Annotated in this window: 18 protein-coding genes and 2 pseudogenes; 5 read left to right on the top strand and 15 right to left on the bottom strand. The window is 55.4% G+C overall.

The window, feature by feature from the left end; translation table 11 throughout:
* The 7 genes and pseudogenes from EJP87_RS18935 to EJP87_RS00480 form a co-directional block, all read right to left on the bottom strand.
* Positions 1 to 189, bottom strand: a pseudogene (locus tag EJP87_RS18935) (IS5 family transposase); the annotation flags it as partial.
* 276 nt (positions 190 to 465) lie between these two features.
* A pseudogene (locus EJP87_RS19165) lies at positions 466 to 801 on the bottom strand (transposase); the annotation flags it as partial.
* A 213-nt stretch (positions 802 to 1,014) separates the two neighbouring features.
* On the bottom strand, positions 1,015 to 2,787 hold the full coding sequence (locus EJP87_RS00500; protein WP_130469910.1) for a DUF927 domain-containing protein: 1,773 nt from the start codon (positions 2,785 to 2,787) through the stop codon (positions 1,015 to 1,017).
* Entirely contained in the window at positions 2,784 to 3,074 is a 291-nt protein-coding gene (locus EJP87_RS00495) for a hypothetical protein (protein WP_130469909.1), read from the bottom strand. Before EJP87_RS00495 ends, EJP87_RS00500 begins: the two co-directional genes overlap by 4 nt.
* A 198-nt stretch (positions 3,075 to 3,272) precedes the next feature.
* The gene (locus EJP87_RS00490; protein WP_130469908.1) at positions 3,273 to 6,275 is read right to left on the bottom strand and encodes a KGGVGR-motif variant AAA ATPase; all 3,003 of its coding nucleotides are present in this window, start codon (positions 6,273 to 6,275) and stop codon (positions 3,273 to 3,275) included.
* A gap of 14 nt (positions 6,276 to 6,289) precedes the next feature.
* On the bottom strand, positions 6,290 to 7,240 hold the full coding sequence (locus EJP87_RS00485; RefSeq protein WP_227657385.1) for a hypothetical protein: 951 nt from the start codon (positions 7,238 to 7,240) through the stop codon (positions 6,290 to 6,292).
* Entirely contained in the window at positions 7,237 to 8,085 is an 849-nt protein-coding gene (locus EJP87_RS00480) for a hypothetical protein (protein ID WP_130469906.1), read from the bottom strand. The genes EJP87_RS00485 and EJP87_RS00480 overlap by 4 nt, the downstream gene beginning before the upstream one ends.
* A gap of 444 nt (positions 8,086 to 8,529) precedes the next feature.
* Here EJP87_RS00480 and EJP87_RS00475 point away from each other — a divergent pair, with 444 nt between their 5' ends.
* Positions 8,530 to 9,057, top strand: coding sequence for a hypothetical protein (locus EJP87_RS00475; RefSeq protein WP_130469905.1), 528 nt, complete (start codon positions 8,530 to 8,532; stop codon positions 9,055 to 9,057).
* A 234-nt stretch (positions 9,058 to 9,291) separates the two neighbouring features.
* On the opposite strand, the gene EJP87_RS00470 is transcribed toward EJP87_RS00475, so the two are convergent.
* The 7 genes from EJP87_RS00470 to EJP87_RS00435 all read right to left on the bottom strand — a co-directional run bounded on the left by EJP87_RS00470 (position 9,292) and on the right by EJP87_RS00435 (position 50,346).
* Positions 9,292 to 19,119 (bottom strand): two-partner secretion domain-containing protein, encoded by a 9,828-nt coding sequence (locus EJP87_RS00470; protein WP_193771021.1) that lies wholly within the window; start codon positions 19,117 to 19,119, stop codon positions 9,292 to 9,294.
* A gap of 17 nt (positions 19,120 to 19,136) precedes the next feature.
* Complete coding sequence (locus EJP87_RS00465; protein WP_130469903.1) at positions 19,137 to 21,176, bottom strand: ShlB/FhaC/HecB family hemolysin secretion/activation protein; 2,040 nt, start codon at positions 21,174 to 21,176, stop codon at positions 19,137 to 19,139.
* The gene (locus EJP87_RS00460) at positions 21,173 to 21,958 is read right to left on the bottom strand and encodes an efflux RND transporter periplasmic adaptor subunit (protein WP_130469902.1); all 786 of its coding nucleotides are present in this window, start codon (positions 21,956 to 21,958) and stop codon (positions 21,173 to 21,175) included. Before EJP87_RS00460 ends, EJP87_RS00465 begins: the two co-directional genes overlap by 4 nt.
* Positions 21,955 to 23,949: a preprotein translocase subunit SecA gene (locus tag EJP87_RS00455; protein WP_130469901.1), complete on the bottom strand. Its 1,995-nt coding sequence runs from the start codon at positions 23,947 to 23,949 to the stop codon at positions 21,955 to 21,957. Before EJP87_RS00455 ends, EJP87_RS00460 begins: the two co-directional genes overlap by 4 nt.
* Positions 23,946 to 26,093 (bottom strand): PqqD family peptide modification chaperone, encoded by a 2,148-nt coding sequence (locus EJP87_RS00450; RefSeq protein WP_130469900.1) that lies wholly within the window; start codon positions 26,091 to 26,093, stop codon positions 23,946 to 23,948. The genes EJP87_RS00455 and EJP87_RS00450 overlap by 4 nt, the downstream gene beginning before the upstream one ends.
* A gap of 616 nt (positions 26,094 to 26,709) precedes the next feature.
* A complete protein-coding gene (locus tag EJP87_RS00440) occupies positions 26,710 to 28,560 on the bottom strand; it encodes an RND family efflux transporter (protein WP_130469898.1) in 1,851 nt (616 codons plus the stop codon).
* 12 nt (positions 28,561 to 28,572) lie between these two features.
* Positions 28,573 to 50,346 carry a VCBS domain-containing protein gene (locus tag EJP87_RS00435; protein ID WP_130469897.1) on the bottom strand — a complete coding sequence of 7,258 codons (21,774 nt, stop codon included), beginning with the start codon at positions 50,344 to 50,346 and terminating at the stop codon, positions 28,573 to 28,575.
* 57 nt (positions 50,347 to 50,403) lie between these two features.
* On the opposite strand from EJP87_RS00435, the gene EJP87_RS00430 reads away from it, so the two are divergent.
* Positions 50,404 to 50,661 carry a hypothetical protein gene (locus EJP87_RS00430; protein WP_130469896.1) on the top strand — a complete coding sequence of 86 codons (258 nt, stop codon included), beginning with the start codon at positions 50,404 to 50,406 and terminating at the stop codon, positions 50,659 to 50,661.
* A 252-nt stretch (positions 50,662 to 50,913) separates the two neighbouring features.
* Here the strand turns inward: EJP87_RS00430 and EJP87_RS00425 are convergent, their stop codons facing one another.
* Positions 50,914 to 53,799, bottom strand: coding sequence for a TolC family outer membrane protein (locus tag EJP87_RS00425; RefSeq protein ID WP_130469895.1), 2,886 nt, complete (start codon positions 53,797 to 53,799; stop codon positions 50,914 to 50,916).
* Between the two features lie 520 nt (positions 53,800 to 54,319).
* Between EJP87_RS00425 and EJP87_RS00420 the strand changes: the two genes are divergently transcribed.
* The 3 genes from EJP87_RS00420 to EJP87_RS00410 all read left to right on the top strand — a co-directional run bounded on the left by EJP87_RS00420 (position 54,320) and on the right by EJP87_RS00410 (position 56,289).
* Complete coding sequence (locus EJP87_RS00420; protein ID WP_227657384.1) at positions 54,320 to 54,583, top strand: DUF1841 family protein; 264 nt, start codon at positions 54,320 to 54,322, stop codon at positions 54,581 to 54,583.
* A gap of 65 nt (positions 54,584 to 54,648) precedes the next feature.
* Complete coding sequence (locus EJP87_RS00415) at positions 54,649 to 55,278, top strand: class I SAM-dependent methyltransferase (RefSeq protein ID WP_130469893.1); 630 nt, start codon at positions 54,649 to 54,651, stop codon at positions 55,276 to 55,278.
* Between the two features lie 168 nt (positions 55,279 to 55,446).
* Positions 55,447 to 56,289 carry a lipase family protein gene (locus EJP87_RS00410; RefSeq protein WP_130469892.1) on the top strand — a complete coding sequence of 281 codons (843 nt, stop codon included), beginning with the start codon at positions 55,447 to 55,449 and terminating at the stop codon, positions 56,287 to 56,289.
* Positions 56,290 to 56,643 lie beyond the last annotated feature (354 nt).

Below are 56,643 nucleotides of genomic sequence, written 5' to 3'. Positions count from 1 at the left end.
ACGTGCCTTCAGCCGGTATGTACGCGGTTTTTTTGCTAAACCTGACAACGGAAACAACCGGTCAATCAGTCGTTCACTGACTTCCCGAGCCTCATTGAGCAGTCCAAGATCGGTCGGATAGCGAATGGCCTGCTCGGCTACGGTGGCATCAATGACCAACTTGCCGGATGGCTTGGCTTCTGGCTCCTCTCCAACTGTTTCTTTTGCTTTATCAAGCTGATCTTTGGCATCCGAAGTTTCTGTCTCATCCGTCATTTCATTGATCTTGCCAGTCTGTTCAATGGTTTCAGCAGTCTCAATGGCAGCTTTTCTCTCGGTCGATCCATCTCCTGACTCCGAAGAATCTCTGTCTGAGCGATCTGGCTGTTTCGCCTTTTTGTCCTTCTTTTTCAAGATTTCTGATAGCTTCGTTGCAACAGACTGCTCAAACTGTTCATATACCGTCGCGCCCATGCGTTTGCGAATCTCGACAAACAAAGAAGGTGCAAACGGTTGCTCCAGGGTGAAGCCGGAAAAACCGCAAAAGAATTGAAGATACGGGTTCTCCTGAATCTGCAGAACAGTCTCTTCGTCAGTCCATCGCTGGCGGTGCTTGATGATCACTGCACCGACCATTAAACGGGCCGGTTTGGCTGGTGTGCCCTGGTCGGCACTCATGCCGCTGTAGTATGCCTTCGCAAACTCACCCCAGGGAACCAACCCTGCCAGTTTGACCCACCGGTTATTCGGATCAAGACCTCGTTCAAACGGACTCTCAAATCCGGGCAAGGTAAGCTGCTTTTTGTCGCGTTCTCGAATCATCAGGTGCACGCCTTTTTGGCTGTTTTGGCCGAAATTCATGCACACAATTCTATCATAATCGAATTTTAATGTATAGTTTCAATGCGTTATTCTTTTTGAGGAGGCCCTATATATACGTAACACACATAACATGTGTAACATATAGGTTTTTGTTAGACTTTTTTGTTACGCAAACCGTGACTGCTCACGTAACACGTAACACCCTCAAATCTCTCACAGCTCACAGTGCAGATCTTTCGGCACCACCGTATAGAGACGCACCAAACGTCCACCCACTCGATAGATATCCGCTCGTTCCCGCCTGTTCTCACGATCGGCACACACCAGCAGTTGACTCTGCTCCAAAACAGCCAGCGCCCGGCGAAAATCAAAACCGGCAAGCGCCTCGCGCAAACCCGCAGAGGTAAATAAAAAATGCCGCTCGCTGCCACCATCGGCAGTGGCGACACTCTTATACCAACCTGCCCGGTTGCGTACCGCCTCATCGGAACCCTGCAGCGCTGAAAAACGGCTGTCACCATGCAGATCCAAAAATTCCAACACTTTGCTGATTATCGACTTGCTCTCACTGTTGCCGCGACCGCGATTGCTGAGCCAGATTTTGTACACCGTCACCGCCGCCTGCAACGCAGCACCCGGCTCCCATCCGCAGAGCTCAAAATCCTGTGTCGCCAACTCGCCAGCCATCGCCACCAAGGCAAACGATTGCGCCGCCCTCTGCTCCAGGCCGTCTTGCAAAACAAACTCCGACCAGCCCCGCTCATAAACATAACGATACAACGCGGGCCAATCGGCTTTGCAGCCCAGCAACGCCCGTAAAAAGGCCCGTCCTGCCTCGCCATGATGCCGTTTGACCGCACCGCGCAGATGATCGGCCAACTCCCGGCCAGAAGCCATTCCATGCAGCTCATCAAACATGCCATAGCGCCGATGGCAATGCACATCCAACAAACGTACCTCCTGACCGGCACGCTGCTCCATGCGCACATCGGACAGATAGGTAGCCAGCATCCGCTCGCCAGAAGACAAGAGCAATACCCGCCAGCGACTCAACTCCTTGGCCTCCCCGTGTCGATCGGCACGCTGCTTGCCGCGCCCATTGGAAAGCGCATAGATGATACTCCCCGCTTCCCGCGGATTGACCTCGGCAATCTCATCCAGAACCATCAGCCCATCATTGAATTGTGCTGCCGCCGCCTCCAAACCATTGCCAGTGGCGCGCCAACTGCGCTGAAACTCCTGACCTCCCCACACCGAAGCCGCTACCCGCAACGCTGTGGTTTTGCCGGTCGAAGAGTCGCCGACAAAATGAAAACCAAAACCATCCCGACCCACCGCCCGCAATAAAACTCCCGCAAAGGCCGCCGAAACCGCAAACAGCAGCAGTGGATTGCCCTGACAATAGGTTGCTATCTCCTTTTGCCAACCCGACAGCGAGCCGGAACAGGCATAGAGTTGCGCGGCGCCATGGCTGCCCTGAAAATAGATATCCGGGTCGCCAAAGATCTCATCAGGCAACACAAAACTCTGCTGATGCCAGCCCACCTGCTTGGCCAGACTCAGACTTTTGCTTGGAATCTGGCTTTGCAGATAGCTCTGCAGATGCGCCCGATTGTGCAGATCAATCAGCAGGCCACGATCCAGCAATTGCGCCCGCAACTGTTCGCCACGATCACTCAAGAGGGTCATCGGCATGACATAACTCTTCCAGACCCCGGTGGTGTCGCGAAAGCGCAACAAGCGACAAAATGAGAGACCTGACAGTTCACTCAGTTGCGCCTCCACATACAACGGCCCACACACAAAAAGATCGACCGGCGTTTGTCTGGACTCGCTCTCTTTGAAACCATGATAATAGAGCCCTGCCGCTCTGCCAGCCTGCTCCTCCTCATAGACACGATAGCAGGGTCGTTGCAGAGGCGCTTGCCGCTCTTGCGGCCTCCCCAAAGGGGTAGGGTCACCCCCGACAGTAGCGTGGCTGTTCATGGCTTGCCTCCTGCAGCGCTGCGACCTCTTCCCATCCTATGCTCTCTGGGCAGGGCCCACTCTCCTGGCAATTTTTGTCGGCAGGGGCTGTCGGCAAAAGCACAACAACCGCACCCCGCAACCGCCCCCTGCACCAAAAATGCAGCTTGCCGCCACATGGCGCAACCCTCGACCAGACCATTGGCCAGCCGCCAACAATCCCTGTTGCCTCCCCCTCCCGGAGCAGGTGGCAGCAGGTTCAGAGGCCGATGGATGAGGGGTGTGTTATATTTGTTTTTGTAATTCATGATCACCTTTCTATAGGTTGGAGTAATAGATGATCATGATATTAACGATTCCATGGAGTTATTGGAACATGAAGCACTTCAGCAGTTGTTTTGGATAAGATAGTGTTTTACTGTATGTTTTAACATATATTGTAAATGCAGGCGCATTTTTTCTGCAATAGCCCACCGCAAGCCTCTGCCTGGGCGCCTGCAGAATGGCTATTCCTCCGCTGCTGACTCCTTACAAAACAGAGCACGATCACGCGGATCTCCCAAACCATCGCTCCTGCCCTCGGCAAAGGGGCGAAAACGTTCTATCAGATCTTCAGGAGGGGCGGCACCTTTGAGACGTTGACGCAGTTGCGGATAATCGGCCAACAGAGCAGCCACACCCGCACGAGTGGTCTGCCGCAGATCCGGGCGTTGCCCGCCTATTTCATAGAGAATCTGGATGGCAGATGTAAACTCTTCAAACAAAAGCAAATATTTTTGTATCCTGTCTGCAGGCCAACGGCCGCTTTCTGCCAATTCCAGCAACGCTTCGGTCATTTGCAGATAATAAAATTGCGGTGCGTTTTTCCGCCAGGTGTTCAGAATGGCATGGTGTATGGGGAGAAGAGATATTGCCTCAGGAGATAATATTAATGTGATTCTGGTATAATGGAAAACACTATATATTGATCCTTCATGATAAAATCTATCTCCTGCTTTTGTCAAACAGGCGTTTCCTGCTTCTGTCTGCCCCAAAATCAATAGCACCAAACCGCGATAGAGCAAAACATGGCCGGTACCATGGGAATCATCCTCTGGCGAGTGAAGCTGTAATATCTCTAGAGCTTCCTGACAACGCTGACGGTAAAAAGTAAGAAAATAACCCAAAAGAAGCTTGTACCAATTATTATTATTCTCTAGACCGACAGCTTGGCGATAGGCCGCCTCTGCCTCTTCATAATTCCTGAAGCAGCGTGCATAAATACTTCCTAGAGTTGACTGAACATAAGCATCTTTCTCACTCAAATCAATTGCCTTTAGGGCGGCCACTTTTGCTTCCTCACATCTTCCTGTGGCCTGCAACAGATCTCCCAAACGACTCCAAGGCGAGCTCCAGGATGTATTACGTTCAATTGACTCCCCGTAAACAGTTTCAGCCTCTGCAAATCGACCCAGGTAAACGAAAAGCAACTCACCCCACAAAAATAAAACATTATCATTTGAAGATAATTTTTCCACAGAATAACGCAAAAAAGGTTCCACCCGTATGGCCATCAAATCATAATTATTCATAATCCAATGTGCAAATTGTAAACTGAGCCATGGATCCTTTGGCGGTTTTCCTTGTAACAGAGGTTCCAAAACCTCTTCAATGCGCTCACGACTAGGTTTTACCTCTCTTGTTAACACCTCAAACTGCAACCACTGATCCGCAACAACCCACTCGCTGGCTCGCTGCAAAAGCGCTCTATTCCATTCCTGATCTTGGCTATCCAACAAGTCCAATAGTTCGATCATCGCTGACCTGTCTGGAGGCACACGCAAGCCTTGTGCGATGGCCTGCCAGGCTTCGTTTTTACGGTTCAGCTCTTTTCTGAGATCCCTGGCCAATAAAAACCAATAGGGCGCATGCTCCTGCCAGCTCGAAAAAAGCGCCTGCCCATTCTGCAGCGGTTGCAACAAAAATTGTCTCAGCCCCTCGCCCGGCGGTTGCAGGAGCAGATCGGCCCACTCTTTGCGGCATTGATACTGTTTTTCAAACAACGCCTCCTGCTCCCCGGCAGGCAGGGCAGGCCAATCCTGCCGTTCGGCCATAAACAGTTCGAGCTGCTCTGAAATGCGCTCTCTGGGCAGATCGGGATAGGCAGAAAGAAGCTGCAGCTTGCCCTTTTTGTCCAGGGAGAGGGTTCCCGAAAGGGCATCGAGAAAGGCGTCTCGTACCATATCGGTCAAACCGCTGCGTGCGGGCAACAGACGATCCCGCTCTTGACGAATCCGTTGCTCCTGATTGGGGGCAGAAATGGTAAACGGCCAATGCCAGGAAGGAAGCCGCAGCAGATCGGCAGCGGGAGCAGCAGCAAAAACAGCGGGCGGACCAGCAGAAAAGGCTGGTCTCTCCGGCAGCTCCGATCTTTGCCCCGAACGCAACTCCTCGGCGGGGGCTGTGCTTTTTTCTGCGATGGTTACCCCGGTGCGCTGCAACTGCTCGCTCACCTTGGCAATCTGTCTTTCCAAAGAGGGGGGGGCCAAAGATTCGGCAATCTCCACAATCACCCGGCTGTAGGGATGCTCCAGGGTTTCAAAGGTCAAGGGAAGGTCAGAGAGCGCCAGACGGGGGGTATAGGGCAAGGTAAAAATTTTGGGAGGCTCTTCGCGTTGATAGCCCGGCTTTTCTCTGCAATGGCTTTCCACCACCCTTTTGCCCTGTTTCAGGACGGCGATAGCGGCGGGATCATCATACAGATGGACCGGTACGGGTGAAAAGACCACCATGAGATCACGGGCATAGTTGCCCTCCTCCACCCGTTCTGCCCGCAACTGCCGCAGAGTAAGCTCCAGACCAACCAGATTTTGTTCATTCAAACCGGAGACCAGGATCATGCGATCGGCCAGATAGCCCAATACCAGATCCAAAAGTTCAGGAAATCCGGTGCGACAATCGATCAACAGATAATCCAGACCACGGGCAGCCTGTTCCGGTTTATCGGCAGCTTTTGGCAGTCGAAACTTCTGCATATCCTCGCGAAACAGCTTGGCAAAAGCGCGCAAGGTCATGGCATCCATGCTCTCATTTGGGCGCCCGCCTTTGGGCGGAAAGGGCAATGGCTGCAACTCATAAACCGGCGGATAACGAAAATGCACCTGACCTGCCGGAATCACCAATACCCGGCCATGATTTCCCCAAAATCTTTTCTGGTAGGGCGGATTGGGCTCCGGCGGCGGGTTGAGTTCATGAAAGAGAATATCCGGTTCAAAATAGCCCAGCCCATCCTTGTCATCGCGACCATTATAATAGGCCGCCAACAGATCACTGAAACCAACATGGCTAAACTCTGGATTGAGCAGGCTTTTTGGATCCAAGAGCGGTGAATAACTCAACCCTGGTGCCGCCAGATCCATATCCACCAACCCAACCACCCGCCCCAGCGAAGCCCAATAGGCGGCCAGATTGGTCAGCAATGCCGTGCGACCTACGCCCCCCTTGAAGGAATAAAAGGCGATAATCTCCATGGTTTCCTGAGCGACTAGTTAATGGAATTAAGGGAAGGTGGATCGGCTTCTGCTGGTCCACGACCCGCCAACACTATAGAGGCAGAAGCATTTTGGTGGTGTATTCGATTATTTTCGGCTGCTTGGCCTGAGCGTGCTCCCTGAGGGTAAACATCTACAACAGAACGGTCTGTCAGAGCAGAAAGCGATTGAATAATGGACTCCGTTTTTCTCCTGCTCGTCTCACGGAAAAACAAATCACTCTGTTCTTGCCAATTTTTGGCCCATGTGCGTGCAGTAGCGGCAAATTCATCATAAGAAAGAGCAGGAAAGTGAGGTTGCACCAATTGTTTGAAAGCCAGCAACTGACGATCATTATCCCCTTTGAGAAACAGGAGTGTAGCCAGATGTTGATGAAAAGATAAATAGAGAGGATCTCCCCTGGATGAACCGACACACAATGCCCCACAACGACACCATTTTTCCATATTCGGAAAAAACTCCTGATGCCAGTCGCTCTTCAATTCGTAGGCAATACGCTCTTGCACAACTTTCAACAAGCGCTCTGCGGCACCACGACGCAGTGCCCGCAGAGTTTGCTCATCGGCAATCAGCAGAGAATCCCCCTCTGGCGACAACGCAATGGGACTCTCCCCACCCCAGGGAAAGGGGGCTTTGCATCCCGATTCATAGGCCTGCAAAAAATCGTGCCTGGCAAACAGGGCGCAAGCCGTCGGAGCAACCTCTCTGGGCTCAGCCAACAGGCGCACCCTCTTTTCATCTGCCAACTGCTGCAACCTCTCCCGGTCAATACAATTCTGCAGACCCTTACGAGGATCAAGCAAGTAGAAATATCCTGGCTCACTCTGCTTTTGCACCACCAACTCCACCAGACCACACTGACCAGGTATATGACCGTTAATGGCTACCACCAGCAACCGTTCCTGGTGCAAGGATTGCCCTGCTGTCTCAGCATTCTGCGTCAAGGATTGAGCTGCTGTGTCACCCACTCTATGCTCCGTTTTCTGCCCGCATCAACCATCTCCGCGGCTGTATCTGCAACCGTATGCTCTGAACTAAACAGACCCTCCAATAGCGCTCCTGCTCCATAGGGATCATCCAACAACATATCCCCCAGGGTATCCATGGTAGTGCGCACGGCTGACCAAAAGAACAACCCTTCGGCAAGCGGAATCTTTCCACGCACACGCACCTCCCAACTCCAGGAGGGCCAATCAACTTTTGGAGAAAAGTTGCTGGAGAATCGCGCCGGCAAACTCTCCCAACAAGACAAAGGAGTGGGATTGGCAGAGGGCGGTTGGCCAAGACAATAGCGCTGCCAATCCTGTACAAAATATTCATCCAGATAGTAGGCAAAATACTCCCGCCAGTCGGACAAAGCATAGGCAGTGCTTTTGAGAAAAGCGACCGCATTCGGAGAGGGCCAATCGGTATCACTCATCCCGCGAAAGGGATCACACTTGCCGCGATAGACTCCCCCGCTGTCATAAGGCGACGCCTCTCCCTCTTTTCCCTTCTCCATTGCTGGCCAATAGACAAACAACAGATTGCCATAATGGGAATCGGCCTGACCAGCATAAAAATAGGTACACCGGGACCAAAGACAACCCTTCTGGACTTTTCTGGCAAAAGAGCCGTCGCGCGTCTCCTGCCAAGAGGGTGCCAATCCCTGGCTGACCGCATCTTTGAGCATATCAGTCACTTGGTCGAACTCCGCCACCCGCATCAACGGCATCAAATCGGCAGGAACTGGGCTGGGCTTGCTGCTGTGCAACAGACTCTCTCCACGGGCAAAAAATCTTCTAGACAAGCGGATACCCCCTGCAACAACAGCACAGCCAGAGCCGTATGCACAGAGTCTGGCGCCCTCAGGCGCACAGTTATCCTCACAGCCCCTATTCTTGCACCACTTTTATCCCTATGGCAACTCTATTGGGCAACAATCAACACTTTTCGCCGCATCAAGCTCTACCATCTGTTGTGCCGTTTTTTTGCTCACCGCGTCGGCCAAACAAAATATTGGGGATCAATCAGCAATAACTTGATAAAAATATGGGTTGAGAAAGGCTGCTGCTGATACATGACTTGACTGCTTGCTGACCGCTTCATAATCCAGCATAAAAAAAACATACTCACAAAAATATGCCAAGCTTTGCAAAATTGATTTTTTTCTTCCATCCTTCTGTATGGTCCCTGTTGACCGCTTGCCAGTAAGTTGCCTGCACACCCTCAACCGAAAGGAGTTCACTTATTTATGAAATTTCCTATACTTATCATGACATCCTTGATCCTGTCTGGTTGTGCAACCCATATCCATCCGACCAATGAAGCCATCCTCCCCAGCAAAAAACCATTGGGCAGCTTCAAAAGTGTGCGCATCTCTCCTCTCGTCGTCTCACATTCGGAAGGCGACAAAGGCGATGCAAAAGCTGTCGAATTGATGCAAACAAAATTAAACCAATGCTTGAATAGCATCTTTGGCAAAAATGTCGAGCAAAACGATGCCAAAGCGGATGAACGTCTCCTGGTGTCACCCAGCATTATTGACCTGAAAAAAGTAACCGCAGCCGAACGGGTCTTTCTGGGGGCTTTGGCCGGTAGCTCGGCAGTGCTGTTGCGTACTCGTTATACCGTTGAATCCAGCGGAGAAGAGCTCGCAGCTCCTACCTTTTATGCCAAAGCCAGCGCCATGAGCGGAGCCTGGAGCTTCGGCAGTAACGATAATGCCATGTTGTCTCGTATCGTTACCTCTGCCTGCGATTATGCCAGAAACAACTATTAACTCGCAAATTTGAGTGAAAGCAGTGATCCTGCTCTTCTCCAAGTGGCTCCACTGCCGAAAGGGGCAGGTCGGGCTCCGCCCTCCCAAAGAGTGCCCCTGCGGGGCACAAATTGTCGCGGCGTGCGCGAATGCTTCGCATTCGCTTCTGCTGAAACGTCGCTACATGCAGGACGCCGTCCTGCACCTGCCAGGAGGGGATAATCCCCTCCTGGACCTCCCTGTTTGTTTAACAGATTAAATATCTTTCTCGGCGGTGCCCGTTGTGGGCGCTGCAGCAGGAGTCAACTGCACATCTACACTCCTTACCTCCGTACTGCCCGCTACCTTGACCTGAATCCGTATACTCACCGCCTCTGCACCCTCCGGCAGCGTACCTGCCATGCGCATGCTCTTGGTGTCCACATGCAGCCACGACGGCACCGCCTCCCCGTTGCTTAAGGTAATCGCCGCTATCTCACCCTCAGGTACCACACTCGCCAAATTGGCCACAAATCGTGCCCCACTCTGTACCGGCAACAACAATGGTAAACCTCCACTCGCCGCACTGCTCGCCCCGGGCGCAGCAAAAGCCGGACGCGCCAACGGCGCACTCAAAGAGGGAGCTGGCTGCACAAACGATACCGAACGGACTATCCCCGAACCAGCGACCGAATAGGCGCTACTGCTGGTGTTGCCCGTAGCCGTCGAGCTGGTGGTACCTCCCGCCTGCCGGGCATACTGCTCGGGATTGTGAATATAGGCGGTGGTGATATAACCATTGCCCCCCTCACTCACCTGCGCCGGAGGATAGTCGCTATACCAGGTATAAACCCGACGGAAGGTATAATTCAAACCACCCAACCGATCCTGCAACGTCGGATTGTCATCATAGATCAACCAACGTCCATTGGGCGCCTGTACCGCCGTGGCTCCTGCCTGATTGTAAAAACCATTGCTCGCTGACAATACCACCGCCTGATTGCCCGTGCCATTGCCTACCACCGGCTGCAAAGTGGTCAAATCTCCTCCACTGCGTACCCAAATCGCACCCCCGGCAGTGATGCCACTGCTGCCACTCACCGAGGTGATCTGCAAACTGCCTCTGTTATAATAGGAAAAATCTCCCCCTGCACTTCCCGCCAACGAGTTGCTCTGATTGTTGTTGCGCATATCCACCGAACCGCTCGCCACCAGCTTTACCGCATCACCTAACAACAACGCCCCACTATCCGTGCTCAAATTGCCCGCTGTGGAACGCAACAAAATACTCCCCGAACTGGTGGTAATGCCGGTCAAACCACTGGCCGTGCCGATCAGCAAATTGCCGGTATTGGTAAATTGAATCCCGGCACCACTGTTGCTCAGCAACGCCGCCAAGGTTTGCACCTGATTGCTGTTGCTCAGTGTCACCCCATTGGGTACCTCCAAACGCAAGGAAGAGCCGCTGATCCCGGCATTGTTGGCCGCCGTCAAAGCGCCACTGTTCAACTTGAGAATAATCGCCCCCTGGTTGCTGCTGATCCCGGTCATTCCAGAGACCTGATCCACCACCAGATTGCCCGCATGGGTAAAGGTGAAACCCTGATTGGCCAAGCCCACCGTGGCCGCCAGATGGCCGACACTGTTGTTTTCAGTCAAGGTGACCGGTCCATTGGACTGAATACGCAACCCCTTGCTCGCCGTGCTCACCGTCAACAACGCCCCCGCCGCTTGAGTCAACGAGCCACTGTTGCTCAAGACAATATCCCCGGTGTCCGAGGTCAAACCACTGCTGCTGCCCACAGCATCACTGCCCTGGGTGCTGCTCACCGAACCAATCAACAGATTACTGCCATCAGCCAACGTCAGAGTCTTGCCCGCACGTCCCGCCACCGTGCCCATGAGATTGCTCGGTGTGCCGCTTAAACTCACCAGACCGCCCGCATCAAAACGTACCTTGCTCGCCGAGATCTGGCCATTGCCCTGCTCGATGTTGTTGCTGGCCCCGGAACCTGCCAACAATGTCACCACTCCACCCGTTATATTGGCTGCCAACCCCTGACTGCCCGACACCTTCAACGACAGATCGGCTGTCCCGGCGTTCAACGCATCATTGACCGCCAGATCCCCGGCACTCACCGTCAAACCGATCACCGCATTGCTGCTCTGCAAACCCGCTGTGTTGGCAATGCTGTGATCCAATGTGGAGCTGCTGTTTTGCGCAGTGACCGTGCCCACAGTCAAATTACCACTGGCCTGCCGCAACCACTGCACCCCGGTCGATTGCGCCGCCAAGATGTTGATACCACTGCTCTCAATGCGTTTGCTGTCGCTGCCTATATAGCCATCGGCTCGCAACAACACATTACCCGTGGTCACCAGCTCATTGCTGGTACCGGTGTTGCTGCTGGTGGTAATGTTGCCACCACTGACCAGTTGGATCATCCCGCTGCCGCTGCTCACCCCTGCATCGTTGTTGAAAAAGAGATCGCCCAAATGACCAGTGCTCGCCGTGCGTATATCAACAAAACCGCTGCCATCGGCAGTGATATTCTGGGTAATGGTCAAATCCCCGCCCTGGGTAGTCAAGGTAATGGTGCCATTGTTGGCCGTGGTGCTCAAACCCGACAAACTGGCTGCATTGCTGCCACTGCCATTTATGGCATTATCGACCACCGTGGCATTGACCCGGCTCACCGTGCCAATCTCCAGATCACTGGCCGTACCCAGCTTGCGCAGCCAGATGCCACTGCTCCCCGGATTGCTCAAGGTCCGGGCGGCCAGCTTGGCGGCATTGCCTATCTGCAAACGATTCTCTTCGGCACCAAGACGCAACCCTGCCTCCAGCATAATAGCGCCGCTGCTGCTCAGATCGTTGAATGTGCCATTGTTGGCGCTGTTGGTGGTCAGTGTATTACCAGCAATAATCTGAATCGTCCCGGAGCTGCTGCTGATGGCAGCCCCGGTCAGGGCAATGTCACCCAAATGGCCGCTATTGGCGGTGCGTATATCCACATAACCACTGCCATGGGCAGTGATGTTCTGGGTGATGTTCAGATCCCCGCCCTGGGTGCTCAAGGTGATGTTGCCGTTGTTGGCCGAGGTGGTCAAACCTGACAAGGAGGCATCATTCAGACCGCCATGCAGGGAGTTGTCCAAAGCGTTGCTGTTGACCCGGCTGACCGTGCCAATCTCCAGATCACTGCTCGTGCCCATCTTGCGCAACCAGATACTGTTGGCGCCACTGGTTGTGCCATTGCTCAGGGTACGCGCTGCCAACCGGGCCGCATTGCCCAATTGTATCCGCTCGCTGTCGCTGCCCATAGAGAGCCCCGCCTCCAACACCATATCGCCAGTTGTGCTCAAATCATGGCTGGCGCCATCGCTGGCACGAGTGGTGGTCAAACTGTTGCCAGCAATCATCTGGATGGTGCCAGAGCCGCTGCTCACGCTGGCACCACTGAGAATAATATCACCCAAATTGCCGGTATTGGCGGTGCGAATATCCACATAACCGCTGCCATCGGCGCTCACATTCTGGGTGATGGTCAGATCCCCACCCTGGGTGGTCAAGGTGATCGCGCCATTGTTGGCGGTGGTGGTCAAGCCCGACAAGCTGGCCGCATTGCTGGCTGGACCATTGATGGCATTATCCAAAGCGGTGGCGTTGACCCGGTTGACCGTGCCCACCTCCAGATCACTGGCGGTGCCCAGCTTGCGCAGCCAGATGCCACTGCTGCCGCTGTTGTTCAAAGTACGCGCCGCCACAATGCTGGCCTGGGCCAACTGCAAACGATTGCTGTCATCCCCCAACAGCAACCCCGCCTCCAACAAAACGCTGCCGGTGGTCTGAACAGTGGGCACTGCACTGTTGTTGGCACTTGTGGTGCTGATACTGTTGCCTGCCAACAACTGAATAGTCCCGCTGCTGCTGGAGAGAAGCGCGCCATTGCTCACCACCATATCTCCCAGATTGCCGCTGTTGGCGCTACGCAGATCCAGATCACCGCTGCCATGCGCGGTCACATTTTGAGTAATGGCAAGATCGCCCCCCTGGGTAGTCAAGGTGATCGAACCATTATTGGCAGTGGTGGACAATCCCGACAGGCTGCTGGCGTTGCTGGCGGTGCCATTGATGGCATTATCCACCGCCGTGCTGTTAAACTGGCTGACTGTGCCAATCTCCAGATCACTGGTTGTCCCCAGCTTGCGCAGCCAAATGCTGTTGGCGCCACTGGTAGTGCCATTGCTCAAGGTGCGAGCGGCAACCTTGCTGACACTGCCCATCTGCAGACGATTGCCATTGGTGCCCAGACTCAACCCAGCCTCCAGCAACAGATGACCGCTGCTGGCAAAATCGCTGGTGACACCATCATTGCCGCTGTTGGTGGTCAGGGTGTTGCCCGCCACAACCTGAATGTTACCGCTGCTGCTGCTGATCTGGGCGCTGCTTAAGATCACGTCCCCCAGGTTGCCGCTGTTGGCAGTGCGAATATCGACTGTGCCGCTACCATGGGCGGTGATATTTTTGGCGACAGTCAGATCACCCCCCTGCGTGGTCAGAGTGATGTTGCCGTTGCTGCTGCTGGTCAAACCGTTCAGATCTCCTACCGCCACAGCCTGGGTGGCACTGCTGCTGCCGCCGCTGTCGGTCACCGTATTGCCTTGCGCCAGCGCTGTGACCGTGCCTACCGTCAGATCATCGTTGTTGGCAAGCTTGCGCAACCACATGTGGCTTACCGAACTGACCGCCAAGGTAGCGGTATCGGTCAGTTCGATGCGATTGCTGTTGCTGCCGATGCTGCCCCCGGCCTGCAGCAACACACTTCCTGCACTCTCAATCTCCGAGCCGGTACCGGTGGCGGTATTGGTGGAGATGTCGCGACCTGCTGCCAGTTGAATAGTGCCACCCCCCACACTCTTCACCGTGGCACTGTCGTTGATGGCCAGATCACTGCTGGCACCGCTGGCCCGCAGATCGATGCTGTTGGCACCCCCGGCGCTAATGCTCTTTTCCACAGTCAAGGAGCCCGCCAGAGTATAGAGATCGATGCTGCCATTGCTGGTGGTGATACCGTTGACGGCACTGCCGGAGGTGGTTGCCAGGGTGCTGCTGTTGATGCTGCTGATGGGAGTGATGCTGCCCACAGTCAGCGCATCGGCATCACGATAGCTGAAACTGCTGCCCGCAGTCGCCAGATCGGCAGCCAGGGTGCCCACATTGTTGCTGGCATTCTGCAGGGTGATAGAGCCATTGCTGGCCACCAGCAACAGCTTGCTGGTAATAATATCCCCCAAGGTATTGGCCTGCTGGGTAATCGAGCCGCTTTTGGCGGTCAGCACCACCGTGCTGCTGCCCCCGGCAATACCATTGCTGGGATCGGGAGTTTGGCCGCTGCTGTTGGCTACCGAACCAATGACGATGGCATCATTTTCGGTAAAATAGAGCCCCTTGTTGCTGCCAGTCAAAATGGCCGACAGCACTCCCGTCAACACATTATCGTTAACCAGAGTGGAGTTGTCATTGGCCTTGAGCAGCAGATTGTTGCTGCTGATCACCGCACTATCCACCTCATTGATGCCACCCGTGCCGTTGGCGCCTGCCCACAGCTTGCTGGTATAGCCGGTTGCGGCAATGCCGGTGCCATAGATAAAAGATCCCGGAGTGCTGGTGGTTCGATCATAATCGCCAGCGGTACCCAGCAACAGAGTGTTTTTATCCACCACGCTGAGAGTGCCACTGCCCCCGGTCAAGGTGGCGGCAAAGCGACCAAAATCATTGCCGGTGTTCTCCAAGATTACATTGCCCGGCGTGCGGATATAAAAGCTGCCGGTACTCGTGCTCCCGGTCACCACCGGCTGGCTTTGCGTCAAATCTCCTGTTACCAACTGCAGGGCCACATTGCCGGCATTCATGGTCAAGCCGTTGACCGTACTGCTGCCCACCGTCACCGCGCCAATCACCAGACTGTCATCATTTTTAAAGTTAAGATTGTTGCCACTGCCGGAGATCTCCCCGGCCAAGGTGTTGATGACGTTGGTATTGGTAAGGTTGGAGCTGTTGCGGGCATAGAGACGCAGCTTGTCGGCGGTAATGATCGGGGTGGCACTGCCGGTTTCGTTGACCGCTCCGCTCGAGGCCACCAGACTCACCGTACCGGCTCCGGCGTTGATATTTTGTTTGACGCTGATATCCCCGGAGGTCGTGGAGAGGATCACATTTTTATCATTGGCGGTGACTATACCGGTGGCGGTGGCGGTACTGCCCAGGGTGTTGCTGGTCACCTGATCGATGCTCAAAGCCTGGGCATTGCTCAAGGTGATGTTGCCATCATAACTGGTACCATCAGCCGTCCCTGGACCTCCCGCAGCCAGAACATCGACAAAGTTGCTGCCGGTCAGCGCCACATCGCCCGCACCGATCAAACGCAGATCATGGGTAGTCAGCGTACCGGTACCGCTCACACCCCCTTTGACATGCAGCGCCAGAGCACGGGCACTGCCGCTGCTGCTTTGTACCGTCAGGGGGGCATTGATGGCAATGGAGCCGTTGCTGCCGGTGGTCCCAAACATGCGCAGATTGAGCGGATCATAGACGGTGGTGGCTCCGGCCACAGTCAGACTCTTGTTGGACTCGCTGCCTGCCACCCCGTAACGACCGATGGTAATATCGCCAAAACCCTCGATAAAGACCGCATTATTGCCCGAAAAGAGCGAGCTGGCCAGATAGAGAGGATTGCTGGGAGCGGTCAAGTGCGAGGAGTCCGGCGAGGGCGGCGAGGGCTCGGTGCCGCCGATTTGAATGGTAATATCATGATAGGGACGAATATTGAGCTGGCCGGTAGTCAAGGTGGATCCCGAACGGGCTCCGGTCATGCGCAAGCGACTGGTCGAGCTGTTGGTAAACTTCATGGTATCGGCCACCAGATCGATATTGCCGGTAAAGGGACGGCTGCTCACCACCGCCTTGGCGGTAGTGGTATCCCGCTCTTGACCCAAGGCCATATCATCGCCACTGCTATAGATACCATAGCTGCTGGTTTTGCCGCCGGTCAAACCGGTCAGCAGAATGTTGCCGGTTTGCGAGACAATTTGCGTATCGCTATCCTTGAGCTTGATACCATAGTTCTCTCCAACCTGACTGCTGCTGCCACCGCCGCCGCTACCGGTCAGGGTGATGTTACCGGCCACACTGCGAATCATCGCCGATGACTCCACACTGATGCCATCATAGCTGGCTCCGGCGGTGGCGCTGGTGCCGAGGCCACTGGCATCACCGGTGATGGCAATCGCGCCATTATCGCTCTGCAAAGTCACTGTGGCGCCACCATTTTTGCCGATCACCACCGCATCCTTGGCCGAACTGGTGGAGGCGGTGTTCACCGCACCATTGATGGTCAAGGTACCGGTACTGTTGCTGCTGCTGTTGCTGGTGGAGTAGGTTCCCAAACCATAAATATAGACCCCCAAACCACCCACCTGCGAGACGGCACCTTGATTATCCATCTCCGGGGCCCGACCCCAAATCTCCAGATTGCCGCCATTGGTATAGATGTTACTCTGGTAGAGACGCACCCCATCGGTATTCTGTTCCGAAGCCACACCATAGGCGATATGGCTCGAATCACCCAGGCTGACATTGGAGCCATAGGATTTTATCAGGGCATTATCCAGATAGATCGAGCCGGAATGGATGGCGCTGCCCCCTGATCCCACAAACTGGGCAGGACGCAAGTTGACCGTCAGCGACTTGTTGCCAGCCACACTGTTGCTGGCGGTGTTATAATAATAATAATCGCCGGTAATCTTGCGCGACTGACTGGAAGAGCCGACCACCTGAATCGAACGCTCCGAAGAGATGGTCAAGGTGGGGGCGGTCAAGCCACTGCTGGTGACAATATCAAAGGTGGATTGGATATAGTCGGCGCTATCGACGCTGGTACCCCCGGAGATGCCGGTGACGCTGATGGTGGTATTTTCGCTGCCCAAAACCAGCTTGGGAATATAGTTGCTGCTGATGGTGCCAAAGGTCAGCACATTGCCCGATGCCGCCTTGAGGTTAATTGCACCGGTGTTCAAAAAGGTGAAGGTGGGGCCGGTGATGGAGAGCGAACCCAAGGGGTTGCTGGCTGTACCGACTGAATTATTGAAGGTGACACTCCCCGCCTGGTTGGTTCCACTGGAGACGGCGCCGCTGGTGGTCAAGATCAACTGTTGCGGCAGGGTCACATCATGGGAATAGATCTGGTCGTTGAAGGTGATGGCACCACCGGTACCGGTATAGGTGGATCCTGATTTGGCCGATTGGCTATCGAGGGTGACTGTGGAGCTGGCTTGGTTGTTGAGATCGACAGTTTTATGGAAGGTGATGGCCCCAGAGGTACCGGTCGAGCCGGAGCTCAACAGTTTGGTGGAGACCGGGGTGGCGCTGATCAATTGTGCCGCTTTGTGAAAGACCACATCACCGCCGTTGCTGGCCACGCCACCAGAGATATAGGCGGTACCGCTGGCACTGTTGGCCCCGGTTACCCCAAAGTTGACATGCAGGGCGCCAGCACCGCTGGTCGAGGCAATGTTGATCCCGGAGGCCAAGGTGATGTCGCCCAGGGCATCAAAGGTGAGGGTAGAGGCGACACCGCCGGTTTTGCTGATATTGGCATTGATGGTGATGTCGCCACTGGCTATCAAAGTCACCGAGGCGCCACGGGTCAACACCTCATCGATGGAAGAGTTATAGACCGAGAGGGTACTGCCTGCTGTATAGCTCAACGGACTGGCGGCGTTGCTGGGATCGACATCGGTATCGGTGGTAACCCCGGTAATGGTGATATTGTTGGGATCGAGCAACCAGTTGCCCCCTTTGCCGCTCGGTGCCGAGACATCCACCGAACCGCTCACCCCCAGAGCGCCGCGACTGGAGGTCTCCACCTGCCCTCCTTTGCCCTTGCCCGCCCCTTTGGCCGACACGCTGCCATTCATGCGCGTCACCTCGCCCGACCAGGCAACCACGGTACCGCCATCGCCATCGACCGTGGCATCGGCAGCCACCTTGGCCCCTTTGGCAACGCTTACCTGTTTGGCTTCGGCAATGCTTGTATCCTTGCCCTGCCAGCCACCACCCAGGTGTACCGTACCGCCTCCGGCCTGACCCGATACATCCACTTTGGCAGCACTGGCCACGCTTACCGTCTCACCGGTTGCCACCACCCGGCCACCCTTCTCTCCGGCCTGTTCGCCACGTGCTTCGGTGGTCCCGGCAAGCTGCACCGCACCACCGCTGCCCTCAATCCACACCTCGCCATTTTTGTTGGCCAAGGTGTTGGCACGTACCACACCACTTTGGTTGACCGCCGCCGCCAAAGCGGGCGCAGCGCTCTTGGCAGTCATCCAGACCTTGCCGCCATCGGCAATCACCAAGCCACTATTGTTGACTTTGGCCCCCTCGCCCGCCGTATCGACCTTGACCCCGATCAAGCCATTGGGGGTCAGGTTCAAACGCGCCTCTTTACCGGCAGCCATGGCCACCTGTCCGCCCTCGGCACGAATCACCCCGGCGTTATCCACAGAGCCACCGACCAGAGAGACAAAGCCCCCTTCGCGCGCTGCCAACTCACCCAGGTTGCTGACCGCGCCCACTCCACCGCTAAAGCTGTAGTTGCCCGCCAAAAAATCGGCATTGGAGAGATTCAACGACGAGGCGACCAATCCTCCCACATCCACCCGCGCCGAAGCTCCAAAATAGACCCCATTGGGGTTGACCAGAAAAACCTGGCCATTGGCCGACATCTTGCCATAAATCTGCGACGGATTGGCCGACAGCACCTGGTTCAGCACCACCGAATGGGCCGAAGGCTGGACAAAGGTGACGCTGGCGCTCTGGCCGATATTAAAGCTCTGCCAGTTGGCAATCATCGAGGGGGAGTTTTGGGTAACGGTCATTGCCGCCCCGGCTTGATTTATCGCCCCTTGTCCGGCGATGACCTGGCCTCCCGTGGGCAAGGCGGTGGCCGCCGGTGCTCCGGCCTGTAGCAGCGGAGTCCATCCGGCAACCAGAGCGGCCAATACCAACATTTTGCCACGGGGACTATGAGGAGTGCTGTGCATGGTCGAAGCTCCCATTATTAGAACAAAATATTGCCGACGATCCAAAGCCGTCCGCTCTTGTTGCTGCCATCACTGTCGCTCCCGGTACTGCTGGGATTGGGATTGTTGCCACTTTTTTGTGCCCACATCAGACGCAGACTCTCCTTGTCGTTGTGCAGCAGACTGGCCCCCACCCCCCAGCCAGAGAGAGAATAGCTGTTGGGTTGACCGGCGCTTAAAGCATGGTTCCACAGGGTATGATATTGGGTGATCTGGCCATGGTCATAAAAGGTAAAGATCTGTGGCTCACCCACCGGGGTTTGGCCCAAGGAGTAGCGCACTTCGGCGCTGCCCAACCATCCCGAATCTCCCAAACCTTCGCCCACCGGATAGGCACGCACCCCGGTTGGACCACCCAACTGAAATTTTTCCGAGCTGTCCAGATTTTTTGAGGCGACCATCCCGGAGGCGGCCACCTGCCAGGAGACGGCATCGGTCAACTTGGCGGTGCGCTGCAGATTCCAGTTTACCTTGGCAAAATCTCCTTCGGTACGGGAGGAGCTGGCATCGAGCGCTTGATAGGAGGCTTTGCCGGAGAGATCGAGGGCACCCCCGGCCACATTGGCCCCCCAGCTCACCTGACCCTCCAGGGGATCGACCAGATTGCCGCTGGCTCCCAGTGTCAGCAGATTGATCTTGCGATCGTTATTGCGGACTCCCGAAAGATCGTTGGAGACATGTTTGGCATCCAGGTTGGCCGAGATCCAGGTGTTGCGGGAACTGCTGCGCTCCAGGGGATAGCTGGCATAGGCGGAGGCGACTGTGGTATTGCTGGAGAGATTGAGCGGGGCCACCTCTTCGCCAATATCCAGTTTCATCTGCGAATAGGAGGCACCCACCTTCAGGCCATCGGCGCCGACAGGCACTTGTACGGCCACCTTGCCGCTCTCCATGCCGGTAGAGTGGGCGGCATTGACAGAGATCTGTTCACCATGGCCGCTGGGGCTGTTGAGATTCAGTTGGGCATTGACGCGATTGGCACCGGTATAGCGGCTGCCATAGTTATCTGCCCACACGGTGCCACTGACCAACGCGCTCTCTTCAACCTTGGCCTCTACCTGGGTCGAACCGGGTGCGGAGCCGGGCACCAGGGTGGTTTTGACCGATTGAATACCGGGGGTATCGTTGGCCAACAGCACCGCCCGTTCCAGATCGGCGATGCGCAGAGGCTCTCCGGCCTTGACCCCCTTGGCCAAGATCTCTTCGAGCACCTCCTGTTTCACCCGTTCGCCGCCACCGGCGACGATCATGCCATTGTTGCCTGCCGAACCATCGACCACACCCTCTTGTACGGCAATCTCCACCACCCCCTCATCGATACGTTGCGGAGGCAAAAAGGCTTGCACCAGGGGGTACCCTTTGCTGCGCAGATGGTTGGCCACGCTCTCGGCAGCCTGTTCAATCTCCTTCATGGACAAGGCTTTGCCGCTGCTGGAGGCAAGCAGGGCGTCAAACTCCTCCTTGCTGGCCAAGGTAGCGCCGCTCACCTTGAACTCTTTGACCTCGATGCGTGGTATGCTCTCTTCGCCAGAGGGACGCATGGCCAAAGCGGTGGGTTCGCTGGACAAGCCTTGAATCGCCACCATCACCGTACCGCCACCGATCAAAGCGCGTGAGAGTTTGACCTCGGCCTGTGGATGACCATGCTGGCGCAGATAGTTGGCCACCGCATGCACCGCCAATTCAAACTCTGGAAAGCGCAGCTCCCGCCCTTTCCAGGGTGCCAACACCTCATCGATGGCATCTGCCGACACCTCGGAGACTCCATCAAAGCGAAACTCTTTGATCGACAGTTTAACACTGGTCAGAGAGCTCTCTGCCTTGGGCATGGCGGCACGAATCACGGTTTTGCGTGGGGGTGCGGAACGATGATCCAATACCGTCTGTGGCTCAGAACCTCTCTCCTCAGGAGGAACGGCTGCCTGGACAACGGCAACCAGCGTCGAGGTACAGAGAGCGGTCAGAATCATCCCCTGACGACGGTGGCAGCGAGCGCTGGGAGCGACGATCTTATTCATGGATTGGTTCCGTTCGGATTAAAGTTGACACTGCAACGCTGCCCCGGAGGCAGTTCATATTGGGGATTGGCCAACAGCAGGCGCACGCGAAAGGTACCGCTTGCCGCATCAATCACCCGATCTATGGTGGAAACACGTGCTTTCATTTTGCCTCCCACCAGTTGAGGCGTCACCTCATAGCTCTGTTCCAGGTGGATCCGCCCAAAATAACTGGCAGGCACCACCGTCTCCACATGCAGCGGATCCAGTTGGGCGATACGAAAGATCTTTTCCTGCTTGACCAAATCGCCTCGGTTGCGATAACGATCGACAATCACCCCACGGATCGGGCTGATAATGCTGCGCAATAAAATCTGTTCCCGCCGCTCTTTGAGCTCCAGCTCTGCCAGGCGCTGTTCGGTGGCAATCTCATCCAGCTCCTGACTGGAGATGAGTTGTTGCTTTTGCAGATCCTCATTGCGCCGATATTTGCGCGAGCCATAGGCAGCTTTTGCCTCCAAAACATTGGCAGCGGCAACCTGAACTGCCGTATCCAACTTGGCCAAAAGCTGGCCGCGATTGACGATATCCCCCCGATCCACATGGACCACATCCAGGCTGCCATCTGCCGGGCTGCCTACGTTAACCTCCACCGAGGGCTCAATCAGGCAACTGACCTCGCCTGCAGGCACACTATTAACGGCGGCCAGTGTCGGGGCGGGTGGCGGCAGATTGCGTTCGGCAGCCCCGGCGGGCAGTATGCAGTATATCCCGAAAAAACAAAGAGGTAGCCAAAATTTCATTCCATTTTTCCCGAAAAGGAAAGGGCCTGGCGCATTTGAAAATCGGCTTGCAGCAAGCGGCGGCGAATGCGCCGTTGTCCGCGTTCGGTATGCCATTGTGCCAAACGGTAGAGAGTGGCGGCCACTCTTTGCAACAGGCGACTCTGTGGATACGCTTTCAGTAGTATAGCAAATTTTGCGCCGACAGTGGGCATTCTTTCCCGCAGCAATTCATCCTCCAGCGACAACAGCGATTCGGCGGTTCCCGGGTCGCCCTGGCGGGCTGAGCGTCCGATCAACTGTCGATCAACACGTGCATTATCGTGACCTTCGGTGAGTATCACATGCAATCCTCCCGCCTGCAGCACCTTCTCTTCTGGGCGAATATCGGTACCGCGTCCGGCCATATTGGTCGCGATGGTCACCTGACCGGGTCGGCCTGCTTCGGCAATCAGATCGGCTTCCAGTTTATCCTGTTTGGCGTTGAGCAGTCGATGGGGCAGATCTGCGGCTTGCAGAAGTGCCGACAGATGTTCCGAGGCGGCAATGGAGCGGGTGCCCACCAAGAGTGCTTGTCCGTGGGCGGCGCGCTGGCGCACTGCCTCGACCACCGCCTGCCAGCGTGCTTCGGCGGTGGCGAAGAGGCGGGTCGGCAGGAGAGTACGGCGGGAGGGTCGGTAGGGTTGCAGGCGAATCACACCCAGGCCATAGACATCGGCCAGCTCCTCTTTGACTTCGCGGCAGGTACCGGTCATGCCGGAGAGGTAGAGATAGCGGCGAAAAAAGAGTTGATAACTGATGCGGGCGAGCACCTCTTTTTCCGGGGTAAGTGGCACATCTTCTTTTATCTCGATCAACTGTTGCAAGCCGCGCTCCCAGGAGCGATCGGGCATCACCCGTCCGGTATGTTCATCGACGATCATCACTTTGGCCACTCCGTCCATGTTGCGCACGATATAGTGGACATCGCGGGTGAAGCCATACAGTGCGGAGAGGGCCAAACGGACCACCTCTTCCGCGCGCAGCGCACCATTCCATAGTCCACCCCATGTGGAGCTGATCTCCAGCAGACGGCTTTGGCCATGCTGTGTCAACTGTGGGTCGCGACCTGCCAGGATAAAATCGCTTTCTGCCTGAAGCTGTCGTGCCACGCTGATAGCCTGGCGATAGAAGCTTTCCAGCAGTGGGTTGCTGCGTTCCGAGGCCAGAATCAGTGGTGTACGTGCTTCATCAATAAAAATACTGTCCGCCTCATCGACGATGGCAAATTGCAGGCCGCGCAGCAACAGTGCTCTTCCAGAGGGTTGGGTCAACTGTTTGATGGCCATGGACAGGGGTTGCAGGTGGTCACCCATCTGCAAGCGGTCGCGCAAATAGTCAAACACCAGAGTCTTGTTGGTGCAGTAGACAATATCGGCAGCATATTGTTGTTGTTTTTCTTCCGGCGACATGCTCTCCAGGATCACTCCGGTGGAGAGGCCGCAGGCTTTATAGAGGGGGGCCATGCGTTGGCTGTCGCGTTCTGCCAGATAGTCATTGACTGTCACCACATGCACTGCCAGACCGGCCAAAGCGGCGGTGGCGGCGGTCAGGGTTGCGGTAAGAGTTTTGCCTTCTCCGGTATCCATCTCCACCACATAGCCGTGCAGCAGCAAATAGCCGCCGCGCATTTGGGTAGGAAAATGGCGCATAGCCAGCAGTTCACCGGCCTGTTGGCGCAGAAAGGCGAAGGCCATGGCGACGGTTGCATCGACAAAGCCGTGTTGGCGCAGCTTTCTGCGCAGTTCTGCCAAAAATTTTTGACCTTCTTCTTTGGTCAGCGCTTGCAGGCGTTGTTCGGCTGCCGCCACCTCTGCCAAAAACTGATCTTGCTGGGTGGTTGAGGCATGTTTGCGTCGGCTCCAGCGCAGGTGCAGGGTAGTGGCCAGGCGATCCAGCCAGGGCAGCTCTTGCCAGAGGCGTCGTTGGGGATAGAGATCACCCAGGAGCAGTTGTGCTGGGGCGAGTTTCATACAGCAAACCTTTTCAGGAACATTTGCCGGATGCCGCGATACCATTGCCAGGCCAGTGGCAGATCATGATGGACAAAGCGGACATAGACCCGATTGCCCAAGGCTGTAGGCACCTTTTGTTCGGCAAAGGCCAATTCAAAGTGAAACAGGGAGGTGATGGCTTTGGCCTCTTGGCGTGCGGAAGGATCGAGGCCGATTGTGCCACCTCCGGCCAAGGAGAGGGCCATACTGGGCAGTTCATTGGTTGCGGCAGGCACTTCGCGGACGATGGTAGCGGGAATCAGCTCCCAGACGCGATCGACCGAGCGCAGCTCCACGGCACGGGTTTGTCGTCGCACCAGATCCACCTCTCCTTGTGGCACCACTGTCAGCAGGGTAAAGCGGGCTGGATCGAGCAGATAGGCCACTACGTCACCGCGCCGCAGAAAGCGACCGGGATAATCTCCTGGTTCTGGGACAATAAAGGTACCGGCATGGGGGCTATGTACAATCAGGCTTTCTTGGCGTTGTTGGGCATCTTCGAGTTGGCTTTTGGCCTGTTCCAGCTCGGTCTGAATAATCTGTCTTTGCACGCGATCTGCGTTTTGTGCCTGGCTCAGGCGTGCTTCGATCTCGGCTTGTTTGGCTTGCAGTTGTGCCACTTGTGCAGCCAGTTCCGGGTCGCTGCAACGCAGCAGGGGGGTTGCTTTTTCCACCGGGCTTCCTGAAGGCACCAGCACCTGTTCGCCCATGCAGGAGACGGCAGCGCGCAAGCGGGACTCTTCTGGCATCCAGACCACCCCTTCGCTCATGGTCCAATCGGCGACTGGCCAAGTGAGCAGTGGTCCCAGGAGGCTACCGGCGAGCAGGCTGAGTGCCAGTGTCACGCGCACTCCTTTGCCTTCCAGTTCGTTATTGGTGAGCAGATTATGGAGTTGTTTAGCGATTGGCAGCAGAACCATGGACCAGGTCGCCCACAGGGCCATGAGCACACCGATAAAAAAATAGCTTTCGGCAATCAGCAGGATGATACCGATGCTGAGCAGGATGCGGTAGACAAAGGCGGCCAGTGCAAAGCCGAGCAGCCAGGGGGTTTCGCCTTTGCTCATTGGTGGTGGAAAGGTGAGTGTATTGCCAAAGGCGTAGCGATGCAGCAGGTAGCCTAAGTAGCGATTGGCTTTTTGTGCCAGGTTAGGTATTTCCAGCCAATCGGCAAAGATATAATAACCGTCGAAGCGAATCAGTGGATTCATATTAAAGAGCAGGGTAGTCATACCGGCCAAGACGATCACCTGATGGAGGAAGGCGCGACCGGGACCGGGCATACTCCAGCTCCACAGCCAGACGGCCACGGCGGCGACTGACAGTTCTGCCATCATCCCTGCGGCGCCCACCAGCATCCGTTGATATTTGCTGGAGAGTGCGGTGGAGTCGGAAACATCGACGTAGGGTACGGGCACCATAACCAGAAACATCAAGCCGGTTTCGTGGCAGGAGCCACCCAGGATTTTAACGGCCAGGCCGTGACCGAGTTCATGGACAGCTTTCAGTATGGGGAAGGCCATCCAGAGCAGCAGCATATTTTCTGGGGTAAAGACTTGGGCGGTCAGGTCGTTAGTCAGTTCCTGCCAGTGTAGAGCTGCCTGCAGCATGCCCGATCCCACCAGAATCAGCCAGAGCAGTAGCAGAGCTCCCAACCAGGGGCGTGGCAGCAAGCGACTGAGGAGAGTCAGCAGGCGATCTGGGTCAAACAGGGCAATTTTGAAGGAGAGTGGGTTATTGATATATTGTTTAATTTTCCGCCAGCGCACATTTTCCCGGCGTTCGCCCAGATCTTGCAAATCGGCGGGGCGATTGCTGTGCAGGAGGTTTGCCTGGTGCAATTGGTTGAGCAGTTGCAGGATTTCGTCTTGGGTAGGTGCGTTATCGCCGTCGCGGTTGCTGAGAAACTGCCATATCTCTTCCAGGGTACGTCTACCGTCGCAGAGGGCCAGCACGCCGTAAGCGACTGTGTTGAGGCGCAGGAAGTGGCCGCTGGCGCGATCCTGGAGGATCCACCAGCGTTCTCCGCGGTAGAGGTGGCGTACTACACGTGCCTGGGTACGCAGGCGTGGTTGGAGTGAGGCGACGCGATACCAGGAGTGGGAAAAGAGGGCCGAGCTCATGGTGTTGATCCAGGATAAAATAAAATAAAATAAAAAAACTATTACGGAGGTCCAGGAGGGGATTATCCCCTCCTGGCAGGTGCAGGACGGAGTCCTGCTTCTGTGCGGCGTTTCACAAAAGCGAATGCGTAGCATTCGCGCACGCCGCACCAATCTGTGCCCCGAAGGGGCACTCTTTGGGAGGGCGGACGCCCGACATACACAGTTGCGCGTGTGGCAACCTTGCGAGCAGGTAGAGCAACAGTGCGGATGGTGGTGCCAAAGGGCATTATCCGCCGGATCCCCCGACTGAATGCGATGCGGGAGGCCAATAATTACTCATCTGTGCTGGTTTGCCAACTCTTAACACCGATGAAGAGGCTGTGCCCATTGGCGCAAAAAAACGCGCCAATCCGCACAGCCAGCATCCATGAGGCGCGCTGCGCCGACGCAAAAAGCGCGTCGGCTTGTTGTGAAAGGCGCGCCAAAAAGATTAAAAGCAAAAGATAAAAGCAAAAGATAAAAGCAAAAGATAAAAGCAAAAGATAAAAGCAAAAGATTAAAAGCAAATTCCCAGAGGCTCCGCCTCTGGACTCCGCCAGGGGGATGATCCCCCTGGACCCGCAATAACTCCACCTCAAATCCCTAACCAAGACCATATATGCAAACGTATCCACGCCAATAAACGATAACTCCAAATCCATACCCAACGCTGCTGACCGACATCCAACTTGCCAATCCCCTCCATGCCAGGACGTAAACGCTCATCCCGAACCTCTAAAGTCCCCTCAACACGAAAATGATTGCTGCCATCAGTAATGGTGGCCACAGGGGTGATTAAAGTGATATGGAAAGGAAAAGATACCCCAGGCAACGCCGCAACCATCAATGATCCACGCTGCTGCTCAGTAAGATAGGAAATGTCCCCCTCTTCAACCTGTAATACTACCCGATAGGCATCCAAAGGAGCCAACTCAAAAAGCGTCTGCCCCTTCTTGACCGCACCACCTAAATGCTGCGACAAATCTCCACTCAACAATAAGCCACTAAAAGGAGCCAATACCCTCGCCCGCTTCAACATCGCCTCCGAAAGCTCCCGCTGCGCCTCCGCCTGCCTCGCCTGAGCCTTGGCAATCTGAATCTGCGCCAAATTATGCTGCGCTTGCGCATCATCCATCTGCTTTTGATACTGCTGCTGCTGACTGGCCCACCGCAAAGACTCTAAACGTAACTCCCGATCATCCAAACGCGCCAACTCCTCCCCCTCCTTGACCAGATAACCAGCCCGAACCTGAGAAGCAGCAACATAACCATCAAAAGGCGCAACAATCACCCGCCGTACACTTCCCTCCACAAGCGCCTTGGCCGACAACCGATGCTCACCATACGAAGTAAACCCAGCCACCACAACAGCCACAACAGCAAGCGCCAACAACTTGCGTACCGCCTCACCGGGCGCAAACAGACGACGCCTTTCCTCACGCAAAAAATCACCCAAACGCCGCCAATTGCTGCGCCCGGCCCGCTCTCTCTCCAACAAAACCCGACCAAGAATAGGCGCCAACGCCTCAGCTTGCCCAACCCGCCCCGGCGCATGCAGCGCATCCGGCCACTCAAAAACAAATACCCCCTCCTGCCGCCTCTCCTTTTCACCCAAAGCAAATGGCTGCGATAACACAAACTCAGCCCCAAAATCCCGTACCAAACGCTGATGCTCACGAATATCCAACCACGAAGGAGTCTGCTCATCCGCAGCTTCACCATCGATGGTATAAAGCCCTACCCGTACCGTCGCTGCCTGATCCCACGCCTCGTGCATCGCCGCTTCCAAAGCAGCAACCAGATCAATCCGCTGCGCCACCTCGGCAGCATTGGATAACGCCGCCAAACGAATCACACCCTTTTTGGCAAATCCAACCGCTACCCGATCACACCCCAAACGCGAGGCCGCTTCCGTCACCACCGCATGCACCGCCTCAGCCGGAGGATCCGCCTCCAAAGCCACCCGCAACAGATCCACTACCAACAAAAGACGCTCCTGCAACTCAGCAGACTCTTGCCCCTCCTGCTGCTGCCACTCGCCCAACAACCAACCCTCACCCCATCGCAAATAACGACCCGCATGGGCAGGAACCGCATCCTGAAAAGCAACAGCTACCAAAGCTACCAACAACCCATCCCGCTCGATGGGTTGCGCCAGCAAACCACGCTGGCGCTGTACACTCAACGGTCGTCGCATCTGTAACGCCTGCTCACAGACATGCGCCAAATCAGCACTCACCTGCGCCGAACCCACAGGCCAAAAAGCCCGAGGCCGAAACAGACCTTGGCTCCCCTCAGCCATCAATACCACCGCCTCCTCCACTCGTGCACCAAACAGAGAGATCAGGCAGCTCAACCACACCGCCGCCTGCTCCGTACTCTGCCCTTGCCCAAGACGACTCCAAAAGTCGGAGGAAACCGAAAGAGAATGCAACGCCCCACTCATCCGAACAAACGCTTATCCACGTGGAGCTACCGATTGCAGACGCCGATAGCCTTTGCCTTTGCTGGCTGCAGGCTCCTGCTGCCAGACAATACGTGGCCGCACAACCCCAAGTGAAGCCAACATGCCCGCTGTACCCAGCAACGGATCCAACTGTGCCGCATGCTCTTGGCTCCCTTCACCCTGCGGCTCCATACTGGTTTGATTGCCGGGTGCCGCCTCATTATTGGTTTGATTGCCGGGTGCCGCCGAATTGCCAGGCGCTGCTGGCTGCTCACCACCCGAATCGCCACCCGAATTGCCAGCCGGTGCAGCCTCGCCGCCACCCTGACCAGGCGCCGAAGAGGCAGGCGCTGTAGATTGCCCCTCCCCGCCACTATTGCTGCCACCTGAGCTGCCAGGAGTGCTGCCAGCGGGCTGACTGTTTTGTGCCGGTGTGTTGCCACTGCTACCAGTGCTGGCCGAACTGCCTCCTTCACTGCCAGTCGTGCTGCTGGATTGACTCATCGTCTGCGAATAAGAGGAGGAGTTCTGGCTTTGCGTGATACCAGAACCCTGTGCTGTCGTGGGCGTGGAGGGTGTCGTGCCTGCCGCCGTGTTGTAGAAGGTGGAAGCCCCTTGCGTCAACGGTACCGTGCTGGGCTGCTGGTTGACCGACTGATCATTCTTGTTGCCCTTGTTGCCAGTCTGCAGGGAACTGATCCCACTGTCACTACTGCCAGAGGTGGCCGATCCCGGAACCCCGCCGCTGTTGCCCGCATTGCCCGAAGAAGATGGCGTACTGCTGGTCACCAATACCTGCCCCTGCAGACCATTGTTACCACCACTATTGTTGCCACTATTGGCCGGAGCGTTGCCATTGCTGCTGGTGCTGGTTGTAGAGCTGCTACTGCTGCTCACCGCCTGGGCTGCCGCCTGGGCAGCACTCTGCTGTTGCTGCTCCTCTTGCTGCTTCTCCTCCTCAGTCGGCTCAGAAATCACCACCGGCTCGTCTGCGCCCTGAATGGTCACCGTAATCAAATGGGTCGCGCTGCCATCCGCACTGCTCACCTGAAAACGATCCACATGCTGCTCTCCCTGCCCCAAACTCTGCAACGCACTCAGGCTGTTATCCACACGATAACTCCATTGCCCGGAAGCACTTATGCTTAACTGCCCCCAGACACTCCCTTGCGCCACCGCCTGGGTAGCAAACTCTGCTTGCCCACTATCAGCATCACCGACCTGCAAACTGCCACTGGCCTGCAATCTGTTGTCGGCGCTGCTCGCCACATCCTCCGTCAGTTGCGCGCTGTCACGGCCAGCACTGCCCAGGACAATCTCTGCCTGATCATTGCTGCCACTCACCCGCAGCGTAAAGTTGCGGCTGATGCTGCTTAACCCATCACTGGCCTGCAGGGTAAAGCTGTCACTGCCGCTCGCCCCGGCCAATAAAGCGTTAATCGCTGCACTGTCAGGTAGATAGCTTACCGCACCACTGCTCACATCCACACGCAACTGCCCATATTGACCAGCCAGCGTGGCCACACCTGCACTGACCACACCTCCCTGCACCCCATAGCTGATACTCTGGCCGTGATCCACATCACTGGCCAGCAGAGTACGCTCTACCACACTCCAACTGTCACTTGCCACACTGTCTTGATATTCGGCATCACCCACTTCACCCTGCCACAGCGGGCTGTCGTTGGCACCACGCAACTCTACCTCAAAAAGCCTGGTCACACTCTCTGTGCCATCACTGAGCGAAAGGATAAAGCTGTCACTGACCAACTCCCCTTCTGCCAAAGCATTGATGGCACTGGCCGCAGGCAGATAGCTTAAACTCCCCTCCGCCGTCACCGACAACACCCCATAACTGCCCTGCTTGCTGCTCACCCCAGCGCTGGCAGTGACCTCGGCAATACCAAAAACAAGCGCCGCGCCACTATCCCGATCACTGGCAGTAAGGGTGCGGCTGATTTCAGCAAAACTGTCCTCTGTCGCCGTATCGCTCAGCATACTGCCCACAACCTCGCTCAGTTCCGGCAGATCATTGGCACCACTGACCCGCACCACAAAGCTTTGCGTCACCGTCGCTGTACCATCACTGAAGGTGACGGTAAAGCTGTCGCTGACCTCCGCCCCGGCAGCCAAACCATTGATCGCGGCCGCATCCGCTTGATAACGCAAAGCCCCGCTGACTGTATCCACACTCAACTGCCCATAACTGCCAAGCAGCGTAGCCACTCCGGCACTGACACTGCCACCCTGAATGCCATAACTGAGCGTTTGGCCACTATCACGATCACTGCCGCTCAAGCTGCGCTCGATGGCAAGAAAAGTGTCGGCAAGCGCACTATCGCTGAGTGTCGCCTCCTCTACAGTGGCCAACTGCGGTGTATCATTCACACCGGTCAAATGGATGGTATAGGTGGCCGCACTGCTGGCCAGACCATCGCTTACCGTGATCTGAAAACTCTCCGAACTGTCAGCAGTCAAGGCGTTGATGGCGCTGGCAACCGGGGTATAGCTATAGGCCCCTGTGCTGACATCGATGCTCAAGGTGCCATAACTGCCCACCTTGCTCACCAACCCATTGCTGAGAGCTCCCCCCTCGATGCCATAGCTCAAAAGAGCCCCCTTGTCGCTGTCACTGGCCACCCAGTTTCCACTCTCAAGAGTAAAGCTGTCGCTGCTGCTGCTGTCGCTATAGCTTGTGGCGGCAATGGTGGACCATACCGGCGCATCGTTGGCCCCGGTAATGGTCAAAGTGACCGTGGTGGCGCTCCCTTCAGTGGTACGGGCAATAAAGATATCCTGAACCACCTGGCCAGCAGTCAACGGATCCGACAAATCGGTGGCCAAAGAATAACTCCAACGCCCGGCAGCATTGACCGAAAAGCTGCCATAATTGCCCACAGCCTCGCTCTGTACAGTAAACTGGGCATTGCCACCGTTGATGGAAGGATAGGCCAACTGCCCGCTGGCAGTGGTCAAACTATCCTCGGTCAAGGCCGCCTCACCAACCACAGAACCGGTCACACTGCCACTGCCGGGATCGACCGGTGCATAGGGATCCGACTCGACGCGCTGCGGCGTATAATCATCGGGAGCGATGAGAAACTCCCACTGTTTATCGCTTTCATCCCCGGTAAAAGAGCCCAACAAAACAATGCTGATTACCTCGCCACTCTGCCCTGGCGCCGAGACCGAACCGGTGCCAGGAACAAGCATATCATCCCCCTGCAGAGGATCGGCAGCCGCAGCCACCGTATCGAGACCGGGTCCACCAAAGATATAGTTTTTGCTGGTGTTGGAGGCATAATCGGCCTCATTGCGCAAAGAGCCCAGCGGCAAGGAGAAGCTGTCCACCGTCATGGTGGCATCCAAAGCATCGGAGCCGGTGGTCTGCAGACGGGCAAGAGTGCCATTGCTGTTCCAGTCAATCTGCCCATTATCGCCAAAGGCAACCCGTTCAGAGGCAAAAGAGCTGGCAGCAAGAGAGTCATTGCCCTTGCCCGCAAACAGATAGGCCACACCACCAGCCACCGTCAGGGTATCATCACCCCCAGCCTCTTCGGCGGTGGTAAAAGCACGGCTGATTCTGCCACTCAGGCCGCTATCAAAAGCAACGGTACCGCTATCGCCAAAAAGAATGGAGCGTTCGCCACTGGCTGTACCGGTCCGGCTTTCCAGGCTGTCGTTGCCAAAGCCCCCAAAGAGAATTTGCTCGCCACCCCCGACCAGGATGCTATCGTTGCCGCCCAACAGCGGCATCAAGACATCGACAAAACGGTGTTGATAAGCGTCGGCGCTATCGCGGCCACGCCGATAGTCCAGGTTGTCACCGCTGATCACGCCGACGGTATAACCACCGCTGTTGACGGCAATACGATCATCACCGATACCACCGGCAACCACGTTGAGATCCACACCGGCAGCCGGCCAATTGTTGACATTGCCCCCGATACCCACCGTAATCCGATCACTGCCACCAGTCGCCGCGGTCACATCCATGGTCGTGGTGCTGATCAGATGACCAAAGCTGTCATAATGCACATCAGCGGCATCGCCAAAGAGCAGACGCTCATAACCGGCCAAAGCAACCAGATTGATCACATCGGCCCCATAACCTCCGACCACCACATGGTTGCCATCGCTGGTCGCAGTTCCTGCCCCCAGATTGATGCTATCAGCACCCCCCTGCCCCAAACCGAGACTGGTTACCCCGGCCAGCAAGGCAGTGGAGTTGCCATTCTCATCGACCGCATACAAGATCGATCCAGAGTCACCCACAACCACCCCTTCGCCCTTACCGGCACGAATGGTATCGCCAGCCATGCCGCCGACCAGGATATGCCAACCGGTGGGTGTCTCCAACAGATCACCCCCACCCAACTCCAGATTTTGGCTGACAATGGCCTTTGGTCCCAACGTCAACCCGGCCGAACGACGCAGCACCACATTGTCACCAGCCAGCAGCACGTTGGCCTGTTTGCCAGAGACCTTCAAACTGTCGGCACCCACACCACCAACCAGGATGGCTGTACCAATATCATGCGCACTCTCACCCGCATAACCGATCTGGATGCTATCATCACTGCCGGTGGTGGTACTGACATCGGTGGCCTGCAGTTGCGTCAAATCAGACAATGGCCGACCAATGCTCTCCCAGTTACTGGTGGCAGAAAAGAGCAGCGCGGCGTTATCACCAACTGCGATGCGGAAATAGGGAGACTCCGAGCGACTTTCGTTCCACACCGAGTTGACGGTCAGGCTATCGGCATCCTGTCCGCCGATAAAGGCGACATCGCCATCACCCACGGTCAGTTTATCGATGCCACCCGGGGAGCTGAGAAAACTGGTGACCGACTCCAGCATCTCCCCTCCGGCCTGATCCATGCGAATCTCACCAGAATCACCCAACATCAGCACCCGATCGGCATGATCGGCCAGATAGGTGGTGGCCAGATCGACAGTATCGGCGCTGTCACCACCGATCACCATCTTGATTCCGGCGCCGCTGACAATGCTATCGGCACTGCCTTGGCCCATGGCGGTACTCAGCAGCGAGGTCAAACCATAACCGCTGGCAGTACGATGAAATTCGCCATTATCGCCCAAGAGATAATCTTCACTGCGACTCTGCGCACGAATGGTAATGCTGTCGGTGCTCATGCCGCCCATCACCACCTGATAACCGAGATCGGTACCGGCCGCCAGACTTTGTGCTCCCAGGATGATCTGATCACGACCACCAGTAGCGGCGATGACATCCATGGTGACAATATCGGTCAAGCCACCTTTGGTATCAAAACTGAAGGTGGCATTATCGCCCACCACAAAGCGACCGATCCGCCCTTTGGCCTCGGTATCTGTCACCTGCGTGGCAAAAACAGTACGGATACCAGTCAAGCTGCGCGCTTCATTGCGATTGGCGGCGATGATGCCCTGATCCTGCAGCAGATACTCCTGTTGCGCCGTAATACTGCTGCCCAGCGCATAAGCGATGCCTGTGGCCGCAATATCGATGGTGTCATAGGTAGCCGAATCACCACCGATGCCGCCCATCACCACCTTGTACCCCTCCTGCAGGTTGATGGTGTCCGAACCGCCCATGGTGGTCTCTATGGCTTTGACCTCGCGCAGAATGCCATTTTTGGCGCTGATATCATAGTTGACCTCGGCATTGTCACCGGCCACGATATGGTCGCCATCATGGGCAGTCAAACGGTCGCTGCCAAAGCCGCCGATGAGCAGCTTGCCGCCGCTGCCAGAGGCGATAATATCGCTGGCCCCCTGATCACCCAGTTCGCTTTTGACCTGCAACATATAGTTGGGCTCACCGGCAGCCGTGGCGCTTTCCCGTTCGATGATGCCATTGTCACCAAGCAAAATATCTTCGCTGTAGGCATCACCAGCCAGCAACTTTTGCAGCACCACATCCCAGGAGGCTCCACCCAGCAACACCAGGTCAGAGGCCATACCGGCAGCCACCATATTGGTACCAAATTGGCCAGAGGTTAAGCTGCTGCCGATGAGAATGGTATCGGCCCCACCGGTGACCGCCTGCGTATCCTGGGTATCCAGTTTGATCATGCCGCCAAAACGGTCAAAGCTTATATCCACATTGTCACCGCTCAACAGACGGAAATTGCTGGAGACCGCCGTGGCCAGGGTGACGGTAATGGTATCGCTGTCATAACCGCCAACCAGCACCTTATTGCCCATGCTGGTCAAAATGCTATCCTTGCCACCACCCACCTCTTTGTAGGTGGAGTGCACGGCACGCAGCGCATAAGCGGTACCCTGAGCTATCTCGGTGGGACGCAGACCATTATAATCATTGCGCTCGATGATGCCGTTATCACCGAGAATGGTATCAAAACTGCTTCCGGTCGAGCCCACACCCAAGACGCTGATGCTGTCATCACCCATGCCGCCTATCAGCACATTGGTCCCAATATCCACCGTATTGCTGGTGGCCGGGCTCAAGCCGACGCTGATGCTATCATCATCACCAGTGCTCAGAGTCTCATCGATGGTGGTAATGTCGGTCAATCCTCCCTGATCATCAAAGAGAATCACCGCATTATCACCGCTCACATAACGACCGCTGCGCCCGCGCTTTTGATCGACACTGCCGCTCACCGCCGCAATCCCGGTAACCGTGATCGGACCAATGGCATCACCCAGATTGCTGGCCAAAAGGGTAATGGTATCGGTGCCAAAGCCCCCCATCACCACCTTGAAGCCGTCGCCCATGGTCACACTGTCGTTGCCACCCTGGCTGATGGCACTATTTTGCATCTTGCGCAAGATACCATCATTGTTGCTGTCATAATCGATCTGGCCATTATCGGCAATCAACAGATGGTCACCATCCTTGCTGGTGATGGTATCGTCCCCCACACCGGCGATGATCACCTTGCCACCGTTGGCGACAATAATTTTATCATTGCCGCCCTGCTCGTTGGCAGTCTCGCTACTGACCACCTGCGCCATCAGATTGGCCACATGACCGGCAAGCAGGGAGGCGGTGCGTTTGATCTTGCCATTGTCGCCGAGGATCACATCTTCGCTGCGCGCCAAACCGCTGCTGACATTCCCGGAAGCATCGACACTACCGGAGACGACGATGGTATCCTTGCCCATGCCGCCGAGGATAAAGTTGCTTCCCAGATGACGGTTTGCCAGATCGTTGGCGCTGCCAACCACAATCACATCATCGCCCCCGCTGCTGGCCACACTATCGAGAGTATAAAATTCGCTTACCCCGCCATGGCTATCAGTACGAATGCTGGCATGGTCACCGGAGATAAAGCGAATATTGGCGGCGGTAGAGGCAGCGGCGCTAAAGCGTACCGTATCCTTGCCGGCCCCGGCGAGGACGATAGCCGAACCACTGCTCATGCTGATGGTATCATCATTGCCGGTGCCACCATTTTCGGCCACAGGAGCATCCACACTGTCGAGCATGCGTTTGATGCCATCGACATTGGCAAAGGTCAATTTGGCCCCAGAGTTGGTAGAGACCTCAGCGGTTTTAAACTTGACCGTGCCGTTATCACCAAGAATGATGTTGAAACTGCTCGCCACATCGGCGGCAAAAACAGAATCCTTGCCATTGCCAGCGATTACCAGATTGCTGCCACCTCCCAGATAGATGGTATCATTACCCCCTACGGAGATACCGTTAACGCTACCAAAGCTGGTAGCCAACAAGGCCACGCTATAGTTGAAATCGACCGACACCTTACCCAAATCGGCCATAATGGTATCGTTGCCCTCGCCACTGCCGCCGATATTGATGATGTCGCCCCCCTTCGAGCCCAGAATAATATCGTTGCCACTGCCCCCCTTCAGGGTCTGGCTACCGGCGGTTGTGTTGGCAATACTTTCCAGAGTTTGGCCTTTCCACAGCCAGTTGCGTTTGGCCGCTCCCCACTGTCCGGCGCCAGCCTTTTGCAGGCTCAGATAGTCGGTAACCTTTTCCAGATTGGCATCCCCCGGACGCGCCTGCGCCCCGGTCAGATTGGCATAGGTCACAAAGGTATCGGCCACCAAAAGATCATGACCGGCCTTGCCCTCCAACAGATCTGTCCCATTATTACCCACCAACAGATTATTGCGACCATCGCCACTCAAACGGTCACTGGAGGCGCCACCAAAAAGATCATGGAAGCCACGCACGATAATCCCCGTTGCACTGGCCGATCCAAAGGCGCTGGTAGACTCCTCATTGACGGTCACAGAAGCAGTATATTCAGAAAAGTCCAGAATATTGCGTGAATTGGCAATTTCGTTGCCGCTACTGGCATGGTGCAAAGCCCCTTCGGTATCGCCATGCAGAGAGCCGGTCAGTGAGGCACCATCCTTGATGCGGAAGACATCGCTGCCCTGGCCGCCAAAGATATTTTCAAAACCCTCAAACTTGAAGCCATAGCCAGCATTATCCCCGACAGCCTGCATATCGCTATGCGTAGCACTGGCAAAGCTGGTTTGGATTTTTCCGGCACCACTCCCCTTGACCCAACCGGCATTGGTAGCGGTAACGCTGATTAACAGGGGTGCCTCATCGCCGGAAAAATCAAGAATATCTCCGCCCTTGCCACCCTTGATCAGATCGATGGTATCGCCACCCCCGCTGCCCCCGCCGCCATTATGCCAGGTGACAATGTTGGCGGCCTGGAAGGCTTTGCCCTCGCTGTCATCGACGGTAACGGCAGCCGTTTGCGCAGTAAAATCGATAATATTGTCGCCCAAAGCATCGGTGATGTCGGCCACACCCCAGCCGCTCAAAAAGCGGAAGCTGTCATCGCCGCTGCCGCCATCCAGATGGGTAGTACCGCCACGAACAATAAACAGATCCTTGCCCAAACCACCGATCAAGGTGGCTGTACCACTGGCCGAACCGATCAAAACATCATCTGCGGAACCCCCTTTCAGGGTATCGTTACCCGCTCCGGCAATAAACAGCACCTTGCGGTCCAAGGCCGAGGCATCAATCAAATCATCACCATCACCGGTATAGGCTTTGACCCGATTGACTCCGGTAAAGGTTTTGGTATAGGTCTGGCCGTTGGGCAGAATGGCGCTGATATTGACGGTGCCCCCATTGCCGGTGAGGGTATAGGCTTCGTTGGCATCGTTGGTGCTGCGGCGCAGACGATCTTTGGCCCCCTTCTCAACAGAACTCTGGCCATCGATACTGGTAATGGTCGAACCCACATGCAAAACCAGATTGTCGCCATCCATGGAGCCCAGCACCGGCTTTTTGGCGGCAGGATCATGCTCCCATTCAAACAAGGTCACATCAAAGAAGGTCTGTTCCCAAACCCGCACATAGTCAAAGATGGCAAAAAGATCGACATAGGCTGAGACATAGGCGGAAGCACGCAGATGCATCTCCACCACATCCAGCGGATCTTCGCTGATGGCGGCCAACAATTCGGATACCCGATATTTGTTATCCATATCCTCATCATAAATATCGAGGGTACCGACCAGTTTGATCCCCCCTTCGACACCGGCACGGATGATGAAAGCGTTCAGCTCAGCAAAGGCATAGAGTTTGGCCGTCAGGGTAATTTCTGGCTTGTCCACCCCTTGGACAATATGATCCCCGACATAGAAACCATCAAAAATATCCAACAGATTGTTGCTGTTAGAATATTTTATAATACCATAGGTATCAAAGCCCAGTTTCAAGGCCGCCTGGATTCGGATCTCGCCGCCCAAACCGACATAGACCGGCGGATAGACCGGGAAGGAGATGCGGAAGCCTACTTTGATATCCAGATCCGGTGGGGTAAAGGTCATCAAATCAACCGGTTGCCCTTTCAGCATGCCGATGACCGTAAATACCGGATCATCCAGAATGGGAAATTTCAGCGCACTGCCCGGCTTTTTCATCTTTTTCATAAATTCGTTATAGCCATCCTTGGGCGAGACCGTCTGCTTGCCGGGCAGATTGATGTCGGGCAGATCAATGTTGAGGCTGGGCAGGCTGGGCAAACCAGGCAGACTGAAATCCCAATCAATATCGGGCAGAAGATCCCACAGATTGATGCTGGGCAGATAGACATCGGGCATGGAAAGTACCAACGATTTGTTGGGATCCACCAGGAACGACAGCAATCCGGCATCGGAGATGATGCTGGACCAGCCCAAGTTGGAGGTGGATGTCTGTTTCCAGATATACTCCTTGCCGACCGCAATCCAGTGCACATCCGGCCACTTGACCTGAATGCTCGGCAGAAAACGCAGATCGATGGAACCAAAATTGACAGTGGTTGCAATATGAAAGGTCGCGGCAGTCAGATCGATGGTTTTCACATTGCTGGTATCCACAAAGGCGCTGAGAGCGCTCGACCAATCGACACGCCATTTGGAACCCGCAGCAACACTGCCAATGGTAAAGGGATGGGATTGCCCGCTGATGATAAAATTGGCTGATACCGAGGGCAGAGAGGGCAACAGCACATCAATAACCGGCAAGATCCTGGTATCGACATTGAAGCCGGAGGGCAAATCCACCTCCAGATAGAGGCCAGGCAACATGCCACCAAGCAAAAAGTCAGAAAACCATTTGCTCTTCCACCCTGCATAAGCCTTCATGGTAAACGGATTGGTAAAGCCGGGAACGGCAAGCAAGGTGGAACCAATTTCCACATAAGGCAGCGGCATCAGAAAATCGTGCAGGCTGCCCAGATTGATATTGGCGGTCGGTCCGGTCATCCGTTTGATTCTGGTTTTATCGACAAAACCCTGCACCCAGCTTGGCCAATCGACATTGATCTCACTGCCCCCAATCAGGGTATGTTCCACCCCGTTAAAGGTGGCGGTCAATTTGGGCATGGTGACCCGCAACAGCGGCAGCAAATTGGGGGTAAAATCGATGTCTGGCATAATCAGGGTGACATCAAACCTGGGCGCCATATTGCCGTTCAAGATGTCGGACAACAAGAGACGTGGCCAACCGGCCTTGATGGCCAGTTTGAAATGGGCAATGCTGCCATCGCGGTTGAAGATCCCATCAATGGTAAAGTCAAACGGTGTCACATCGATATAGGGAGCCGGAATGCGCATGTCGGCGGACATGGCAAAGTCAAAGGAGAGATTGGGAATATTGCCACGCAACAGATTGAACAGAGTGGTATTCTGTCTCCAACCGACGCCCATATCCAGGTTAAATTCAAAATCATCCTGTTTGACATGCACATCCGCGATAGTCAAATAGGGCAGGGTTACAGACTTGTCTGGAATGATCGAGGGGAAGGCGGAGAGATCGAGCTTGCGGTCGCGCTTGCCACTGATAATAAAGGCCTCTTTGATCGGAATCAGCATGCCATCGGTATCGGTGGGCAGATGCCCTATCACCTCCAGGACGTTGACCATGGCGATGATAAAATCCAGCTTGGAGATACCGCCAAACAGCGCCGACATATCCGAAGCCAGATCCACCACCGAATAGTCCCGCCCCATCAACTGGGAGATACCGGGAATGGGTGCGGTCAAGGCATCAATCACCGGCATGATCGGGTCGGTGACATATTGGATCACCTTGACGATCGGCTTCAAAAACTGGCTAAAGAAGGTTCCCACATCCAGATAGATATCCGACATCCAGATATTGGGCTCCCCGACATGGAAGAGCTTGTCATAGCCGCTGCCTAAAAACTGGTTGATCTGTTTGACATATTTATTCTTGTTGCTGTCCTGCCAAGTCAAATGAAAATCGCCCATGATGGTCGGCAGATAGCTATCCTTGGCATGCCCGCTCATATCCAGCGAAAGACCCAATTGCACATGCAGATTGATCTGGGCTTTGGCCTCCCACTCCACCTTGTACAGATCGCTCAGTTTGGCATTGCGCAGATCGGCAAAGGTCAGGCGACCATTGGTCAGCATGGAGAGCGCCGAGATGCCAAACAGACCGACATCCTTGATATCAATACTGAAATTAACCCGTAAACGAGTCCGTGACCCCTCAAAACCACTCTCCCCATCAAACAGGGTAGTGGTGCGCCCATAATTGGCGTTTTGGGTACCGGCCAGGCGGTGCAGGGAGTCTGTTCCGCTCCCCCAGATCCCGGTATCATTGTCGCGGATCCAGCCATCCCAGTTGTCGGTCAAGGTGCCATTCAAAAAGAGCAGTTTACCACTCAACTGGGCCGGTTGGTTGCCCGCTCCAGGGGCCAGATAGACATCCAGTTGTGCCTGCAGCTCCTTGACCGCCGGGGTAAAGAAGGGCTTGCCGACCAACCAGAGATTATCGATATGGGCATCCTTGCCATTGGCCTCCACCCCAATAGCCACCCCTTGACTGTTATAAACCGTTTTCTGGCCGATACCGGCGGTCTCTGGCATGTTGGTAATCAGATAAAATCCATCCTTGATATCAATACCAAAGCCCAAAAAGAGATCCCAATCCAGCTTCAGGCCAATGCCACCATCCAGCTCCAGACTGAGCCCAGGCACACCAATATCAAAACTCAGATCCAGCTCCGGGTTATAGGTCTGTCCCAGGTGCATGCGAAATTGAATGGCGGTACTGCTGCCCAAAGCCATCTGCAGTGCCACCTTTTCCGCTTGTATACGCACGGCTGCTTTCATCTCATTGAGAACCGCCATCGGAATCAAGGCGGCCGATCCCGACAAGTTATGATCCAGATTATATTTGACAGTCGCGGCATCGGCATCAATCGCCGCCGCGCTCGGGGTAAAGGTGCGGATCACATCGCTCAAAGCAGCGGCAATAACCCCCGTGCCAAACACATCCGTCAACAGATGTTGATAGTCATATCCGGCCTTGACCTTGGCGATGACAAATTCGGCAAAAGCTGTGGCTGAGGCGACAAAACCGTTGCCATGGTTGGTGACCAGATTGTCCAAAATATCTGAGGCGGTAGCCAACACGCTGTCGATGGTGCCGGAAATATCATCGACAATCTTTTGCAGGCTGCTGTCCAGCGTCACATAACCGGCCTTGCCCACATAACAGAGCGAATCATCATCATGTTTGATCTGGTTGCCTTGCGAATCGATTTTCACGGTGTTGATGCCGGAGGTGACCCAGGCCGTCCGTTGTCCGGGCAGCACCGCCGGGATGGGAATGGTTTCGATGGTGGTTTTGCGGGTACCATCATCGTTCAACCAGGGTGTCCCATCCGCATGTTTCCATTTTTTCTCGTAGGTAATGCCCGATTGGGTCACCCCCATATATTGGGCCAGACGGGGATCCATGGTGGGCTGCCCAGTCCCCGCCAGATATTCCACCACAATATCATCCGGGGTGATCAACTTGTCGCCGTTATAATCCTGCAAAAAGTTGAGGAAGGGATTGCCATTGGCCTGTTCCGTGGCTGTGACGATAAGATCATGGTTGACATCAGCCGGTTCCAGCATCTTGAACATCATCATGCGCAGCGCATTATCCAAACCACCATAGACATCCACTGCATCATCCAGCGCCGTTTTGATCGCACCCACCACATTTTTGCGCAGATCGACCACAAACTGGGTCGCCTCACGCAGCTTGTCACCGATAATCGGCAGATCCAGCACCGAGCTGAAGGCATCCAACCCCTTTTGAATCCCCCCCAAGATGGCATCCACCGTATCCACGATAATGGTTGGATCACGCAACAAAAAGATCAACGGTCCATTGACCTGCTGTTCTGGATCACACTTTTCGCCGATGGCGGCATTGAGCACCTGGGTCAACTGGGTCTGCCAATAGGCAAAATCGGGAATAATCAGGCTGACATCAAAGCCGGTGGAGGCGGGATTGACCGACGGCCCGGTGGCAAACAGTTTGGTAATATCGACAGTTTGCGTGGACGGGGTGGTGGAGGCGCCACTGCCCTCGGTGGAGCCAAAATAGGGGTTGGGATTGACTGCCGTGAGTCCCGATTCATCGACCGAATCGATGGGAGCCCCTTCCGGGGTCGAGACCGCCGAACCGTTACCGGTAGCCGGACGTTCCGGCAGGGCAGCCTGCTGCACCTGGCTGGAGATCACAGTATGGCTGTTGCTGCTCTCGGCGCTCGATTGCAGGGTAAAACCGCTTTTGCCGCCTATTTTGGCAAAGCTGTCACCCAGATTGATAAAATGCAGCTCCATTTTGCCCAACGGCAAAGGATTGATGAAGCCATCAATCTGCTCCATGGCCAATTGTCCCAGTTCGTCGGAGACCGTCAAGGTCATCGGCAAAACCACATCGGCGCTGCCATCAAAAATCACCGTAAAATCAGCATGACGCAGCGCAGTAGCCGCTTCGCTGCCCAGGGCTGCATAGCGGTTCAGATAGAGTCTGCCATCGTTGGCGCCATCCTTGTCATCGGAGTGCAGGGTCAGACCACTGCCACTGTTGATCAGCAGGTTGGCCGAACCGCCGGTCACACCCAGGCTGTAGATCCCCTGCACCGAGGTAAAAGCGATGCCGCCGACCGTAGCACGAAAGGCATTGATCAGCGCATAGGTGCCAAGATCATCCGCCATACCGGCATTGCCACTCTCCTGATGATCAAACAAAAAGAGCCGCCCCAGATTGCTACTGGCTGGATCCATATCCAGACCCAAGGCAAGGTGAAAGGTCAGATCGGCATGCAGATCCATCAGCGCACTGCCATCCACATCTTTCAAACGGGACATCGCCCCCAACAGGGTGGTCAATTTTTCTTTGTCGCCCGCCGAGAGCAGAGACAACAGGTTGGCATCATTCATGACCAACTCGATGGCAACGCTCTTGTCAAAAACCACCTGATAGGGCAAATCGATCTTGAGCAGCTTGCTGCTGGCATCAAATTGCAAAGTCACCGCCCCGCTCGACAATCCAAAGGCTTTTTCCAGGGTGGAGGCCAGAGCGGTCAAGCCAATACCGTTTTCAGCCGCCAAGGCGCTGTTGACAGCGGTAAAACGGCTGGCAAAATCAAACTGTTCGGAGATGCTGTCACCCAAAAGCGGCAGGGCGCGTCCCAATTCACCAAAGGCGCCGACATCGCCCAAATTGCCAAACAGGCTACTCAATTGCGCCAGATCATCGCGCATGTTGCTCCAGCTCACCTCCTTGAAGGGAGTCAAGCTGCCCAGACCATCGGCTGGCACAACAGATGAGTTTGCCAATATCTCCTTGCCAGCCAAAGCCTGATCACCATTGCTGACCTCGATGGTGATCACGGTGTTGGGATTCAGACCCGCAGCGCTGACACCAGCAGGGGTTGCCACAGTGATTCCGGAAAAGGTCAGCTCGGCGATGGGCTTGCTGTTGGCCGTCCCGGCCTGATTGCGCAGGCTTAAGTTTTCAATATAATCATCCTTGAGCAGGCGCCCATCAACCACCAGATTTTTTAAGGTAATGGGGGCAGCAGTAACCGCCGATTGCAAAGTCAACACCCCATTGACAGCGGAGACCAGACCGGTCAGTTGATCAACAGGATAAATCACGGCGTCAATGGCCTCTTGTACCGCCACAATGTCGGTATTGTTGCGTGCGGAAGCCAGTGCCAGTTTGATCGAGTTGTCAATAGTGTTTACCAGATCGGCCAAGGAGCTGTTTTCGGTGGTATTGCTCGCCGTCACCTGCAAATCGACCGCATAGCCGCCGCTGTTGGGAATAACCACCGTCAAGGGCAGATCCACGGCCAAAACACCGTTGCTGGCGTTATAGATCTGGCTGGGAGTAGTGGCCAAAGTGAGAGTGGTGGTGGCGGCATTAAATTTGAGAACTGTTTTTCCGGCAACAGAGATGCTGTCGGCCTCGACAAAGACAAAGTCGGCATAAGGATCGGTGGTAAACTTGTTGGTCAAGGCAGTATGAATCGCCGCATTGACATCAGCAGCCAAATCGGCAACCGTGCTGTTGCTGGTGGTGGCCGCTTTGCGCACCGTTACATCCAATGCAGTCGTGCCCACCGTCACCGACAAACCCACATCCCGCAGCAATTGCCCGTTGCTTTGAAAGGGTGCATTGGGCGAAGAGAGTGTATCATTGGTGGTGACTTTGCCGCCCAAACCCAACAAGCTGGTCTGTGCCGCCGCCGAGTCAAACAGATCGTTCAGACTGATTATATCATGAGCGGCGCCATTCAAACCATTGCGCAGATTAAACTGCAGACTGCCGTTATAGTTGGTAGACAAGGTATCAAAGGTCAGATCCAACATTCCCAAAGTGGCGCTTCCCGGGCTGCCCAAGGTGGCCGGAGTCGAACCCGACTGGCCATGAATCACCGCGCTGAAGTTGCCGCCAAGGATAATTTTTTGATAGGTGGCACCGCCATCCAGGGAAAAATCCTGCAAAAAGACATAGGCTCCGGTGGTGGTGGCAAACTGTCCCGGAGTAAAACCCAACTCTTTGGTCGCCGGGTCAGAGCCGCTAATCTGCATCTGCAAAGAGGCAATCTTGGCACTTTGGGTCACCAGCTCAATCTGCCCATTGCGCAAACTGGCCTGGATCACCTGACCCAGATTGCTGAAACCTTTGCCCGCACTGCCCAGATAGGCATGCCCAGAGAGAGAGGTGGCGGCAAAAAGGGCATTGAGATCGTTGATTAAATCATCGATACTGCTGTTGTTGTCGGTGGTCGCTTGATTCAACACCAGATCAATCGCTTCCGACTGATCCACCTTCAGAGAAAAATGGGCACTGCCAGCAATCAGGCGTCCGTTGCTGGGCAGCTCCACCGCTTTGGGCGAAGGATAGCAAGGCATGGTGCGAAAGCCCAAAACGGAGCTCATCGTGTTGACGCTGAGACCAATCGGGGACAAAATTGTCAACTGCACCTGATCGATCGGGGCATTGATGGTAAAGGTCAGTTGCCCCTCATCACTGAGGCCCACTTTAACCACTTGCCCCAAATGGGCAAAACCACGCCGCGCCAACACCCCCCCGGCAGAGACCTGCTGGTTGTTAAACAAAGATTGTAAATCGCTCACCAGATCGGCGCGACTCTGGTTGTTGGCTACCGCCCCCTGGGTCAAGGTCAGGTCATAACCCTCACCATTAAAGGCCATGTTAAAACGGGCATCACCAAAAATAGAGATCGCCGGCCAGCCAGTGGCATTCACATCCTTTGCCGAAGCGCTAATCTTGCCGCTATAGGTTCCACCAGCACGCAAGGCAAAGGTATTCAAATGGCTGAAATCAAAGCCGATTGCCGCCTGAAACAAGGTCTGGGCTGTCACATCCAGCGAGGTTTCGCTGTGCAGGGCCGAGAGCTCGCCAATGGTGCCGCTGACCGCCAGCGGCACTGCCATGGTTTGGGTCGGGGTCAGGCGCACATTAAACAAAAAGGATTTTTTTGCCAGATCAAAGGTGGGATTGACCAGGAAGGTGGCACCATTCAACGAGCTGTTGATCTCTTGCTGGAAACGTTGCACCATCTCGGTCAGGGTGACAAAGGTGGTTACATTGTTGACCTGGGTATCCTGGCCGCCGGGCAGAAAACCGAGATGTTCCAAAGAGGCATAGCCGGTGCCGCTGGCGGTGGTTAAATGGGTGCTCTTGACCCGCAGTTGCGGCAGATCCTTGCCAGACCAGCGCCCCTTGAACTCAATATCATAGATGTTGCCATTTTTGCTGACCGCAATATCGCTACTCTGTACCGAACTGTCCCATAGTCTGAACATCGTCAGCAAAGAGGCTTGCAGGGTGCTGGCGCTGGCTCCATGGTCAATGCTCTGGGTCTCATACAACAGATTGTCCAGAGAGATGCCCATGGAAAAGTTGCCCCCCGTGGCATTGCTGACAATCAGACGTTGTATCTCGTTCAAGGCGGGGCTGTTGCCCACAGCAGGAGCGGCAATCTGTTCGGTGCTGACCACAACCTGCGCCGGAATCTGGGTGGTCCAGAGATTGGCAGCAGTCAGCAGGCCATAATTTTTGGCATCAAAAGTGATCGAATAGGCCTGTTTGCCCAAAACAGGCGCAGGACCGCCGACCGTAAGGGAGCTCAAACCCATGCCATCACGCAGAGCCTGTTGAATGGTGGCAGCAGAGGCATTATAGGCAATCGGTACGGTGGTAAAAGAGGTGCCATTGACCGCCGTGCCTTTCAAGACATAACTGCCGGCGCGACTCCCCTCCACCAACAACAACTGCACCTCATTGACATCCTCACCATCCTCATTCTGGCCACCAGCGGTGCTCTCGGAGAGAGTCACCCCTGCAGTAGTCTGATTGGCGGTCAACAACCCCTGGGCATAATATTGATCGGCTTTTTTGCCAAAACTGATGTCAAAGATACGGGTGCCGTTGTCTGCGGCATAATCACTGGTCACCTCCGCGACCGCCAGCCCCACAACCGTGCTCCCCAGTTTGGCACTCAGAGCGTTGGCAATTGCCGACTGGGCAGCGCTTGGATCCAGTCCATAGATGCAGAGAGGATCGGTGACAAAGATGGGAGGATCCCCTGGTCCCTGCAGGGTAAAGCTGCTGTTGCCACCATGCACCACAAAAAGCCGTTGCATCGCCTCGGAACTCTCCGAACCACCGGTGAGCATTTGCACAGAAACCCCAGAAGAGGGGGCCAGACGCAAGCTGGTAAAATCATCGGGATCGGCCTGCAGCAGATTGATCTTGCCCCAGGTCCGGCCATCCGGCCCCTGACGAAACTCCGATGCGGTCACATCGAGCAGGCTGCCGGTAGTGACATTAAGATCACTCACTGCCAACAAAGGCTGATCGCTGCCCGCTTTGCTGCCAATAAAATCAATCAGATAGTGCTTGGCCCGCCCGCTCACCTGCACATTACCCACCCCCAGCACATTTTCCAGGGCATGCTGCACCTCGATCGGCGAGGCCAGCACCGAAATGGCGGCAGTGCTGCTGCCGTTATAGCTCAACTTATAGCTCCCGGAACTGGCATGCACATTCAGGGTTTGTGATTCGCTGCTGCGCGCCGTTGCCGAATTGCCGGAAACAGCAATCTGCAATCCCCCTTTCAGGCTCTCGGCAACCTCGACCGGATCCCCCTTCCAGGCCAACCAGCCATCCACCGCCGCGGCAATCTTGGTACCGATCAAGCCAGCCAGCTCATTGATATGGATAAAATTGCTCGTCTCACTCTTATTGACGGCGATGCTGATCAGAGTGACCCGATCATCCCCGGCCCGTTGCACCTCCAGATCAAAGGCCAGATCCTGGGTCAATACCGGAGAGATCGCCTTGCTGGCCACCATGCCCGAACTGACGGTGGTAGCCAACTGGCTGTCGATAATCTTGTTGATGGCCGCACTAAAATCCAGCGCCTCTCCCAATTTCAGCTCGGTGTAGGGCAATACCGCATCAAAACTTCCCGAATCGCGCAGCAAGGCCAAATAGGTGCCCAAATCCTTGAGCATGTTGACAATCTGCGTCGAGGTCAGGCTGGAAAATGCCTGCAGGTTGGAAAAATTGCTGGAGGTCATCGTCAGCGGTGCCGCCTGCAACGCCGGCCAAGAGACACTACCGGTAACGGTGTCGCCGTTGATGATCACCTCGGCAGGGGCTGTCACCGAGCAGTTGGCATTGCTCAACGAGGTATCGACAGTCAGTTGTCCGCTCAGCGTAGGTCCGCCACTGATGGCAACCGTCACCGTATAGGGGGTCGAGGGGTTATGGCTCAAGGCCAGGGTGCCATTGGTCAGCGTGGCTGTACCCAGACTGGCCAGATTGAGACTCCAGGCACCATGCGCATCTGGAATAACCCGATAGGTTGCCCCGCCAACTGTCACCGAGAGCTGTTGGTTTGCCGCAAGAAAAGCCACCCCCGAAAGGGTTGGGGTGATAGTGTTGGCGATAACCGTATTGACCGTTGGATTGACCTTGATGGCAGCAGTAGCCGAGGTGGCGACCGTCCCTCCGACTGTTTTGACAATCTGCGCAGTCACCTCCACATCCTGTCCAGAGACAAGTGCCAAGGTGCCACTGCTGGGTACAGCGGTGGCAAAATCCAGCTCCCATGTACCATCCTGAGCCGGAGTCACCAGATATTTGGCGCCACTCGCCCCGCCAACGACCACTTGCAAACTCTGGTCAGAGAGCAGGGTAGCCACCCCGCTGATGGTGGGATGGACCGAGTTGGTCTCGACACTGGTGATGCTCAAGCCACCAAAGGCGACATTGACACGGGGGACACCCCCGGCGATGGTGGCCAGAGGGGTATCACCAACCGTGCCAGAGAGATCAAAACTGGCGTTGGCAAGCACAGCCGGTGTACTGCTGCTCTTGACCTTGATCAAAATATCGCTATCGGTAAAATCAGGCTGACTGGGCTTTTTGACCTCTTCCAGCAATTTAGTGGTGATCGGATCAAATTCGACCTTGCCGGTATCAAAATTTAAAATGCCGCCGTTGACAGCGACATCCATCACCCCCAAAGCCATCTTGGCAGAAAACTGGGGATCGACCACATGGATCTGGGCATCGAGCTTGCTGACAGCAATGGCACCGGCTGCCAGATCAAAAGTGGCGGTATAATGAATATCAGCCAACAGAGGAACCCCTGATCCGGCCAGAAAATCCAGCCCCAAAGCCTCCAGTTGCTTGCCAAAACCGAATGTTTGCACAAACTGTCTGGAGAGTGTCAGATTGAGGCTGATTTTTGAGGCGCCATCATCGCTGAGAGTGATCGCCGAACCGGCATGGTTGGCAACCGATTCCAGCGTGCTATAGTCACCAAGACCATTCAGATAATCGCCCATGCGCGCCATCAACTGACTGCTGTTTGTTCCTCCGGCCGCCAGAAAATCATCCAACACCGAAGTACCCTTCAAGGTGCGAAAAGCCAACACATCGCCCATGGTCCGACCATCGCTGGTGCGCAACAGACCGGAAAAAGGCAGATCCACCATCGGCATGTTGGAGGCCATGGCGCTGTTGGCATCCATCTGCGCACCAAGATTGTTTGCCGCCTGAAATGTTGCCTTGGCAGTGAGAGTGGATAAAAAGTTGAGCGTGCTGCTGCCACTGATGCTGGGGGTGGTGGTGACCATCAACTGCCGATAGCCGGTAAAAGCGGCAAAAGGGTTGCTGGTTTCGATGGCGCCGGTCTGTTTTTCCAGCAGCCAGTTGCCCCCCAAAGCGGTCGCACCGGTGGCATCCACCGAAGCGGCCACATCGCTGCCGGTCAATTGGGCCAATTTTTGGATAAACGCATCCCCACTCGCCCCTTTGCCCACATCGCAGCCATAGAGCAGCAGATCGGCCCCTGGCGCCAAAGCGCTGCGCCAGGAGAGCAGTTGCTCGTTATAGCTCTCCAGGTTTTGTGCGTTGAGAGTGGTGCTGCCCAGACGCAATGCAGCATCATCGCCATGGCTGAGCAGATGAATCGCCTGCAACCCCTGATAGCCCTGCAACCAGGTGCTGATTTGTCCGACACCATCCTGGGTGCCATCGAGCACCACCACCTCGGCACGGGCGGTTTCACTTTGTCCTGCACGCGGCTTGAGCGCTTCGGCAATCAACGTCGCCGGATCCTTGACCTGGGCATCGACAAAAAAAATCTCATTGATCTTTTTGGCTGTACCATCCTGCGGCAGCCTGGCGACCACCGCCTCCTGTCCGACCAAATGGGCTGCAACGCTGTTTTGCGGCTGCAGCGCCTGCTTGAGCATTTGCAACGGAGCCTGAGGATCCTGGACAACAGGGGGGGGAGGCAGCATCAACGCCTCACCGCTCAGCAAAAAGCGCGGCTCCAGAGTCTCGGCAAACAGGGTGCGCGGCCGCACCGTAGTGACCCGACGACGAGCCTGGTTGGAGTGTAGCCATGCCTGCAACCGTTGTGCAGCATGGGTTTTACTCTTGGCAAGACGCTTTTCGCTCATGGTAGCCTCTTTACAGCTATTAAAGTAACCTAGATTATGGTATTGTGTTGCGGTGTGGTGGCACGCCAAGAAAAAACAAAAACCAATCTTCCCAACCGATGCAGTCGGCAAGCGGCTAAATATACGCGCACCCGTGTACAGATTAGCGCAAATAGTTGCATTTTGTCAAGAAATTTCGCTGTTTTTTTCAGGGCAAGCGCATTTGAAAATCAGAAAATTATTATGGAGGTCCAGGAGGAGATTATCTCCTCCTGGTGGGTGCAGGGCAAAGCCCTGCTGAAAATGTGCGGCGTTTCACCAGAAGCGAATGCTTAAGCATTCGCGCACGCCGCACCGATTTGTGCCCCGCAGGGGCACTCTTCGGGAGGGCGGACGCCCGACATGCACAGTTTCGCTTGTGGCAACAGTGAAGAAATTGGCAAATGCGCTTGCCCTGCTGTTTTTTCCATGGATTCGCCGTGTTGCGCGGAACAAGAAGGGGTATGTTTTACAACCAACAATTGTGTAGAAATTTATAAATTTAGTTCTATTTTTTCTGCCTGAAGTACAAAAATAGAGCCAAAAGAGTTAATCGTTGCGCAACAAAGCACCCAAATCTTCCAGATCGTTGCGGCTTAAGCTGCCGACAGCCTGCTTCAAGCGCAAGCGGTTGACCAGATAATCATAGCGCGCTTGCAGATAATCGCGCTTGGCCGAGAAAAACAGACGGTAGGCATCCACCACATTGACGATACTGGTGGTGCCCAGCTTGAACCCTTCCAAACGGGCTTGCAAAGCGCTGTCCTGGGCTTTGACAGTCTTGCGCAGCGCCGCCAGCGAACGCGAACTGGCCTGCACCACCAAAAAGGCCGAACGGGTCGCCCGTTCGGTATGACGCAGCTCCTGTTCCCGCTCCTGCTCGGCCTTATCCTTGCGGGCCGAGGCTTCGCGCACCAAAGAGCGGGTCATCCCTCCCTCAAAGAGCGGCATGTTAAAGCGCAGACCCAGCTCCTTGTTTTCGTTGGTCTGCCCATCCCCATAGAGGGAGCCTCCCGAATCCTGACGCGCCATGGTGCCAACCAGATTGAGGGTGGGCAGATAACCGGCCTGTTGTCGCGACACCTCCAAGTCGGCAATTTCCCAAGCCAGATTGCGCGATTGCAAAGCCAGATTCTGCTCCAAAGCCGCCTGCACCCAGGAATCGACACGATCCGGCTGCGGCGAAGGAGCATCAAAATCACCACGAAAACCCTTCACATCCTCCACCCGCACTCCGACAATCTCTTTCAGCGCCTGCAAGGCATCATCATATCTGTTGCCCGCCTCAATTTCATGGGCTTCGGTGACCGCAAATCGGGCTTCGGTATCATGCAGTTGGGTGATGGTTCCCAGACCACGTTCCAGGCGCTGTTTGGCCTGTTCATACTGCTTTTCGGTCGCCTCACGCTCCGCCTGCGCCAGCTCTCGCCCATCCTTGGCAGCCAACAGATTGAGATAGTTGGTGGCTACCCGCAACAACAGATCCTGCTCTGCCGCCACCAGATTGATGCGCGCCTGCTCTGCCGCCAACGCCGCCTGATCCATCTTCACATAGGCTTGCAACTTTAAGATCGGTTGGGTGATGGTCAAGGTTTGGCTGTTGCTGGCATAAGTGGAGGCACCGGTCGGAAATGAGGCATTGGCCGCCTTCAAAACATTTTGCTGCGTTTTGTTATATTGGGCATCAAAACTGGCGCTCGGCAGATAGCCGGCACGCGCCTGCGGGACAGCCTCGATATTGGCCTCATAATCGGATTTGGCAGAGAGATATTTGGGATCTCTTTCCAATGCCTGCTGCATCATCGGCAACAATCCAAAACTTTTGCCTCTGCTGGGCACGGGTGGTTTTTCCTTGGCCCAACGCCCCTCCAACTGCACCGGACGAATCACCAGGCTGGGACGCGCTTGATCCCCCTCCTCGCGCACAGTTCTGCGAAAACGGCCATCCAGGACATCACGTACTGTCTCCCGCTCTCCTCCCGCCATGGTGGTATCGCCAGACAACGGAGTGCGCAAAGCCAAAATCAAGGTGCGCTGCAGCTCCTCGCCGCTCTTTTGCGCTGTCAGACTCTTACTGATTAAAGTGGTAGGACTGGCCAACTCAGCCACCAAACGTCCCGAACCCAAACGGGTAGTCTCCACGCGCATGCTGCGCACTGCCGGATGGCTCGGCGTAAAGGCGGCCACAGCGGCGGCCAATTGCTTGGGAGACCAACCCAAAAAATCCACGATCAACTGTGGCGGTTCATCCACCGTATAGGCATTGATCCGGCTCTCGGCAACCCCCTGAATGGCAATTTCCAAACGTCCAGCCAACTCATCGACATGCAGATCGGTCAGATTACCCTTGTCCATCATCGCCGCTTGCGGCGGAGCGTCAGGAGCCAAACCGACCAACACCCGCCCCCGGTCTCCCTCCATCACACCGGCACTGCCAATCAGATCCACCGACTCCTGCAACTCAAAAAGCAGTTGATAACCCTTGCCTGAGGCCGAAGAGCGGCCAGCGCCTGCCACTGTCGGCAAACCGGCTGGCAACTGCAACTGCTCCCCTTTGGCCAAGGGGGCATCAAAAGCGGCCTTGGGATCAGGAAAACGTTTGGGGTTGGCGGCTGCCACCAGCAAAATAAACTGTTCGCGCATCGCTCCCGATGCCGGATAGCGTTTCCGGGAGAGCATGCGCAAGGTGGTGGGCTGCTCAACAGTCAACAGGCTTGGCGCTTCCTGGGAGCTCTGCACAGCGGCACCACTCGCCGCCACGCGCACATTGCGCACCACCAGATTATTTTCCGGCGCAAAACTGTTGGCCACCGCCAGCAACTGTTCCCGTGGCACCCCCGGCAGATCGATCAACAAACGCGGGGGATTTTCCTCAAAATAGACCTCGGCGACCAAGCCACTGCTACCGCTCAAAATCAAATCGGAGCGCCCCCCACGACTGACCAACTCCATGGCGCTCAAAGCAGGTGGGGCAAGCGCCATATCGGGAGCACGGCTGTCCGCCGGTCCCAAAAGCAGCTCCCAGCGGGAACGATTTTGGCTGGCTGCCACCACTGTTTCATCAAAAATGGCAACAGGGGCTGCCAGTTGCAAAACCAGACGCACCTTGTTGTCACGACCGGGAAGCACATGCACTCCCCGCAGCAAAGCGGGACGCTGTTGCAAGCTGTCCACCAGAGAAGCCAGCTCTTTAGCGTCAACATCCACCAGCTCGACCGTCACTTCACTGCCACGTGCGGTAAGGGTTGCCCCAGCCAAAACTCCGACGCGCGATTCGATCTGCAGGCGCAACAGCTCCCCTTCATCGCGCATCAGCAAGCTGGAGACCGCACCCTCCTCACTCCAACTCTCTGCCGCACCCAACGTACAAAAGCAGGCAATTGCAAGCAAAGGTGTGGCAATCTTCAGCGTGTGACGTTTGATGCTGGTTTTCATAAAGAAAAGCCTGTCTCCGCAAAGCGGTGTAGAACAAAAACGGCCTTTAGTTGCCGCAACTACCGATCGAAAGAAATTCAATCAAATACTGTGCCAAATATCACATTTGACAAAAATGTCCCCAAGCCAGGCGCCAGCAGCAAGAGAGAGGACTCAATAGATGTTTTCCATGAAAATTAATGTATTTTACAAAGCCAGAGACAAGAAAAAACATCAAAATTCTTCTGTTTTTAGCCATCAGCAACGCCTGCTAAGGTAACAAAAGCTCTCCAGGAGGTCAAAAAATATTTTTGCGGAATGTTTGCTTTTGAACTTCGGTGAGTTGCGTTTTTGGGGCTGTTAACGGTGATAAGAGGGCCTTGACACGGCACTGTTCTCGGAGCATTCTCCCAGCCGTTTCCAGAGGCGGCCTGGGCAAGATACCTCTGGAAAGCACCGGTAAAATTGCCTGACCAATGCGGTAGAGAAAGAGGGTAACATTATGGGAGATCAAATCTTTTTCCGATCTAACCAATCTGTCATGGACTCTGTAGACATGCAGTTGCGCACCAGTCAACCACCTGAAGTGCAGGAGACCTATCGCCGTCTGTGTGCGCAGGGATACAGCGACCAGGATGCTCGGCAGTTGATTGCCACCGTCATGGCCAACGAATCTTTCATGATCCAGGTGCATCATGACACTTTTGACCGGGCACGTTATGTTGCCATGTTACGCAACCTGCCGCGCATCCCTTTTGCGGAGTTGAAAAGCAGCAGGGGGATAGCGCTTGAAGCGGTCCACTGAGATCTGTTAGCATTTTGCTCTTTGCGCAATATTCCATTTGTCAGCCCTCTTCAGGAATCTACACTATGGCCTCGGCGGCGCACGATCATCACCCCAAACATCGTTTTGATCCGGCCAAAGCGGCCAATTTGTTGGATCCGCAGCGTCGTTTGCTGGATGATCCTCTGGCCTTGCTGCGCCAGATGGGTATTGGTCCCGGGATGCAGGTAGCCGATCTGGGATGTGGGGTCGGTTTTTTTACCGAAGCGCTGTTGCAAGCGGTTGGTGCAGAGGGCAAAATTTTTGCGGTCGAGCTGCAGGAGGCGATGTTGACGATCCTGAAGCAGCGTTTTCCCGCACAGGCCAATTTGCAACTGCAGCAGGCGGATCTGTTGGACAGCAAATTGGAGCCCGCCAGTTGTGATGTTGCCTTTATTGCCTTCACCCTGCATGAGGTGCCAGCGTTGGCCGCTTTGCAGGAGGTCAAGCGCATTTTGCGCCCGGATGGTCGGTTATTGGTTGTGGATTGGGGAGCGCAAGCCCCCTGCCCGGAGCGGGAAGCCGGTCGCAAAGCGGGCCCACCAGAGGAGGAGCGTCTTCTTCCTGAGAGCTTGCGCCAGATTTTGCGTGAGCAAGGGTGGCAAGAGCTGGCCTATGGCGAACGTTTGCAGGGGTGTCACTATTGGTTGAGTGCACGCATGCTACCCTTTTCATAAGCTCTCTGAGTTTGTGAATAAATCTGCTGCGCAGCCCACGGGCGGCGTTGCAGGCTCTTTCGCTCCTCGCCTATCTGCTTGATATGTCTCGTCGCTCAATCGCCTGCCTCTTGCCCGTGGAGTTGCTGGCGACGATTTATTCACAAACTCTCTGCAAAACAGGCAACCATGTCAGGCAAGAATGCCACCCTTTTCTGGTTCAGTCATGGAAGAGTTTTAGCACTTTTGCTGTTGCTGCTGGCGAATGGTTGCTCTTCGCGGTTGGAGCATGCGCGGCAACTGGCTGAGAGTGGGCAGATGCGGGAGCAGAAGCTGCAGACGCGCCATTTTACATTACAAAGTTATGTACGATTGCAGAGTGGCGAGCCGTTATTGGTGGTTTATATTGAAGGCGATGGTGCAGCCTGGATCACAGAAAACCGCTTGTCTGACGATCCCACGCCCAAGCAGGCGCTGGCTTTGCAGTTGGCCATCGCCGATCATTCCCCCAGTGTTGCCTATCTGGCGCGTCCCTGTCAATTTGTGCAAGAGGCGGAGCGAAAAAACTGCAGCCCCCACTATTGGAGCACCGCCCGTTATGCTCCAGAGGTAGTGCAAGCGCTCCAGGAGGGGATTGAGCAGTTGCAGCGGCAGACTGGGGCGACGCGCCTGCGTTTGGTCGGTTATTCTGGTGGTGGCAGCTTGGCCATCCTGTTGGCCCGCGCCCTCCAGCCGGAGCGTTTGGTGACGGTAGCGGCACCATTGGATACCGCAGCCTGGACAGCCTGGCATCAACACACCCCCTTGGCACAGTCGCGCAACCCAGCAGAGAGCCTGCCGGAGATAGCACAGATTCGGCAAAGCCACTGGGTGGGTGGCAAGGATAAAGTGGTCCCCAAAGAGCTCAGTCAGCAGATTCTGGCACAACAAACCGATAGTCTACGACAAAGCCTTATCGAACAAAAAGATTTTACCCACTATTGCTGCTGGGCAAGCGCCTGGCCGGAGATGTTGCAGCGTATGGGGTGGTAGGAGAAGGTTTTGTTTTAACCAACATGGTTTACGACGAAGCCTTATCGAAGAAAAAGATCTTACCCATCATTACTGCCGGACAAGCGCCTGGGCAGAGATGTTTCTAAGCAGTAAGTGAAATAGGAATATTTTTCATTGAATCCAGGAGAGCTAGGGTTATTCACAAAGCGAAAGCCATGCTACAAAGCTTGTCTACACGACTATTGACAACCCCCACTCTCCCGATCATTCACTACCACTCTATATCAACCATATACAGTCATCTTGATTAATGGCAAATCACCTACCACCCGCATAGCGGGTGGTTTGATGAAGGCCCCCATAGGGGGCCAGTTGTTTTATGAAGGGGCCATG

Source organism: Candidatus Magnetaquicoccus inordinatus, assembly GCF_004217665.1.
In the GTDB taxonomy this organism is placed as follows: domain Bacteria; phylum Pseudomonadota; class Magnetococcia; order Magnetococcales; family Magnetaquicoccaceae; genus Magnetaquicoccus; species Magnetaquicoccus inordinatus.
Note: the sequence above shows the minus strand (reverse complement) of the source record. Positions and strands in the feature narration are given on the sequence as shown.

Coding starts and splice junctions, on each gene's coding strand:
- EJP87_RS00500 (WP_130469910.1), bottom strand. CDS start 2,787: ATGAACAGCCACGCTACTGTCGGGGGTGACCCTACCCCTTTGGGGAGG.
- EJP87_RS00495 (WP_130469909.1), bottom strand. CDS start 3,074: ATGAATTACAAAAACAAATATAACACACCCCTCATCCATCGGCCTCTG.
- EJP87_RS00490 (WP_130469908.1), bottom strand. CDS start 6,275: ATGGAGATTATCGCCTTTTATTCCTTCAAGGGGGGCGTAGGTCGCACG.
- EJP87_RS00475 (WP_130469905.1), top strand. CDS start 8,530: ATGAAATTTCCTATACTTATCATGACATCCTTGATCCTGTCTGGTTGT.
- EJP87_RS00470 (WP_193771021.1), bottom strand. CDS start 19,119: ATGCACAGCACTCCTCATAGTCCCCGTGGCAAAATGTTGGTATTGGCC.
- EJP87_RS00465 (WP_130469903.1), bottom strand. CDS start 21,176: ATGAATAAGATCGTCGCTCCCAGCGCTCGCTGCCACCGTCGTCAGGGG.
- EJP87_RS00460 (WP_130469902.1), bottom strand. CDS start 21,958: ATGAAATTTTGGCTACCTCTTTGTTTTTTCGGGATATACTGCATACTG.
- EJP87_RS00455 (WP_130469901.1), bottom strand. CDS start 23,949: ATGAAACTCGCCCCAGCACAACTGCTCCTGGGTGATCTCTATCCCCAA.
- EJP87_RS00450 (WP_130469900.1), bottom strand. CDS start 26,093: ATGAGCTCGGCCCTCTTTTCCCACTCCTGGTATCGCGTCGCCTCACTC.
- EJP87_RS00440 (WP_130469898.1), bottom strand. CDS start 28,560: ATGAGTGGGGCGTTGCATTCTCTTTCGGTTTCCTCCGACTTTTGGAGT.
- EJP87_RS00435 (WP_130469897.1), bottom strand. CDS start 50,346: ATGAGCGAAAAGCGTCTTGCCAAGAGTAAAACCCATGCTGCACAACGG.
- EJP87_RS00425 (WP_130469895.1), bottom strand. CDS start 53,799: ATGAAAACCAGCATCAAACGTCACACGCTGAAGATTGCCACACCTTTG.
- EJP87_RS00420 (WP_227657384.1), top strand. CDS start 54,320: ATGGACTCTGTAGACATGCAGTTGCGCACCAGTCAACCACCTGAAGTG.
- EJP87_RS00415 (WP_130469893.1), top strand. CDS start 54,649: ATGGCCTCGGCGGCGCACGATCATCACCCCAAACATCGTTTTGATCCG.
- EJP87_RS00410 (WP_130469892.1), top strand. CDS start 55,447: ATGTCAGGCAAGAATGCCACCCTTTTCTGGTTCAGTCATGGAAGAGTT.